The following is a 54950-nucleotide window of genomic DNA, read 5'->3' as shown; positions in this document are numbered from 1 at the left end:
GCGACCGCGGCGGGTCCGGACCTCCTGGAGCCGCTCGGCGAGGATGTCCTCCAGCTCGGCGATCGAGCGCCGCTCCAGCAGCATGTCCCAGTGGGTACGCGGCGGCTTGGCCTTCTTCTGCTCCGGCTCGGTGCCGTCGACCAGGCGGGCGACGCTGCCGTCGAACTTGCACTCCCAGGTCGTCGGGACCTCGGCGTCGACGGCGAACGGCACCTCGAACTGGTGGCCCTTGGCACAGAGGTACTCGCGGGTCTGACGCGGCGCGAGCTCCGTGTTGCGGTCGGATTCGTAGCTGACCGCGCCCAGTCGGCTACCGCGCAGCATGCGCTCGCCCATGATCGACTTCCCCTCGTTCGTGGTGCTGGTCTTCAGGTGTAACGACCGGTCACCGCTCGCCCATTCCCCGGCCCACGGCGGCAGAGCCGTACGCGGGTCGGGAGTGTCAAGGGTAACCGGCCATGACAGCTGCCCGGCGGGGTCGTCCCCGGCCGGGCCGAATCGGTGGAGTGTTTCGCCTGTCAACGGGGATGTTACCCACCTGTTTGCGTGCCGGAGGTGACGATGAGCAGTGACGCGCCGGTCGGGGCCCGACCACCAGCCGGGAAGACCTTCTTCGGTCACCCGCGCGCGTTGTCCACGCTCTTCCTCACCGAGATGTGGGAGCGGTTCAGCTTCTACGGCATGCGGGCGATCCTCGTGCTGTACCTGACCGCCGCCGTCGCCGACGGCGGGCTGGACCTCGCCGAGTCCAGCGCCAACGCCGTGTACGGCACCTACAACGCCATGGTCTACCTGATGGCGCTGCCCGGCGGCTGGGTCGCCGACCGGCTGATCGGCGCGCGGCGCAGCGTGCTGTGGGGCGGCGTGGTGATCGCCGCCGGTCACTACGTGATGGCGATCCCCACCGGGTGGAGCGTGTTCGCCGGCATGGCGCTGATCGTGCTCGGCACCGGCCTGCTCAAGCCGAACATCTCCACCATGGTCGGCGACCTGTACGAGCGCGACTCACCCCGGCGCGACGCCGGGTTCTCCATCTTCTACATGGGCATCAACCTGGGCGCGTTCATCGCGCCGCTGATCACCGGCTTCCTCGGCGAGAAGGTCGACTGGCATCTGGGGTTCGGCGCCGCCGCTGTCGGCATGACCTTCGGCGTGCTCCAGTACGTGCTGGGCCGGCGCAACCTGGGCGACGCGGGCGCCCGCCCGGCGGACCCGCTGCTCGGCGCCGACCGGCGGCGCGCGCTGACCCGCATCGGCGTGGCGAGCGTCGTGGTGCTCGCCGTCCTGCTGGTGCTGTTGGTGGCCGGCTGGTTCACCGTCGACACGGTGGTCAATCTGCTGACCGTGGTGACGGTGCTGGTGACCGTCGGCTACTTCGCGCGGATCCTCACCGACCGGGAGATCAGCGGCACCGAACGCAGCCGGATGAAGGCGTACGTGTGGCTGTTTCTGTTCGCCGCCTCGTTCTGGCTCATCTACGACCAGGCCGGGTCGGTGCTGAACATCTTCGCCGCCGACCAGACCGACCGCTCGGTCGGCGGGTTCACGTTCCCGGCGTCCTGGTTGCAGTCGGTGAACCCGATCCTGATCATCATCGGCGCGCCGCTGGCCGCCGCGCTGTGGCTCAAACTCGGGCATCGGGTGTCCACGCCCACGAAGTTCGCCGTCGGCCTCGTGCTCAACGGCCTGTCGTTCGTGCTGATGGCCGCCGCCGCGCAGGCCGCCGTCGGCGGCGACCTGGTCTCACCGCTGTGGCTGGTCGCGGTGTACGCGATCCAGGTCGCCGGTGAGCTGTCGCTGAGCCCGGTCGGCCTGTCGGCCACCACGAAACTCGCCCCGGTCAAGTACGCCAGCCAGATGCTGGGCCTGTGGTTCCTCGCCACCGCCGTCGGCGACGCCATCGGCGGCCAGGTGGCCCGGCTGGCCGACACCTGGTCCCAGCCGATGTACTTCCTGACCTTCGGGCTGGCCTCGGTGGTGCTGGGCCTGGCCGCGGTGATGTTCACCCGCCAGATCCGGCAGCTGATGGCCGGCATCCACTGACCGGCTCACACCGCCGGGGTCGGCGGCAGCGGCAACGGCAGGCCGGGCAGCCCGTCGATGCTGGTGGCGACGTGGTCCTTGCCGGCGAAGTACGCGCTCAACGACGCGTCGTCCTCCCGGGCGAACCGGCGTTCGTGCAGGTCCCGGTCGGCGTCGTAGGTCATGAACGGCACCGCGTAGCCGCAGGTGTCGCGGATCAGCTCGGCGCGCACGACGATGATCGCGCGCAGCCCGTGCGGACCCGGGTCGATGTCCGGGAAGTGGGTCAGCAGGCCGGGCCAGCGCGGATCGTCGCGGAACACCGGCTCACCGCGCCCGTGCACCCGCACGATGTTCGGCGGGCCGGCGAACGCGCACCACATCAGCGTGACCCGGCCGTTCTCCCGCAGGTGGGCGATGGTCTCGGCGTTGCTGCCGGCGAAGTCGAGGTAGGCCACCGTGCGCTCGTCGAGCACCGCCAGGCAGCCGCGCAGCCCTTTCGGGGAGAGGTTGACAGTGCCGTCACCGGACAGCGGGGCGGTGGCGACGAAGAACATCGGCTGCGCCTCGATGAAGTCCCGCAGCCGGCCGTCGATGCGCTCGTACGTCTTTCCCATGCCCCCGATCCTCGCCGGGGACCCGGGTACGGCGCTGCCCCGTTCCCAGCCCGTGGCCGCCTCAGCCGGTACGCGTGCCGAGCCGCGCCAGTGCCGTGGCCAGATCGCTGACCTGGTCGGCGAGCTGCCCGGCGCGGCGCTGCGCGGCGTCCCGGTCCGCCTCGATCACCGCTGTCCGCGCGGCAAGGTCGGCCGCCCGGGCCTCGGCGGCGCTTGCGGCACGCCGCGCGTCGGCCAGTTCCGCGGCGAGCGCGTCCCGCTCGGCGGTACGGGCGGCGGCCTGCTCCGCAGCGGCGGCCACGTCCGCGCGGGCCCGCTCGACCGATGCGGCAGCCTCGGCGCGCACGCGCTCCAGCGCCGCCTCGGCGTCGGCGCGTGCCACGTCGGCGCGGTCCCGTTCGGCCCGGGCCTGCTGAGCGGCGGCCGCCTGCGCGTCGGCCCGCTCGGTGGCGACCCGGGCCGCGCGCTCCGCCTCGGCGGCCCGCCCCTGGGCGGCCTGCGCCTCGGCGCGGGAATGTTCGGCCCGGTCCAGGGCTTCGGTGGTGGAGCGGGTGGCCCGTTCGGCGTCGGCCCGGACGGTATCCCGTTCGGCGGTCAGCTCGGCCGCCCGGCGGCGTTCGGCGTCGCGTTCGGTGCGTACCGTGCGCAGTTCGTGCCGGGCGGCGTCGCGGTCGCGTTCGGCCTGCACGCGCAGCGCCTGCGCGGCGCCCGCCTCGGCGCGCGCGGCGTCGCGGGCTTCCTCGGCGGCGGTGGCCCGCTCGGCGGCGGCGGACGCGGCGGCCTCCGCGCGTTCGGCGCGGTCGGCGGCGGCGTCGCGTTCGGCGTACGCGGCGCGGGCCTGCTGCCGGTCGCGGGCCGCCGCCGCGGTGGCGTCCTCGGCCTCGCGGCGGGCCTCGTCACGTTCGGCGTGCGCCGCCGCGACCTGCGCGGCGGTCTCCGCGCGCAGCTCGGCGAGCTGCCGCTCCACACCGGCCGGTGACAGTTCGGCGTGCAGCGCCTCGGTGAGCGTCTCCACGATCTGGTCGAGCCGGTCCACCGCCTCCCAGGTGCGCGCCACCTGCCCGGGCAGGCCGGGGGAGTTGCGGTGGCGCATCCGTGAGTTGCGGGCGGCCCGCTGGCAGGCGCCGTCGTTGTCCCGGCAGTAGCGGAACGGGCGGCCCGCGCCGACGCGTTGCGGCACGTCGCGTCCGCAGTGGGCGCAGGGGCGGGTGTCGGCGGCGGGCTCGGCGTCCATCGGGGGCGAAGTCTATCCGGCGGCGTCGGCCCGGGCCGCGCCGTCGAGGGTGTAGCGGCGTTGCAGCAGCACCGCGACCACCATCACGGCCGCGGGCAGCAGGCCGAAGCCGTAGCGCAGCGCGTCCAGCGCGGCCGGGGACTGGGTCACGGTCTGCCCGGCGGTCGAGGCCACGAACCCGCCGGCGGCGAGGCACAACGCGTACGCGTAGGGGCCGAGCGCCGCGCCGGTGGCCTCGGTGGCGGTCCACACCCCGGTGTACGTGCCGGCCCGCTCGGTGCCGCCGGCCGCCCGGATCACGTCGGGCAGCATCGAGAACGGCAGCAGTTGCATGCCGGCGAACGCCACCCCGAGCACCGCCACGGCGGCCACCAGCACCGGCAGCCCGGCCGGGCGGCCGATCGCCAGCACCAGCGACCCGGCGGCGAACGCCACCTGCCCGGCCAGCAGGGCACGTTGCTTGCCGATCCGCCGCGCCACCGCCAGCCAGCCCGGAGTGACCAGCAGCGCCGGCGCGACGAACGCGGCCACCAGCACCGTGGTGATCCCGGGGCGGCCCAGCTCGTACTCGGCGTAGTAGGGCACACCGGCCAGCACCAGGTGGGTGGTGGTGGACATGGCCAGGTACGCGCCGACCAGCCAGCGGAACTGCCGGTCCCGCAGGCTGGCCGCCAGCGCCCGCCACCCGCCCGGGCCGTGCGGCGGTGCCGTGTCGGCGGCGCTCCGGCGCAGCCGGCCGATCCCGGCGACGCCCACCACCATCGCGGCGAGCATCCCTGCCGCCAGCACCACACCCATCCGCAGGTAACCGTCGCGGGTGGCGTCGTCGCCACCGGCCAGCAGTGGCGCGAGCAGCCCGGAGACCAGGATGCCGAGCGTCAGCACGACCATCCGGAACGCCATCAGCCGGGTCCGCTCGTGGTAGCCGATCCGCAGGTCCGCCGGGGTCGCCAGGTAGGGCACCTGGTACGCGGCGAACAGCAGGTTGCCGGCGACGAAGAACACCGCGACCCAGCCCGCGGCGGCGGCGCCGGTGAGGTCGCCGGGCACCGCGAACAGCGCGGCGAACGCCAGCGGCAGCACGCACCCGGCCAGCAGCAGCCGGCGGCGGTGGCCCCGGCGGGCCTGCTCCACGTCGCAGCGGTGCCCGATCCACGGGTGCAGCAGCACGTCGGCGATCTTCGGCAGCAGCAGGGTGAGCCCGGCCAGCCACGGCGCGACCGCCAGCACGTCGGTCAGGAAGTAGAGCAACAGCAGCCCGGGCACGGTGACCCAGACGCCCATGCCGAGCGAGCCGGTGGCGAACCCGACGAGCGGGCCGCGCGGCAGGGTGACCGCGTCGGAGCGCTGATCCAGCCCGGTCATGGCGGTCTCCTGTCCTCGGGGCACGCCGCCCCCAATCCAACGGTTGCTGGATTGTAGGGGGAACAATGGCCGGATGACCATGCCTCGCCGCCGACCGGGCCGGCCCCGCCGCGACGACCAGCGGCCGACCCGTGACCTGGTGCTCGCCGCCGCCACCGCGTTGTTCGCCGAGCGGGGCTTCGACGCGGTGAGCGTCCGCGACGTCGCCGCCGCGGCCGGCGTGGACGCGGCCACCGTCGTGCACCACACCGGCACCAAGGCGCAGCTCTACGACGCCTGCTTCGCCCGGGTGTTCAGCGCCGAGCGGGAGGTCATCGAGGCGGCCGGGGAACGCGCCCGGACGGCCCTGACGGCCGGGCCGCCCGACGCGCTGCGGGCGCTGCACGACCTGGTGGACGTGTTCGTCGACTTCCTGGAGGACCGGCCGGAGACGACGGCGCTGTGGCTACGCCGCTGGCTGGAGCCGCAGCGGCACGGTGAGCTGGACCGCCGCTACGCCGCGCCGCTGTACGGGCTGGTCGAGGAGCTGCTGGTGGCCGCGGCGGGGGCCGGCGCGCTGACCGAGCCGACGCCGCACGTGACGGTGCGCTCCCTGGTGTGGGCGGTGCACGGGCACGTGGTGGCGCTGGCCGCCGGGACCGGCTCGGGCGCGCGGGAGCGGCGTGAGTTCCGGGCGTTCGTGCACCGGTTCCTCGACGCGCTGTACGACGGCGGCCCGGGAGGCCTCCGCCCTTGACGCCGGCCTCCGCTCCGGGGATTATCCATCGGTCGTTGGATTAAGGAGGCGGGCATGGCCGTACCGAGGGTCGCCGTCGTCGGCGCCGGAGCCGCCGGGCTGGCCACACTCAAGGCGCTCACCGACGCCGGTGTCCCGGCGATCGCGTTCGAGGCGGCCGACGCGCTCGGCGGCCTCTGGGTGTACGGCGCGCCCGGCTCGCCCGCGTACCGGACGCTGCACCTGAACACCAGCAAGGGGCGCACCGAGTTCGCCGACCACCCGATGCCGGCCGACTGGCCCGACTACCCCGACCACACCCGCGTCGCCGGCTACCTCGGCGACTACGCCGACCGGTTCGGGCTGCGCGACGCGGTACGGCTGCGGCACACCGTCGAGCGGGTCGCCCGCACCGGCGACGGCTGGCGGGTGCGCGCCACCGGCCCGGACGGCCCGGTCGCTGTCGACGTCGAGGCGGTGGTGGTCGCCAACGGGCACAACCGGGTGCCGAAGCGACCCGAGCCGTACCCGGGGGAGTGCACGGCCGAGCAGATGCACAGCCACGACTACCGCGGCCCGGAGCAGCTCGCCGGGCGCCGGGTGCTCGTGGTCGGCGGCGGCAACTCCGCCATGGACATCGCGGTCGACGCCTCGTACGCCGCCGCGCGCACGCTGCTGTCGCTGCGCCGCGGCGTGTGGGTGGTGCCCAAGTACCTGCTCGGCCGCCCGTCGGACACGCTCAACGGCGCGCTGGCCCGCCGGCTGCCCTGGCGGCTGCGGCAGCGGATCAGCCAGACCATGATCACCACCGCGGTCGGGCCGCCCACCCGGTACGGGCTGCCCGCACCGGCGCACGGCTTCCTCCAGGACCACCCGACGCTGTCCGACGCGCTGCTGTCCCGGCTCACCCACGGCGACATCCAGGCCCGCCCCGGCATCGCCCGCTTCGACGGCAACCGGGTCGAGTTCACCGACGGCCGCCACGACGAGGTCGACCTGGTCGTCTGGTGCACCGGCTACCGGGTCGAGATGCCGTTCCTCGACCCGGCGCTGCTCGGTGACGGCGCGGACCGGCTGCCGCTGTACCGGCACGTGTTCCACCTGGACGCCCCCGGGCTGGCGTTCGTCGGGCTCATGCAGTCCACCGGCGCGGCGTTCCCACTGGTCGAGGCGCAGGCCCGGCTGGTGGCCGCGCGGCTGGCCGGCACCTGGGCGCCACCGGACGCGGCCCGCCAGGCAGCCGCCTGCCGCGACGAACTGCGCGCCGCCACCGCCCGGTGGGGCCAGCGGCGTCCGCACATGCGCGTCGACTTCGACGTCTACCTGGCCGAGCTGGGCCGCGAACTGGCCGCCGGCCGGCGTCGCGCCGGAGCGGCACGATGAGCGCGGCGGGCCGGGACCCGGCCGACGGGTCGATGCGGACCGGAACCGAAGCGGTACGCGGGCTGGCCGGGCGGCGGGTGCTGGTCACCGGCGCCCGGGGCACGTTCGGGCAGCACCTGGGCGCGGCGCTCACCGCCGCCGGCGCGCACGTGATCGGGCTGGACCTGCACGCCGACGCCGACGCCACACCGCCGGTGCTCGGCGTCGACCTGACCGACCCGGCCGCGACGCCGCCGGCGGTGGCCGCCGCCGTCGACCGGCTCGGCGGGCTGGACCTGCTGGTCAACAACGCCGGTGTGGGCGGACCCGCCCCCGCCGAGCTGCCGCCGGACGAGGTGGTCCGCCGCCAGATCGAGGTGAACCTGCTCGCCGCCTGGCGGACCACGGCCGCCGCGATGCCAGCCCTGGAGGCCGCCCGCGGGCGGGTGATCTTCGTGGCCAGCCGGATGGCGGTGCTGCCGCTGCCGCTGGCCGCCGCGTACGGGGTCAGCAAGCGGGCGCTCGTCGCGTACGCCGACGCGCTGCGCCACGAGGTCGGTACCCACGTCGGCGTCAGCGTCGTCTACCCCAGCATGGTCGCCTCTCCGATCCACGACAGCACCGTGGCGGCCGGGCTGTCGCTGAGCGGGGTGTCGCGGCCGGAGCCGGTCGAGGGGGTGGTGGCCGCGATCCTGCGCGCCGCCACCGCCCGGCGCGCCCCACGGGACGTCGCCACCACCCGGCGCGGCCGGATCGAGATGGCGCTGGCCCGGCACGCTCCGGCGCTGGCCGACCGGATGGTGCGCCGTACCGTCGCCGGACGGCTGGCCGCCGGCGACCTGGACGGTGCGGCGCTGGCCGCGGGCATGGTCCGACGGCACCGGCAGGACCGCCGGTAGCCTGCTCGCCATGGCCGTCTCGCCCTACATCGCCCGGCTGCGCCGCCACGTCGGCCACGACCTGCTGTTGCTGTACGGCGTCAGCGGCGTGGTCACCGACGACACGGGGCGGGTGCTGCTGGCCCGCCGGGGCGACAACGGCCGATGGTCGGTCCCGGCGGGCACCGTCGACCCGGGCGAGCAGCCCGCCGACGCGCTGGTGCGCGAGGTCCACGAGGAGACGGGCGTGAAGGTGGCGATCGACCGGCTGGCAGGTGTCGCCACCCACCCGGTGGTCTACCCCAACGGCGACGCCTGCGAATACCTCAACGTCTGGTTCCGCTGCCGGGCGGTCGGCGGGGCCCCGACCGCCGACGGCGACGAGTCGCTCGCGGTGGCCTGGTTCGCGCCGGGCGCGCTGCCCGACCTGGACGACTGGGCGCGGCTGCGGATCTCCACCGCGCTCACCGACGACGCCCCGCCCTGGTACGCCGCACCGGGCGAGAGCCACCCGGCGCTGCACCAGCCCGACAGCATCTAGCCGAACACCACCTCGCGCGGCCGGCCCGGGGCCAGGTCCACCGCACGGTGGCCGCCCGGCGCGTGCACGACCACGCGTTGCGCCACCGGCGACACCAGCCGCGCCCGTACCCGGCCCGGCGCCCAGGTCAGCTCCTCGACGACGACCCGGCCCCGGCAGGTGATGCCGCGCAGCGTGCCGGCGGGCAGGCCCGGTAGCGGCGCGGGCAGCAGCCGCAGCACCCCGGGGCGGGACTGCACGAGCGACTCGATCAGCACCGCCGGCAGCGTGTGCGCGGCGTCGGCGTTGTACGTGGTCCGGCCCGGGTTGTGTGCGCTCATCAGCGACCGGAAGAACATGTCCGCGCCGAGGATCTTGCGCAGGTTCGCCGCGACCAGCTCACCGTCGCGCAGCCGTGCCGCCGCCAGCGCCCGGTGCAGGCTGCCGTGCGCGGACCGGTTCTCGTCGCCGCGCAGCGTCAGCGCCCGGTGCGCGGCGGCGGCCAGCTCCGGGGTGTCGTCCGGGTCGATCTCGTCCAGCGGCCACACCGGATAAAGGTGGCTGACGTGTCTGTGGTCCTCGTCGCCGGTGCTGCCGGGCCACGCCCACTCGGCGAGCGCGCCGCGCCCGTCGACCAGGTAGCCGGGCGGCCGTAACCCGGTCCACCGGTCGTCGCCGGTCACCTCGGCGGCCACCCGCAGCGCGTGCCGGGCCGCTGCCACGTCCATGGTGGCGTTCACCGCCACGGGCGCGACCCGGCCGGTGTCGTCGTACGGGCCGGTCTCCGGCGAGTACGACGGCACCAGCGCCGACCGGCCGTCCACAACGGTCAGCACGTCGGCGAAGAAGTCCGCCACCTCCGCCAGCCAGCCGGCCACCTCGCCCAGCGGCTCACCGGTGACCAGGTGGTGTTCGTGCAGCGGATGCAGCAGCCAGTCCGCGCCGGCCAGCCACGCGGTGAACGGCCAGTCGGGGTGGACGTGGAACAGGTGCCCGTGCTCGCCGTCGGTGCGGCTGGGCGCCAGCAGCCCGCGTGCCCCGTACACCGCCCGGGCGTTCGCGCGCCAGTGCTCCACCTGCGCGGCCACGAGCCGGGCGTGCGCCGCTGTCACCTCCGGCAACGCGCCCACGTTCGCGCCCGCGAGCTGGAGGTTCAGGTTCGCGTCGGTGGTGAAGTCACCGGCCCATGCGGCGTGCCACGAGCCCAGCCACAGCCCGGTCAGCCGGGGCGGCAGCACCCCGCTCGCGCTCAACAGCAGGTACCGGCCGGAGTGGAACAGCCGTTCCAGCACCGCCGGGTCCAGCCGGTCCGGCGCGGCGGCCTGCCGGGCCAGCAGTTCACCGACAGGCAGCGCCCGGTCGGCGGCGGGCACGCCGAGGTCCAGGCTCACCCGGGTGTACGGACCGCGATGGCGCGGCACGTGCCGGGCCAGCAGTTCGTCGTAGTCCCCGGCGAGCGCGGCGAGCCGCCGTTCCGAGGCCCGGGTACGCCAGGGCGGCTCCTCAGGCCGGTCGACGAGCGTGGTGAGCAGCGCCGGTCCGCGTACCCGCACCCGGTCGCCGTCGACGCTCACGTCGCCGCGCAGCAGCGTCAGCCCTTCGAACCCGTACGCGCCGCCGGCGTCCGGGTAGCGGGCGCGTACCCGCAGGAACACCAGCCCGTCGCGGCGGTACGCGGTGCGCTCGTAGACCACGTCGGCGGGCCGGCCGGGCAGCTCACCGGTCGCCCCTACCACGCAGTCGCCCTGGTCGAGGTGGAGCACCGCCACGGCGTCGGCGCGGGAGGCGAAGCAGCGCCGCCGCCCGCCCGACCACTCGACAGTCACCTCCCCGGTGGTGAAGTCGGTGTCGCGCCGGTAGCCGCGTACCGGTCCGGGCGGCGCGTCGACTGTGAGCGCGTACCCGGGGTGGAACGACTGGGTCCACTCCAGTTCCCGGCCGCCGGTGAGCAGCCGGGCGGCCTCGGCCCGCCGCCCGGCGAGCACCAGCGCGCGGATGTGCGGCATCCGGGCGGCCAGCTCGGGCGCGCGGGCGCCCCGGGTGCCGTTGGGCAGGACCAGCCGGTGGTGGTTCACCACGATCCACTCAGCGTGCGGCCGTCCGTGGACCATCAGGCCCAGCTCGCCGTTGCCGGTGAGGAACGCATCCGTCCAGTCGTCGGCCGGTGCGGTGTCGTGGATGCGGTGCGCCGTCACCGGCCGGCGCTGGTGTCCCGCACGGTCAGGTGCGGTTCCAGCAACGTCACCTCCGGCACCGGCTCGCCGCTCAGCCGCCGCATCAGCAACGCCACCGCCTGCCGGCCGACCTCCTCGGCGGGCACCGGTACGCAGGTGAGCGCCGACTGTTCGGCCAGCTCGTCCGGGCAGATCGCGACGACCGACACGTCGCGCGGCACCCGGCGGTCCAGCAGCGGCAGCGTGGCGAGCACCGGTCCGACCGCCGACTCGTTCTGCACCACCAGCCCGGTGACGTCCGGGTGGTCGGCGAGCAGCGCCTCCAGGTCGCGGCGTACCGCCGCCGGTCCCTCCTCGCAGGGCCGGGTCACCGCGTCGACGCCGAGCCGCTCGGCGGCGGCGCGTACCCCGGCGCGAGTGCGGTGGGCGAACCCGGTGCCCCGGTCGTAGACCGCGGCGGGCGCGCCGAGCAGCGCGATCCGCCGGTGCCCGGCGGCGGCCAGGTGTTCCACGCACAGCTCACCGGCGCGCCGGAAGTCGAGGTCCACGCAGGCAAGCCCGGTGCTGTCGGCGGGGTGCCCGATCAGGACGCCGGGTAGCGCCAGCTCGCGCAGCAGCGGCACCCGGGAGTCCTCCAGCTCGACGTCCATCAGCAGCACGCCGTCGACGAGCGCGCTGCCGGCGATGCGGTGCAGCCCGGCCGGTCCCTCGTCGGCGGTGACCAGCAGCACGTCGTGGTCGTGGCGGCGGGCGGTGGTGACCACTGCGGTGGCGAAACGCATCACCACTGGTACCTGCATGCCGGTACGCAGCGGCAGCACCAGCGCGATCACGTTGGCCTTGCGGCTGGCGAGCGCGCGGGCCCCGGCGTGCGGGTGGTAGCCGAGCGCGCGGACGCTGGCGAGCACCCGGCTGCGGGTGGTGGCCGAGATGGCGCGTTTGCCGCTGAGCACGTACGACACGGTGCTGGCCGCCACCCCGGCGTGGCGGGCCACGTCGGCGATGGTGACCTGCTCGCCGGGGGTCCGCCCGCTCACCGGGCCGCCCGGATTCCGGAGCCCGCCGGCTCGACCGTGGCCTCGCCGCCGGTCACGGTGAGCGCGCCGGCGAGCCGGATGTCCCGCGCGGACCGGCCGACCAGCACCGAGTGGACGGCGTCCTCCACCACCATCGCGGCGCGGGTCTCGTCCCACCAGGCCAGATCGGCGGTACGCAGCCGCATCGTCACCCGGGCGGCGCAGCCCGGGTCGAGCGTGACGCGGGCGAAGTCGCGCAACTGCCGCAGCGGCTGCTTGACCCGCGAGCGCCGCTGCCGGGTGTAGAGCTGCACGACCTCGGTGCCCGCGCGGCGGCCCGTGTTGGTGACCTCGACGCTCACCTCCACCTCCTCGCCGGCACGCGCCGTGGCGGTGCTCAACCGGAGGTCAGCGTAGTGGAACGTGGCGTAGCTGAGTCCGTGCCCGAACGGGTACAGCGGCTCGCCCCGGTGGTAGAGGTAGGTGGCGTCGGCGCCGATGACGTCGTAGTCGAGCAGGTCGGGCAGTTCGGCGGCGTCGGCGTACCACGTCTGGGTGAGCCGCCCGCCCGGGTCGGCAGCGCCGAGCAGCACGTCCGCGAGCCCGTTGCCGTGTTCCTGTCCACCGTGGGCGCTCCACAGCACCGCCGGCAGGTGCTCCTGCGCCCAGCCCACCGCGTACGGGTAGCTGCTGGTCAGCGCCAGCACGGTACGCGGGTTCGCGGCGTGCACGGCACGCAGCAGCTCCGCCTGCCCGGTGGGCAGCGCCAGGTCCGCGCGGTCCTCGGTCTCCCGGCCGTTGACCATCGGGTGGTTGCCGAGCACCACCACCGCCACGTCGGCGGCGGCGGCGAGCGCGGCGGCGTCGGCCGCACCGTCGGCGCGCAGCGTCACTGTGAACACGGCCGGGTCGCCGGTGGCGACGCTCAGCCGCCCGTCCGGTGCGACGCCGACGTGCCGTCCGGTGGCCAGGTGGTGCAGCAGCGCGGTGCCGTCGCTCCGGTGGCCCAGGCGGAACGTCTCGCGCACCACCCAGCCGCCCGGTCCGTCGCGGTCGGCCACGAGCGCCCCGGTGTCGTCGGCGCCGACGTACCGGCCGGTGTGGACCGAGCGCAGCGCCACCACGTCGCGCCCCCAGTCGACCACGTCGAACTCGGCCGGGCCGTCGCCGAGCACCAGCGGGCCGTCGCCGTCGTGGCGTACCGCCCGGTCGCCGACGTGCAGCGTGATCCGGTCCGTGCCGCTGTGGGTGGTCACCTCGGGCAGCCGTCCGAGCAGCCCGGCGTACGCGCTGATCGTGTACGGCGGGGTGCCGCTGTACCAGTCGGTGAGCACTGTGTCGGCGAGCGGGCCGAGCACCGCGACGCGGGTGCCGGGGCGCAGCGGCAGCAGGCCGTCGTTGCGCAGCAGCACCACCGACTGGCGGGCGGCCTCGCGGGCGAGTTCCCGGTGGGCGAGGCTGTCGAGCGTGTGGGGCGGCACGTCGTCGTGGGGATCGGGGTTCAGGTCGCCCAGCCGCGACCGGACGGACAGGATCCGCCGCACCGCCCGGTCCACGTGGGCGACGTCGATGAGCCCGCGCGCCAGCGCCTCGGTGAGCCGTTCCACAGTGGGGGTGCTGTCCTCGTCGTCCTCGGTGAAGCTGTCGATCCCGGCGCGCAGCGCGGCGGCGAAGCCTGCCACGTGGTCGGGCAGGTATTCCTGCACGCCGGCGATGTTGCCGACCGCCCCGGCGTCGCCGACCACCATGATCTCGTCGTCGGCGTAGCCACGCAGCTCGCCCTCGATGAGCGGGCTCAGGTGCGCCGGCACACCGTCGACCAGGTTGTACGACGCCATCACCGCCACCGCCGCGCCGGCCGCGAGGGGAGCGCGGAACGCCGGCAGCTCGTACTCGTGCAGCACCCGGGGCGGCAGGTCGCTGGAGGTGGTGGCCCGGTCGGTCTCGTTGTTGTAGCCGAGGAAGTGCTTGAGCGTCGGCGCGGTGCGCAGCCGGATCGGATGGTCGCCGCGCAGACCGAGCGCGTACGCGGTGGCAAGCCGGCCGGTCAGCCACGGGTCCTCGGACCAGCCCTCCTCGTTGCGTCCCCACCGGGGGTCGCGCAGCGGGTTGACCACCGGCGCCCACACGTTGAGGCCGACACGGTCCGGGTCGGCCCGGTGCTTGACCCGCACCTCGTCGCCGACGGCGGCCCCGACCGCCCGGATCAGGTCCGGGTTCCAGGTCGCGGCCAGGCCGATCGCCTGCGGGAAGACGGTGGCCGTGCCGAGCCAGGCGACGCCGTGCAGCGCCTCGGTGCCGGTGCGGAACGCGCGCAGGCCGAGCCGGGGCACCGGCGCCTGCCACTGGTGCAGCAGGCCGAGCTTCTCCGGCAGCGTGAGCCGGGCCAGCAGGTCGTCGGGACGGTGGGGGACGGGGTCGGTCATGGTGGGCGCCTCCGGTCGGCGTACGTGCTGCCGCTCGTGCGTCGAAGCGCTTCGACGAACGAGCCGGTGATGCGGCGTCGCGTACGCGAGTAAGGGGTGGTGGGGGTGCGGCGGAGTCGGCCCGGAGCGGTGGTGAAGCGCTTCGACAACCGCCGAAAAACACGCCGCTTTCGCAGGTTGCCCGGTCCCGGATCGCGGCGCTACCGAGGTTGGCACCTTCCGGCCGGTGCGGTCAAGGGGTCATCCGGCGGGCAGACGCCCCGCCTCCACAGCGGCCAGCGCGGCGGTGGCCCCGCCGAGCGCGCCGGCCGCGGACCCGAGCGTGCTGGCCTCCAGCCGTACGCCGGGCGGGACCGGAGTGCGGGCCGCGAGTTCGGCGTGGGCGGCCGGCAACAGCCACGGCGCGAGCGCCGCCAGGTGCCCGCCGACCACTACCACCTCCGGGTCGAGCAGCCCGGACAGCACCGACACGGCCTGCCCGAGCAGCCGGCCGATCTCGGTGAGGCCGGTCCGTACCGGCTCGTCCCCGGCGCGGGCCAGGGCCTGGATCCGTTCGATCTCCGGCAGGTGGTCGGTGACCGGGCCGGTGTCTGGCAGGAGGCGGCGGATCACCGCGTCCACGCCGAGCAGCGCGGTGAGGCAGCCGCGCCGACCGCAGTCGCAGGCCGGCCCGTCCGCGGCCAGCGGCAGGTGCCCGATCCCGCCGGCGAAGCCCCGCCCGCCGCGCAGCAGCCGGCCGCCGCTGATCAGGCCCGCGGTGATCGCCGGGCCGCCGGTCAGGTGGATCAGGTCGGCAGTGGCGGCGTACGGGCCGTGCCGCCGCTCGGCCAGCGCGGCGAGGTTGGCCTCGGTGTCGACGGCGACGGGGAAACCCCTGTCGCTCAGCGCGCGACGCAGCGAGGCGGCCAGCGGCACGCCGCGCCAGCCCAGCGCGGGGGCCACCGGCACGTCGCCGTCGGGGTTCACCAGCCCGGGTACGGCCACGGTGAGGCCGAGCACGGTGCGGTCGGCGCCGATCCGGGTGACGGCCCGCCGGACCAGCGCGGCGAGCGCCTTCACCGTCTCCGCGGGACCGGCGGTGGCGGCGGGGAACGCGCGCCGCCAGGTCAGCACCGGGTCGCCGCCGAGCCCGGCGGCGACCGCGACCAGTTCGTCGGCGCCGACGCGCAGGCCGAGCCCGACGTAGCGGGAGCCGTCGAGGACGAGCATCGTGGCCGGGCGACCCACCCGGTTCTCGGTCAGCCCGGTCTCCCGCAGCAGGCCGTGTTCGATCAGCTCGGCGACCAGGCTGGAGACGGTGGCCTTGTTCAGCCCGGTGTGGGCGGCCACGTCGGCCCGGGAACAGGGGGCGTGGTGGCGGACGTGCCGAAGCACCGCGGCCCGGTTGGTCACCCGCACGTCGCCGAGGTCGGCCGTCGGCCGGTCGATGCTGATCACGTACTGCCCGCCTCCTGCGCCCGGCCCCGAGTTCGGCTACAGCTTAAACTAAAGGGGCGAGATCCCGGCCGGTCGGTCTCCGCCGCCGAACCACGGCGCGAACGGCGTCACCGGGGCCGTCTCGCCGTCGAGTACCACCCGGCGCGGCGGGTCCGTCCCGACGACGCTGACGCGCCGGACGTCCAGCGGCCCGTCCACGCGGAGGCGAAGCGTGTCGCCGTCGCGCGTGGCTGTGACGGTGGTGTCGCCGTCGGGATCGTGCACCACTGTCACGCCGTCGACGCCGCCCCAGGCCACGAGCGTGACGTCCCGGAACGGGCCGGTTCCGACCGTCGGCCCGGGCGCCACTGTGGGGATCAGCGCGCCGTACCGCACGTACAGCGGTAGCCGGTCCAGCGGCGCGTTCACCCGCAGGTGCCGGCCGCCGGGGTGCCGCTGCCCGGTGTGCGCGTCGAGCCAGTCGTCGCCGGTCGGCAGGTACACGGAGCGCTCGCCGGACGGGTCGAACACCGGTGCCACCAGCAGGTCCGTGCCGAGGCGGTACTGGAGGTCGGTGCTCCACGCGGCCGGGTCGTCCGGGGTGTCGACGAGCAGCGCCCGCAGCATCGGGCCGCCGGTGCGGGCGCTCGCCACCGCCGCCGACCAGAGGTACGGCAGCAGCCGGTAGCGCAGCCGCAGCGCGTCCACCGCGTGCCGTTCCGCCTCGGGCGGGAACTCCCACGGCAGCCGGCTGGTGGTGCCGTGCAGCCGCACCAGCGGGGAGAGCGCGCCGAACTGGGTCCAGCGCACGTACAGGTCCGGCTCGGGGGTGCCGTGGAAGCCGCCGGTGTCGTGGCTCCAGAACGGCACCCCGGACAGCCCGTGGGACAGGCCGCCGCGCAGGGTGCTGGCCATGCCCGGCCAGGTGGCGTTCACGTCGCCGCTCCACTGCGCGCTGTGCCGCTGCCCGCCGAGGTACGACGAGCGCGCCCACACCGTACGGTGCCCGGCCACCTCCTCGGTGACGTCGGCGACCGCGTCGTTGAACAGCAGCGCGTACACGTTGTGCAGTTCGACGCCGGTCATGCCGTTGTGCGCCACCGCGTCGGCGGGCACGCCCTCGGCGAAGTCGGTCTTGAACACCGCGACGCCCTGCGCCAGCAGTGGACGCAGCAGGCCCTGGAACCAGCGCACCGCCGCCGGGTTCGTCAGGTCCACGATGGCGCACTCGGGGTAGCTGCCGTGCCAGGTGTCGGCGACGTACGTGTTCCCGTCCGGGCGGCGCAGGAGGTACCCGGCGGCCTCGGCCTCGGCGTAGAGCGGGCTGCCGGTCATCAGGTACGGGTTCATCCACAGGCACACCCGGAAGCCCTGTTCGGTGAGGTCCTTGAGCATCCCGTCCGGGTCGGGGAAGGCGGCGGCGTCCCAGCGCAGGTCCGACCAGTGCCCGGCGACCTGCCAGTAGCAGTCGAGGTGCAGCACGTCGCAGGGGATGTCCCGCTCGCGGATACGCCGCGCCCGTTCCAGCACCCGCTGCTGGCTGTCCGGGAAGAAGCCGGAGGAGATCCACGCGCCGAACGCCCACCGCGGCGGCAGGTACGGCCGGCCGGTCAGCGTGTCGAGCCGGTCGAGTACCCGCTCCGGTGTGGGCCCGGCCAGCACGTAGTAGTCGAGCAGGTCGTCCGGGACGAGGATCTGCACGCTGCTGTGGGTGCTTGCGCACACGTCGAACTGCACCGGCAGCCCGCTGTCGACCAGCACGCCGTAGCCGCGGTCGGACAGGTAGAACGGCACGTTCTTGTGCGAGCGGTCGGACTCGCCCCCGAAGGCGTCGAAGTTCCACATCAGCGGACGCTGGCCGCGCTTGTCCAGCGGCGTGAACTTCTCGCCGAAGCCGACGAACCGTTCGTCGCCGGGGGCCACGAAGCTCTCGTGCCAGGCGACCGGCTCGCCGTCGACTGTGGAGCGGCCGAGCGGCAGCGTGCGGCGGCGGCCGCTGATGTCCCGGGTGCCGGCGTCGGAGGCCAGGAGCAGCCGCCCGTCGGGGGTGAGGAACCGCAGCCCCCACGGGTCCAGGCGCACCTCGGCGACCACGCCGCCGGCACCGACGCGCGCGTGCCCGTCGGTGACTGTCACGGTGGCGGGGTGCGGCTGCGGGTGGACCAGTGTCAGCGCGGCCGCGGAGCGGCTGCGGACGGAGAGGTCGTCGGCGAGGCGTACCCGGATGATCCCGTCCCCGGCGGCCTCGACGCGCGCCACGAGCGTGCGGCCGGACGCGCAGGTCGCGGTGAGCGTGACGCCGTGCGCGTCGGTCGCGGCCACCTCGGCCCGCAGCACGTCGTCGGCGCCCTCCTCGCCGGGGGAGCGGACCGGGAGGTCGGGCGGGTCGGCCACGAACGTCTCGTACGGGACCAGCGGCGGGCGGTACGGCATGGGCGTCTCCTCGCGGCGTCCACGGGCGGTCCCGCCAGTTTCTTTGGAAGCCCAACTAACTGTCAATGATCGACGGCATTGACTTTCCTTCTCACCTGTTCCTATTTTGGCCGGGATGACAACTAAAGCGCCGTGGGGCGACGGCCGGCTCTGCTACGGCGGCGACTGGAACCCGGAGCAGTGGCCGCCGCGGGTGTGGCGCGAGGACGTCGCCCTGATGCGCGCCGCCGGGGTCAACCTGGTCACCGTCGGCGTGTTCGCCTGGTCCCGGCTGGAACCCGAACCCGGCCGCTACACGTTCGACTGGCTCGACGATGTGCTGGACCTGCTGCACACCGCCGGCATCCGGGCCGCCCTGGCCACCCCCACCGCGTCACCGCCGCCGTGGTTCTCGCTGCGTCACCCGGACGCGCTGCCGGTCACCGCCGACGGCGTACGCCTGACCCACGGCAGCCGGGACACCTACTGCGCCGCCGCACCCGCGTACCGGGAGGCCGCCCGGAGCATCGCCGGGGTGCTGGCCGCCCGGTACGCGGACCACCCGGCGCTGACGCTGTGGCACGTGCACAACGAGTACGGCACCACCTGCCACTGCCCGCATGCCGAGGCGGCGTTCCGCCGCTGGCTCACCACCCGCTACGGCGACCTCGACGCACTGAACGACGCCTGGGTCACCAGCTTCTGGAGCCAGCACTACTCCGACTGGGCGCAGGTCGGCACGCCCCGCGCCACCCAGTACCTCGGCAACCCCGGCCAGCTGCTCGACTTCCGCCGCTTCTGGTCCGACACGCTGCTGTCCGCGTACACCGACCAGCGGGACCTGCTGCGCGCGGCGAACCCGGCGATACCGGTCACCACCAACTACGTGCTCGGCGACTGGGTGCCGGTCGACCACGCCCGCTGGGCGCGCGAGGTCGACCTGGTCGCGATCGACCACTACCCGTCCACGAGCGGCGCCGGTGCGGAGGAACAGACCGCGTTCGCCGCCGACCTGGCCCGCGGCTGGGCCCACCACGGCGCAGCCCGGCCGGTGCCGTGGCTGCTGATGGAGAGCGCCCCCAACCAGATCCACACCGGCGGACGGATGCACACGAAGGAACCCGGCCGGATGACCCGGCACAGCCTCGCCCACGTGGCGCGCGGCTCCGCCGGGGTGATGTTCTTCCAGTGGCGTGCCCCGGCCGGCGGCGCGGAACGCTTCCACTCGGCAGTGGTATCGCACGCCGGCGCTGACACCCGCGTGTTCCGCGAGGCCACCGCGCTGGGCGCCGCGCTGGCCCGGCTCGCCGGGACCGCGCCGGGCCGCGTCCAGGCAGCAGTGGCCATCGCGTACGACGCGGCGAGCGGCTGGGCGCTGCGGCACCCGGGGATGCCCCGCGACGGACTCGACCACAGCGGCGAGGTGGCCGCCGTGCACCGGGCGCTGTGGCACGCGGGCGTCACCGCCGACGTGGTGCCCCCCGGCGCACCGCTCGACGGCGTCCGGCTGCTGGTGCTGCCCGCCCTCTACCTGGCCTCGGACGCCACAGTCGACTGGGTACGCCGGCACGTCCACGGTGGCGGGCACCTGCTGGTCACCTGGCTCAGCGGTGTGGCCGACGAGCACGCCCGGGTGCGCCTGGGCGGCTATCCGGGCGCGTACCGGGACCTGCTCGGCGTGCGGGTGGAGGAGTTCCATCCCCTGGCCGACGACGATCGGGTGCCGCTGACCGGCGGCGGGACCGGCCGGATCTGGTCGGAGACGGTGCACCCGGCCGGCGCCGAGACGGTCAGCGCGTACGCCGGGGGAGTGCTGCACGGACGGCCCGCCGTCACCCGGAACCGGGTCGGTGACGCGTACGCCTGGTACGTCTCCACCCGCCCCGACGACGACACCTACCGGCGGCTGCTCACCGAGGCGGCCCGGCTCGCCGGCGTCACCCCCACCTGCCCCGGCGCGCCCTCGGGTGTCGAGGCGGTACGCCGGCACGACGGCGACGGGAGCCTGCTCTACCTGCTCAACCACACCGACCAGCCGCAGCGGGTGCCGGCTGCGGGGTTCGAGTTGCTGACCGGCGAGGCGGTCGGCAGCGTGTTGACGGTGGCACCGGGTGGCGTGGCCGTGGTGCGCGAGGAGGTCCCGTGACACCGCCCCGGGCGGGCGCTGACGCGCGTACCCCCGGTCAGGGGGTGGCGACGGCGGCGCGGGAGCGGTCGGCGGCGATCCGCACCGCGAGCGCCGCCAGCACCGTGCCCATCACCCACCGCTGCAGGCGCGCCCAACCCGGCCGGCGGGTGAGGAACGCCGACACCGAGCCGGCGCTGAGCACGATGAGCGCGTTCACGGTGAGCGCCACGACGATCTGAGTCAGGCCGAGCAGGAGGCTCTGCACCGCCACGTGCCCACGTGCCGGGTCGACGAACTGCGGCAGCAACGACACGTACAGGATGGCGATCTTCGGGTTGAGCAGGTTGGTGACCAGGCCCATGGTGAACAGGCGCCGGGGCCGGTCCGGCGGCAGCGGCGTCGGGGTGAACGCCGACGTGCCACCGGGGCGCAGCGTCCGCCAGGCCAGCCACAGCAGGTACGCCGCACCGGCCAGCTTCACGGCCGTGTACAGCGGCGGGACCAGCACGAACACGGTGGCGATGCCGGCCACCGCGGCAGTCAGGTAGACGAGGAAACCGGCCGCCACGCCGAGCAGCGACACCAGCCCGGCCCGCCGCCCCTGCGTCACCGAACGGGACACCAGGTAGACCATGTTCGGCCCGGGCGTGAGCACCAGACCGAGCGCCACCAGGGCGATTCCCATGACCGCACCGACAGTGACCACGACGCCTCCCCGTTTGCCGCCCTTCCCCGGACCCTACGCCCACCCACCCTCCACTTCCGCCCCCTGCTCCGGCGGTCATGAGGTTGGCTGCCGTTGGCGTCCGATTCGTCACCGCCAACCTCATGATCGCCGGATTCGGGGGCGGTGGTGCCGGTGTTGCGGCTGTGATACTTGCGGCATGTCGATCGTGCTGTCCGCGCCGGCCACTGCGACCGCGCCCGCGCTGCTGCTGCGCCCGTGGCGCGACGGCGACGCCGACGCGCTGATCGAGGCGTACCGGGATCCGGTGCTGCGCGCCTGGACCACACATCCGGTGACCGGTCCGGTGCAGGCGCAGGTGTTCCTGCGCCGCAGCCACCAGGGCTGGGCCGCCGGGCACCGGTTCATGTTCGCCGTGCTGGAGGGGGCGCAGGTGGTGGCCTGCGTGGTGCTCAAGGACGTCCGCCCGGGACGCCCGGCCGCCGAGGTCGGCTACTGGACCGCCGCGCCGGCACGCGGTCGCGGCGTCGCGCCACGCGCGGTGGAGGCGGTCACCGCGTGGGCGTTCGCCCGGTTCGCCGCCACCGGCCTGACCCACCTGGAGCTGCTGCACCAGGTCGACAACCCGGCCTCCTGCCGGGTGGCGGAGAAGAGCGGGTACGCGTTCGCCGAGGTGCTGCCGGCCCGCCCGCCGTTCCCCCGGGACGGCCACCGCCACATCCGCCGCCGGCCGGTCTCATGACGGGGAAGACGTGACGGCGCCGCCGAGCAGGCGCAGCAGCAGCCGCGGCTCGCCCGGCCACGCGTCCAGCAGCACCCGCCGGGGCACCTGCCGGGCGGCGTAGCGCAACGCGAGCGCCACCACCACGATGTCGTCGAGCGGCCCGATCACCGGCAGGAACTCCGGGATCAGGTCGATCGGGCTGGCCACCCAGAGCCCGGCGACCACGATCGCGACCCGGGCGCGGCGGGGCACCCGCGGGTCGCGGCGCAGCCGCCGCACAGCGGTCACGCAGTCGGGCAGGAAAGCGGCCAGATCGCGCAGGATCCCCGGAGGCAGGCGCCGGGCCAGCAGCACCAGCACCGCCCAGCTCGCGACCAGGCAGGCCGTCGCCACAGCGAGTCCGATGAGCCAGTCGCGCACGTCGTCACCCCTTTCCCGTACCCGGTGGCACGGTACGCGGCGTCCCCGCCGAGCGCCCCGGGAACAGTCCGGCCCCGCGCGACGCTGACTCTTGTCGGACGGCGGCGGATACCGTGGGTACGGGAGGTGACGGCGGTGACGACAGGCTGGGAGGCCGCGGTCGAGGCGCAGATCCGCTCGGCCCAGGAACGCGGCGAGTTCGACAACCTGCCGGGTGCCGGCAAGCCCATCCCGGGGCGCGACATGCCCTACGACGAGGGCTGGTGGATCCGCAGCTTCATGGAGCGCGAGCAGATCCCGTCCGACCTGCTGCTGCCCACGCCGCTGCAGTTGCGCCGCCGCATCGAACAGCTCCCGGCCGAGCTGCGCGACCTGCCCACCGAGGAGGCCGTCCGGTCGTACGTGGCGGCGCTCAACACCGAGGTGGTGGCCTGGCTGCGTACCCCGACCGGGCCACGCGTGGTGGTCCGTCCGGTCAACGTCGAGGAGGCGGTGCGCCGCTGGCGCGCCGACCGGGAACGCGCCGCGCCGGTCGCCACCGCACCGGAGGCGCCCCGCGCCGCCCCGGCCCGCCCGCGCCGCCGTTGGCGCTGGTGGCGCCGCTGAGACCGCTCAGGGGCGCGCCGCCTGCCAGGTCCACGCGGCACGCCGTGGCCGTTCGCCGAGCGGCGCGCGGCCGGTCAGCCACAGCAGCACCGGCGCCGGCTCGCCGTCCGGCGCGTCGGGGAACAACCGGTGCACCACCCGGGCACACAGCCCGGCGGGTGGCGACCAGTCCAGGCCGAGCCCTCGGGTCAGGTCGTGTGTGTGCAGCAGGATCTCGGCCACGCCCATCGCGGCGAACCCGCCCGGATCGCACGGGCCGAAGTGCCACGCCCGGTCGTCCGGGCTCGCGGTGTCGACCGTGGCGGCGAGCATCCCGGCCCCGGCCGCCGCGACGGTGAGCACCTCGGCGGGCGCGGCGTCGGCACGTACCCGCAGGTCGAACGGCAGGTAGCCGTCGCCGGGCCGACCCGAGACCTGACCGGCGTACGCGACCAGGTCGTGCGCGACGTGCGCGGCGGTGGTCCAGCAGGACCAGTCCAGGTCGCCCGCGCGTACCGTCCAGTCCCGGTCGGCGGCGGGCCGCAGCACGGCGGTCATCGCGGCGGCGGCGGACCGGACGTCCGCGCCGGTCGTCGTCCTCACAACCGGTGTACGCGCAGCACGCACGTCAGCATCGGGAGCGTGAACTCCCCGTCGGCCGTCTCCGGCCGGCTCGCCAGGTACGCGCGGATGCGGTCGAGCGCCTCCGAGCGCTCCCGTTCCGGCATGACCAGCATTCCCGCCCGGGTGGCGAGCGTCGCCACGAGCGAGTCGGCGGTGCGGCGCTGCCCGTGCGGGAACTCCGCCTGCTCGGGCGAACCGAACCGCGCCTCACCCGTCTTCGGCAGGTGCATCCCGGCCGTGGCGACGCGCCAGCTCGCGGGCGTGTCCCGGGGGCCGATGGCGGCGCTTCCACTTACCGCCGCGAGCCCCGCCACCCAGTCGACCCGGTCGTCCACGACGTTCCACAGCCCGGCCAGGACTCCGCCGGGGGAGAGGACCCGGGCGATCTCCGGCCCGGCCACGGCCATGTCGAACCAGTGCATGGCGTTGCCGGCGACCACGGCGTCGACGGAGGCGTCCGGCAGCGGGATCGCCTCGGCGCTGCCGGGCAGCGCACGTACGTCCGGCAGGGTGCGGCGCAGTTCGGCGAGCATCGCCGGGTCCGGCTCGACCGCCGTCACGTCGCCGCTCACCTCGGCCAGCGTGGCGGTGAGCTTGCCGGTGCCCGCGCCGAGGTCGAGCACCCGCGCGCCGGGTGCGGGTTCCAGCGCCCACCGCAGGGCGGCCTGCGCGTAGTCCGGGCGGTGTTCGGCGTAGGCGGTCGCCGCCGCGCCGAACGACGAGGAGTGCCGAGCTCGTGCGTCTTCGTCCATCCGGTCACCCTATCGACGGTGGGCGATCGTCGTCGTCCCCGGTCGCCGGCCCGGTCTCCTATACGTACGAACCGGCTGACGATCAGCGGCTCGTCGGCGCACTACCATCCGACCATGGGCGCCACTGGGGCAGCTGTCGAAGCGACCTTCTTCGGCACCACGACCGTCCACCTGTCCGACGGGACGTCGGGAATTCTGATCGACGGCTTCCTGAGCAGGCCGTCCCTGCTCCGGGTCGCGCTCGGCCGCATCGCCCCCGACCTCGGGCGGATCACCCGCGCCCTGACCCGGGCCGGTGTGACAGGTCTCGACGCGCTCTTCGTCGCCCATTCCCACTACGACCACGCCATGGACGCCCCCGAGGTCGTCAAGCTCCTCGGAGGACGGCTGTTCGGCTCCGAGTCGACTCTCCACGTGGGGCGCGGCTCGGGCCTCGGCGAGGAGTCGATGACGCGGATCGCCGACGGCGACGAACACACAATCGGCGGGTTCACCGTGCGCGTGCTCGCCGGCGTCCACAGCCCGGACAACAGGTTCCCGGGCACGATCGAGCAGCCGCTGGTCCCGCCGGTCAGGGCGAACAGTTACCGCGACGGCGGATGCTTCTCCTTCCTCATCACCCACCCCTGCGGCTCGCTCCTGATCCATCCGAGCGCCAACTTCGTACCGGGCAGGTTCGACGGACTCGACGCCGACGTGCTGTATCTCGCGGTGGGTGCCCTGGGGGTGCAGCCGAAGCAGTTCCGGAGCGACTACTGGCGGCACGTGGTGGAAGCGACGCGCCCTGACCTGATCGTGCCGATCCACTGGGACGACTTCTTCGTCCCGCTGGAGCGCAGGCTGCGCCCGCTGCCCGCCATCTTCGACAGGTTCGCCGTGACGAAGGCGTTCCTCGACCGCAAGAGCGCGGAGAGCGGCATCCCGGTGCGGTTCCCCGAGCTCTTCGAGGTGATCAGGCCGTTCGCGCGTTAGGACGCGCTCCGGTCACAGACGGCACCCACCGACAACCGTGCAACGGCTTCTCGTCCCTCAGATCGGATGATGAGCGGTACGCACGCCGGAACCGCCACCCAGGTGCCGCCGGTGAAGACCGACCATGCGGACGGTGAGCCGGCCGCGGGGCACGCCTCGACCTGCACAAGGGTCACCGGTTCCGCTGCGGCGCCCCAGCCGATGCGGGCTCGGCCGTCCCACCCGGGTGGCACCTGCACCTCGACGGCCGCACCGGCCCGTACGAGCAGGCCCCACTTGGCGAAGAGGCGAGTCGGTCCCGGGTCGTCAGATGACGCAGCGGGTTGCAGGACTTGCGACGACACCGCGACGCTGTCCGCCACCACGCGGTACGCCTCGCCCGGATCCGCCACGGTGGCGACGGAGTCGTCGCACGAGAGGCGCTGCCCGTCCTGAGGCAGCGGTGGCAGCAGTGGGGCTTGCGAGCCGGGGTCCGTGGAATCGGCGGGTCCAGGTCGTGCCGGGCCGCCTCCGATCGTGCAGCCAGTCGCCGCCAGCACCAGGCAGGTGGCTACGGCGAGAGGTTCCCGTCTCCATCGGGTCGGCACCTCTCGATCCTTCCCAAACGCCGATGCGGAAGCAACCGAACCGCGCGAGCGACTTACCGCAATACTGGTATTGATAATCCGTTAATAGATCCGACCAAATCGGACGAAACGCAGCTACACCATAATGACAGTTATGTGCGGGCAGGCTCTTGGCGGCTGCCGGCGTACGATCACGTCACCGCAGCCGATCCCAGGGGAGCAGGCGATGGTGTTCGACGCGACGCTGAGCCGGATCAACGACGGCGTACAGATGCACCACCGGCACGGTCGGCGGGAGGACGCACGCGACCTGTTCGCCCGGCTCTGGCACGAGATCGGCGGCGAGCAGGGCGATCCACTGCACGTCTGCGTCCTCGCCCACGCGATGGCCGACGTGCAGGACGACGTACGCCAGGAACTGGTCTGGGACCGGCGGGCGCTCGCGGCGGCCGACCTGCTCACCGACGAGCGGGTCGCGCGGGCCGGTGTGCCGATGTCGGTTGCCGGGCTGTATCCGTCGCTGCATCTCAACCTGGCCGAGTGCCACCGCAAGCTCGGCGAACTAGACCAGGCGCGGGAGCACCTCCGGCGGGCCCGGGAGGGGATGGGCGCGCTCGGCGACGACGACTACGGGAAGCTGATAAGGGACGGACTCGATCGGCTGTCGCAGGAACTGGCCACCGGACAGGCCGCCCGCGACAGGCCACAGACGAATGGCTAGCGGCCGGTGCTCGTTGACGGGGCGACGGCGGCGACGACCAGGTCGACGATGCCGTCGGCGTAGTCGTCGGTCAGTGGGCCGTTGCGCAGCAGCCAGCGGTGGTAGAGCGGGCCGAACAGCAGCTCCACCACCTGGTCCAGCGGAGCGTCGGGGCGTACCTGACCGGCCTCGCGGGCGGCCTCCAGGCGTCCGCGGACCGCGTTCAACTGGGGGCGGAGCAGCCGGTCGCGTGCCTGGCCGGCCAGGTCCTCGTCGGCGAGTGTCTCGATGGTGATGGCGCGGGTGGTCGCCGACAGCCGCGGATCGGCGAACTCGGCGACGGTGGCCCGGAGAACCTCGCGCAGGTCGGCGCGCAGGTCACCGGTGTCGGGCAGGGCGATGACCTCCGGCATGTCGTCGGCGAGCGCGTCCAGGATGACCGCGCCCTTGCCACGCCACCAGCGGTAGATGGTCTGCTTGCCGACGCCGGCGCGGGCGGCGATCGCCTCGACGGTCAGGGCCGGGTAGCCGGTCTCGGTCAGCAGTTCCAGGGCGGCGGCGAGGATCGCGCGGCGGGACTGCTCGTTGCGGCGGGCGGGCTGCGGGGTCACGCCACGGAGCCTACAACGAGACGATACGTATCGTCTTGACGGAGCGGCGGCGCCGTGCTCTGCTAGTCGGGCGAGACGGTACGTCTCGTCTCAGCAGAGATCAGGAGATCACTTGCCGCACATCGCCATGGTCAGCATCCCGTTCCACGGCCACGTCAACCCGAGCCTGGAGATCATCCGTACCCTCGTACGGCGCGGCCACCGGGTCACCTACGCGAACGATCCCGCCTTCGCCGAGGTCATCCTGCGTACCGGTGCGGAGCTGAAGCCGTACACCTCGACGCTGCCCGCCGACGGCGGAGCCGGCACCGACGACCCGATCGAGCAGCTCACGCTCTTCCTCGACGACGCCGTCGCCATGCTGCCGCAGCTGCGGGCCGCCTACGCCGACGACCGGCCGGACCTGTTCCTCTACGACATCGCCGGCGCGCCGGCTCGGCTGCTCGGCGAGCAGTGGGGGATCCCCGCCGTCCAGCTCTCCTCCACGTTCGTCGCCTGGGACGGCTACGAGCAGGAGATGGCGCCGGCGGTGGAGGCGATGCGGGCCGATCCGCGCGGCGCCGACTACTACCGGCGGTTCACGGCGTGGCTGACCGCGGAGGGTTCGTCGGTCACCGACAGCATGGCGTTCCAGGGACGGCCGGTGCGCAGCCTCGTCCTGCCGCCGGAGGCGCTCCAGCCGAACGCCGACCGGGTGGACCGGTCGGTCTACAGCTTCGTCGGCCCGGTCCTGGGCGACCGCTCCGACCAGGGACCATGGGTACGACCGGAGCGGGCCGAGAAGGTGCTGCTCGTCTCGCTCGGTTCCGCCTTCACCCAGCAGGCCGAGTTCTACCGCCGCTGCATCACCGCGTTCGGTGACCTGCCCGGCTGGCACACGGTTCTGCAGATCGGCAAGCACGTCGAACCCGCCGAGCTCGGTCCCGTCCCGGACACCGTCGAGGTGCACCCGTGGGTGCCGCAGCTGGCCGTACTGGAGCAGGCGGATGCCTTCGTCACCCACGCCGGCATGGGCGGCAGCAGCGAAGGTCTCTACTGCGGGACGCCGATGATCGCCGTACCGCAGGCGGCCGACCAGTTCGCGAACGCCGAGCAGTTGGCCGCCCTGGGCATCGCCCGGGTCGTCGACTCGGGCACCGTCACCGCCGCGGAGCTGCGCGAGGCGTTGCTCGCCCTCACCTCGGACCCCGCCGTGGTGGCCCGCAGCGCCGAGCTGAAGCGGCAGGCCCGGGCCGCCGGCGGCGCCGACCGGGCCGCCGACCTGATCGAGGCCGAGTTGTCCGTCACCCGTGGCAGTGCCGGGCAGCGACCGTAGTCGCCGGGGTAGGTGCAGGTGGCAGCCGCGCTGTCAGGCGGGCCACGTCCACGGCGGGATCAGACGCCGCAGACGTCCTCGTCGACGCGCCCGGCGGGGATGCAGGAACACCTCGATGTCGTCCAGTGCGTTGGTCGCGTTTCCTCTCACGTGAGGTCTGGTACGCGCCCGCCGCAGGGCGGCGATCACCGGACGCTCGTCGAGCCGGCGGTAGACCCTCGCGAGGTGTCCGAGGCAGGTGGCGGCGAGCGCCTGCACCTGGTGGTCGTCGTGATCGAGCAACTCCAGGTAGAGCTCCTGTGCCTCCTGCCAGTCGCCGTCGCCGTACAACGCGCAGCCGACCATCGCGTCGAGAGCAGCGCTGACGTCCGCGCGGCCGAGAGCCGCGCGGACGTCAGCCGGCGTCGCGGTCGGCGGGTTGTGGAACGTGTGGTGGTATGGCCACCGCTCACCTCGATCGGCGGGGGGGGGGGGGGGGCCCCGCCCCCCCCCACGCCCTGGTCAGTCCTCCGCCAGCACCGTGAAGGTGAAGGCGGAGCTCGTCGGACGCTTCAGCGAGATGTCGGACTTGACCCGGCGCAGCACCTCGGCCCGGGTGAGCCCGAACCGGTGCGCGATGAGCCGGTCCGGGCGCACCGGAACCGGATCGTCGAACGTGACGTTCACCCGGACCGGCCACCCGTCGAGCGGCACGACCGGCGCGTCCAGGCGCCACGCACCGGTCCAGTCGAGGGTGAAGCGGCAACGCCGGGCGAACGCCGGGTCCAGCAGTGTGGCCGCCACCAGGTCGGGATCGTTGAGGTGGTGGCCGTGCAGATCGACGGGGTCGAACGAACTGACCGTCGCTCGCTCGCGGACGGTGAGCTTGACGGTCCGGTCGCAGGACACGCAGTGCACCAGCAGCCACACGTCCAGCAGCTTGCCGTTGGCGTTGACGCGGAACCTGCCCCGGGCGGCGGTGGCCGATTCCGCCCGGCAGGTGACGCAGCGCAGCGACAGCAGCGGAAGGCGGGTCCGGCGGACGACCCAGGACAGCACGGTATGAGGTTGGGAAGACATGAGGACCTGATCTCTGAAGACCTGACTCGAGGCCGATTACGCGCGGCCTCGGACGCTGTGGCCGGGCGCGCGAGGGCAGCCCGGCGAGCCGGCGCGCGGGGCGTCGGCTACAGGCGTGGGGAACGTGTCAGGTCAGAGAGCAGGAGGGGTCACGCGGAATCGTCCTTCTTCGCTGCGGCGACAGGTGCAGGGACCGTACGGCAGGGCCCAAACCGCTCTCAATCCGTTTTCCGGCGCCGCTGCGTCCCACGTCACTTCACTGACTAAAAGTTTGCACTGTCTGCAAGATCGCTCGTAGAGTCGCGGCGTGACCTCGGATCAGAACCGCCCCGGCCTGCGTGACCGCAAGAAGCGTCAGACCCGCGCAGCCCTCAGCGCGGCCGCGCTGCGCCTGGTCGCCGAGCGGGGCCTGGACCAGGTGACTGTGGAGGAGATCAGCGAGGCGGCCGACGTGTCGGCCCGCACCTTCTTCAACTACTTCCCCAGCAAGGACGAGGCGCTGCTCGGCGACCAGCCGACGGACCGCGAGCTACTGGCCGCCCGGATCGTCGCCGCGCCGCCGCAGGTGTCCGCGTTCGACGCGCTGAGGCTGGCCTTCGACGACGTGGTCGAGGCCATCGAGGCCGACCGGGAGGTGTGGCTGCTGCGCCTGCGGGTCATCGCGGCGAACCCGTCGCTGCTACCGCGTCTGATCAGCGGCAACGCCGAGACCGAGCAGGTGATCGTCGCCGCCGTGGCCGCCCGGCTGGGGCTCGACCCGTGCCACGGCCACCCGACGCTCGTCACCACTGTCGCCGGCGCGGTGTTCCGCACGGCCCTGATGCAGTGGGTCGAGCGACCCGACACCACGACGCTGCGCGAGCTGACCGCCGGGGCGTTCGCCGCCGTCGCCGCCGGCCTGCCCGATCCGCACTGACCCCTCCATCCGTACCGGCCGCCGCCCTCGCGCGGCCGCTCGCACGTGCACACGACAAGGAGTTCGATGACCACCGCCACTGTTCCACCCGCCGAGACGGGTACGCGGATGTCGCGCCGGGAGGTCCTCCAGGCGTTGTCCGGCCTGATGGTCGGCATGTTCGTGGCGATCCTCGCCTCGACGGTGGTGGCGAACGCGCTGCCCCGGATCATCGCCGACCTGAACGGCAGCCAGACCGTCTACACCTGGATCGTCACCAGCGAGCTGCTCGCGATGACCGCGACGGTGCCGCTGTGGGGCAAGATGGCCGACCTCTACAGCAAGAAACTGCTGATCCAGTTGTCCCTCGGCCTTTTCGTGGCCGGTTCGCTCGTCGCCGGTTTCACCCCGAACGTCGAGGTGCTGCTGCTCAGCCGGGTCATCCAGGGCATCGGCGCGGGCGGCATGACGGCGCTCGCCACGATCGTCATGGCGGCCATGATCCCGCCGCGTGAGCTGGGCCGGTACGCCGGCATCTTCGGCGCCGTCTTCGGTGTCGGCACCATCGCCGGCCCGCTGATCGGTGGCGTCCTGGTCGACACGTCCTGGCTCGGCTGGCGCTGGTGCTTCCTGATCGGCGTGCCGTTCAGCCTGCTGTCCATCGTGCTGCTGCAGAAGACGCTGCACCTGCCGGTGGTGCGCCGCAAGGTCCGCATCGACTGGCTCGGCGCCCTGCTCATCACCTCGGGCGTGTCCACGCTGCTGATCTGGTCGTCGCTGGCCGGCAACAAGTTCGACTGGGCCTCCGGCTGGACCGCGCTGCTGGTCGGCGGCGGCCTGGCGCTGCTCGCGCTCGCCGTGTTCGTCGAGGCCCGCACCGAGGAGCCGATCATCCCGCTGGGGATCTTCCGCAACCGCACGGTCAGCCTCACCACGGTGGCCAGCATCCTGGTGGGCGTGGCGATGTTCGGCGGCACCGTGTTCCTGTCGCAGTACTTCCAGACCTCACTGGGCAAGTCGCCGACGGCGGCCGGCCTCATGAGCCTGCCGATGGTCCTCGGTCTGCTGGTCTCCTCGACAGTGGCGGGCCAGCTGATCACCAAGTACGGCCGCTGGAAGATGTTCCTGGTTGCCGGTGCCGCGGTGATGACGGTCGGCATGCTGCTGCTGAGCACCATCGACGCGACCACGAGCGTGCCGGTGCTGTCGGTCCACATGGCGGTGCTGGGCGTCGGCGTCGGCATGCTCCTGCAGAACCTGGTGCTCGCCGCGCAGAACGACGTGCCGGCCGCCGAACTCGGCGCTGCCACCTCGGTGCTGACGTTCTTCCGCAGCATGGGCGGCGCGGTCGGCGTCAGCGCGCTCGGCGCGGTGCTGGCGAACCGGGTGACCTCACTGACCGTCGAGCGCCTGGGCCCGATCGCGGCCGACGGGGGATCGGCCGAGGTGCCGGACCTGTCCGCCCTGCCGGAACCGGTGCTGCGGATCGTGCAGGACGTCTACGGCATCGCCACGTCGGAGATGTTCCTCATCGGCGCGCCCTTCGCGCTGCTCGCCCTCATCGTCGTGCTGTTCATCAAGGAGAAGCCGCTGAACACGCTCAGCGGTGACGAGCGCCGCGCCCGCGAGGAGGCGGCCGCGGCCGGCATGCACTGACCGCGTCCGGCCGAGCGTGGGGCCGCCCCCGGGAGCACCGGGGGCGGCCCCTTCTTGCGTACGGTCAGCGTTCGGTCCGGTCGTTGATCTCGGTGCCGGACTCCCCGGGCATGGCGCCGATCGACTCCTCGGCGGCCCGGCCGCCGGTACTCTCGTCGCCCTGCTTCAGCGAGCTACGGGGCAGCCCGGCCAGGTGAGCCGGGTCCTCGATCGGCTGGGGCGGCCACTGGTCCTGCGTACCGTCGGTCACCCCGGCGCGGCGCAGCGCCTCGACCAGCTGGTCCGGCGACAGGCGGTCGACCTCCTGTATGCCGGCCCCGCGTGCAATCGCCTGCAGTGTCTTCAGGTCTTCGCTCACGAATGTCTCGGCCATGCCTGAGCCTTCCCGGCGCCCAAGACAAGGAAACCGGTGGGCACCCGCGGCCTGCCCACCCCGAGCCGTCGATCATGAAGTTGGACCGGGCAAACCGGACACCGGGCACCGTCAACTTCATGATCGACGGGGCAGGGACACGGGCAGGGCCGGGGCGGTGAGGGGAGTGGGTGGTTTGGGGGGTTCGGTCAGCGGCGGGCGGGTTTGCGGTCGGGCCGCGGGCGGTCCCGTTCCGGGTCGACGCCGACCTGCACGGCGAACGCCGGGTCCACGGCCAGCAGCGGCCGGGGGCCGAACAGCGCCATCCCGGTCAGCAGCGTGTCGGCGTCCCGGCCCTGCCAGACCGGGCGGCGCTCCGGGTCCAGGTCGGCGTGCTCGCGGCGCAGCCGCCGCAGCAGCCGGCGGGCGGCGGCGCCGGTCTCCGGCACCTCGGTCAGCCACCAGCCACCGAGCGCGGTGGCCAGGCAGCACAGCAGCAGCCCGGCGACCGAGGCCGGGCCGCCGGCGGAACGCCCCTCGACCGCGCTGTCCACCAGCCGGGCCAGCCCGACTGCGGCGACCGCGAACAGCGGCACCGTGCCCAGCGCGATCCGCCGCCGCTGCACCGGGGTGAGCAGCCACCCGTCGCGGACCAGCCGCCCGACCGTGCGGCGCAGCGCCCGGCCCACCGCCGGATCGGCGAGCACCGCCGCCCAGGTCTGCGGGCGGCGCAGCGCGGTGTGCAGGGCGCGCACGAGCGCGGGCGAGCCGGCCGGGGGCGGGCCCTGCGCGTGCAGGGTGGCGAGTTCGCCCACCTCGACCCCGCCCGCCCGGCGCAGCGCGGCCACCCCGACCTGGCAGGCCAGCAGCGCCCGGTCGGTCAGGTACGCCAGCTCGACCCGGTCGGGTGTCGCACCCCGGGTACGGTGGCCGGTCAGTTCGCGTACCGCCACGGCGATCACGACGGCCACGGCGACCGCGCCGAGGTAGTCGAGGAGGAAGATCGGCCCGCTGACTCCCCAGAGCATGGCGGCAAGTATCTCAGGACCCGTGGCGTACCTCGGCGTCCCAGATCTGTGACCACGGACGCCGCACGCCCCGCGCGACGAAGATCGGCTCGCCGTTCTCGTCGTTGTCGACGTCGGCCCGCTGGTCGACCCGGCCCGCCTCGGTGACCTCGGTGAACCACGCCCGCAGCGGCTCCGGGCGGGACCAGCCGACGACGATCACCACGTCGGCGTCGTCGGGCGGCCGGCCGAACGTGGCCATGCTGTTGTGCCCGGAGTACGCGCGGGGCAGTCCCCGGGCCGGCCCGTAGCGGGCCAGCGCGCCGGCCTCGCCGTAGTTGCCGGTCAGCACCACCGCCCGGTCGCGCTCGGCCGCAGGCAGCGCGCGGTGCACGGCGGCCACCGAGTCGGCGAACTCGGGCCAGCCGATGGTCTCGCCCGCGTCGTAGTTGGCCGCGACCACGAAGGCGGGCAGCCGGTCGGCCGGCAGCGTGGGCAGCAGCAGCACCGCGCTGCTCGCGGCCATCAGCACGGCGGCGGTGACCAGCAGCGCCTGCCGGGCCCGGGCCGCACCCCGTCGCGCCCACCCGACGGCCGGCACCACTCCGGCGGCGGTGAGCACCAGCAGCAGCGGCGCGTCGTAGTAGCCCTTGCCGCCGGCCACCACCACGATCGCGGCACCACCAGCCACGCCCAGGCCAGCGACCGGTACGCCGCCCAGGACGGCCGGCGCAGCAGCGCGACCAGCCCGGCGATCCACACCGGAACCGCGAACGGGCTGATGATCAGGAACTGGAGCACCACCGCGTCGACCCGGCCGCTGTAGGAGCTGTCGCCGTCGGCGATCGACGCGGCGACGTCGAGCTGCGGGAAGCCGTGCACGGCCTGCCAGGCCGCGTACGGCACGGCGAGCAGCACGGCGACGCCCGCCCCGGCGAGCACCCACCGGTCGCGCAGCAGCCGGCGCGGCCCGGCGATCAGCAGACCGGCGACCAGACCCACGCCGAGCAGGGCGGGCAGCGGCTTGTTGAGCAGGCCGGCGCCGAGCGCGAGCCCGGCGCCGAGCGCCCACCGGGTGTCGCCGGTGCGCAGCATCCGTACCACGCACAGCACGGCGGCCAGCCACACCAGCAGGTCGACGCTCGTGGTGCTGAGCAGGTGACCGCCGGCCAGGACGATGCCCGAGGCGGCGGCGAGCACCGCCGCCGCCGTCTGGGCGACGCGGCCGGCACCGAACTGCCGGGCGATCGCGGCGACCAGGACCACCGCCGCGCCGCCGATGAACGCCGACGGGGTACGCAGCACCACCAGGTTGCCCGGCGCGATCGAGTCGGCCAGCCGTGCCAGGGCCGGCACGAGCGGCCCCTGGTCGACGTAGCCCCAGTCGAGGTGCCGCCCGCACAGCAGGAAGTACAGCTCGTCACGGTGGTAGCCGTAGCGGCCGGCGAGCGACAGCAGCACGGCGGTGAGGACCCCGCCGACCACCAGGGGCGCGACGGTACGCGGACCGGCGGGCGGCGGGCCACCGGGCGCGGCGGCCCCGCCCCGATCGATGTCGGCGACTGATTCGGCCACCTGCCCATGATGGCCCCGGCCGGTGGTCCGCCGATGCCCCGCCGCCCTCGGCCGGGTGGACGGAAACCGGTGGCCGGACGGCCGGGGCGGCGGCTAGCGTGCGCCCCGATGCTGATCCGTGACTACACCGACGCCGACTGGGACCAGGTCGGGCCGATCCTCGCCGACGTCATCACCGCCGCCGACACGTTCGCGTACGACCCGGGTTGGCCGCCGGAGACGGCGCGCGAGGTGTGGGTGGAGCGCCCGCCGGGGCGTACCTCGGTCGCGGTGGACCACGACGGCGTGGTGCGCGGCACCGCGAAGATGGGCCCGAACCGGCCCGGGCCGGGGTCGCACGTGGCGACGGCGAGTTTCATGGTCGCGGCCCACGCCCGGGGCCGGGGCGTGGGCCGGGCGTTGTGCGAGGAGGCGCTGGACTGGGCCCGGCGGCAGGGTTTCGCCGCGATGCAGTTCAACGCCGTGGTGGAGACCAACACGGCAGCAGTGGCGCTGTACCGGCGGCTCGGCTTCAGCGTGATCGGCACCGTGCCGGAGTCGTTCGCGCACCCGGCGCTGGGACGGGTGGGACTGCACGTCATGCACCGGCGGCTGTGAGCGCGGCCCGGAACTGTCGGTGGCCGGGGCTAGGTTGACCTGGACCGTCACCACCCGAGGAGCCGCCATGACCACGCTCACCGACCGCCCGCGCACCGCGCTGCTCGTCATCGACGTGCAGAACGGCGTGGTGCGCGGCGCCCACGACCGCGACCGGGTCGTCGCCACCATCGCCGGCCTGGTCGACCGGGCCCGCGCCGCCGACGTTCCGGTGGTGTGGGTGCAGCACCGCAGCGACGACCTGCCGACCGACAGCGAGCAGTGGCGGATCGTGCCGGAGCTGACGCGCCGAGACGACGAGCCGCTGGTGCACAAGACCTACGGCGACTCCTTCGAGGACACCGACCTGGAGCCGGTGCTCGCCGCCGCGCGGGTGGGCCGGCTGGTCGTGACCGGCGCCCAGACCGACGCGTGCGTCCGCTCCACACTGCACGGCGCGTTCACCCGCGGCTACGACGCCACGCTCGTCGCCGACGCGCACACCACCGAGGACCTGTCCGCCTACGGTGCGCCGCCGCCCGCGCAGGTGATCGCCCACACCAACCTCTACTGGAGTTTCCAGACCGCGCCGGGACGCACCGCCGGCACCGTCGACGCCGCCGATGTGGACTTCGCCGCCTGACCCGCGGGCGCGCCGGTCGGCGTCGTGGGCCGCGGACCGGCGCGGTGAACCGCCCGGCCGTCGGCGCGAGCCGGGCGCGGCACGAAAACACCTCGCCGGATCCTCCCCGTTGCTGACAGGCTGCCCGTCATGACCGCTCATGCCCTCGCCGGGGCGCTCGCCGACGAGCGCCGCCGGGCCGTGTTCGCCGCGATCGTGCTCGGCGCCCGGGACGTGCCGGCCGTGGTGGCCCGCACCGGCCTGCCCGCCCGCGACGCCGCAGTGGCCCTACGCCGTCTCACCGACGCCGGTGTGCTCGCCGACGACAACGACGGCGGACTGCGGGTCGACGGCGAGCGGCTGCGCGAGTTCGCCCGTGCCGACGCGGCGTCCCCGGCGGTCCCGGCCGCGAACCCGCGCGAGGCGATCCTGCGTACGTTCCTGCGCGACGGCGCGCTGACCCGGCTGCCCGCGCAGCGGGGGCGCCGCCGCGTGCTGCTGGAGCACATCACCGAACGCACCTTCGAGCCCGGGCGGCGCTATCCGGAGCGGGAGGTGGACGACGCGCTGCGCCGATGGTGCGAGGGCGGCGAGGCCGACCACGTGACGCTGCGCCGCTACCTGATCGACGACATGCTGCTGACCCGCGAGCAGGGCGTCTACTGGCGGACCGGGCCGTGACCGGCTGGGGCACGCAGGTCGTGCACCCGGGCGAGCCGGCCGCGACGCTGATGTTGCGCGAGTACATGGCGGAGATGGTGCGCCGCTGGTACGGCCGCCCGGAGCAGCCCGGTGAGGTGGACGCCGCGCTGGCCGAGGACCCGAGCGACGACCTGGTGCCACCGACCGGGCTGCTGGTGCTGGCCCGCCACGACGGCCGGCTCGCCGGGTGCGCCGGGCTGAGGTGGCAGCCGGGCTGGGCCGAGCTGACCCGGGTGTACGTCCGCCCGGAGCACCGGGGTGCCGGCGGCGGGGCGGCGCTGATCGGGGCGATCGAGGCGTACGCGACCGGGAGCGGCGCGCGGCGGATCCGGCTGGACACCCGCTCGGACCTGGTCGAGGCGCGTGCTCTGTACGCCCGGCACGGATACCGGGAGATCCCCGCCTTCAACAACGGCCCGTACGCGCAGCACTGGTTCGAGAAGGCGCTCGCGGGCCGAGTTGACGACGTGGCGGAGGCGCGCTAGAACAGAACCAGGAACTTGAGTCACCCGGACTCAACTTGAGACCTTGGGCCAGGAGAACCGAGGAGGCACCAGCCATGTTGATGCGTACCGACCCGTTCCGCGAGATCGACCGGATCGCCGAGCAGTTCTTCGGCACCACCGCCCGGCCCGCCGTGATGCACCTCGACGCGTACCGCGACGGTGACCACTTCTACGCGGCGTTCGACCTGCCCGGCGTGGACCCGGACAGCATCGACTGCACCGTCGAGCGCAACGTGCTGACCGTCCGCGCCGAGCGGCGCCGTCCCACCGGCGAGAACGTCGAGCTGGTCGCCGCCGAGCGTCCGATGGGCACGTTCACCCGGCAGCTGTTCCTGGGCGACACGCTCGACACCGACCGGCTGGAAGCCGGCTACGACAACGGGGTGCTGACGCTGCGCATCCCGATCGCCGAGCGCGCGAAGCCGCGCCGGATCACTGTGAGCACGCCCGCCGAGAGCAACGGCCACCGTCAGCTCACCACCGCCTGAGCACGTCACGCCGACGCGCGGGGGAGGCCGGGCCACCGGCCGACCCCGCTTCGTCGTACCGGCGGACGACACGGGCACATCGGGCCGGGCGCGCCTGATCGCGAAACCCCCCGCCGGCTGAGAACCTTTCTCACATGCTTCGCCCCGAGGTGCTGCCCCGCGCCCGCTCCGCCGCCCTGCCCGCCGGCCCGGCCGACGTCACCGAGGCGTGGCTGCGCAACCGGCGGCTGTCCGAGCACACCCGCGACGCGTACCGCCGCGACGTCACCGGCTGGCTGAGCTGGTGCGCCGAGCACGCCGTGGACCCGCTGCGGGCCACCTTCCTCGACGTCAACACCTACGGCCGTGAACTGGAGTCCACACCCCGCGGCCGCGCCGGCCGCCCGCTCACCCCGGCCACCGTCGCGCGCCGGCTGTCCGCGCTGTCGAGCTGGTACGACTTCCTCGTCAAGCTGGGCGCGGTGCCCGCCAACCCGGTGTCGGCCGCGGACCGGCCGCGCGTCGACCGGGACCACTCCGCCACCGTCGGCCTGACCCCCGACGAGGTCGACGCGCTGATCGCCGCTGCCGAGGCCGACAACGGCCCGGCCGCCGCCCGCAACCGGGCCGCCGTCGCGCTGCTGGCCGACCTGGGGCTGCGGGTCGGGGAACTGGTCGCGCTGGACGTGTCCGACCTGGGCACGGAGCGCGGTCACCGCAGCGTCCGCTTCGTCGGCAAGGGCGGCAAGGTGCGCCGGCGCGCGCTCACCCCGGGCACCGCGTACGCGGTCGACGCCTACCTGGCCGCACGCGCCGCCGCACAGGGCGTCACAGTGCCGGAGCTGACCGGTCCGCTGCTGGTCACGGCCACCGGCGGCCGGATGGACCGGCACGCCGTGTTCCGGCTGGTGCGCCGCCTCGCGCAGCAGGCCGGGATCGCCGCCTGGGCGAAGCTGTCGCCGCACTCGCTGCGCCACGCGTTCGCCACCACCGCGCGCTCGGAGGGTGTGCCGCTGGAGGACGTCCAGGACGCGATGGGGCACGCCGATCCGCGTACCACCCGCCGCTACGACCGGGACCGGCACAACCTGGACCGCGATCCGGCGTATGCGATCTGGGCGGCCCGGGCCCGCCGCCGCGGTTGACCTGTCGCACCCGCGCGGTAGGGTGCCGGCGTGCGACACGGACTGGAGATCGCCTGCGGCGGCGGCACGGTGACGGTTGCCGACCTCGTGGCGCTCGGTGAGCTGGCCGAGCGGGCCGGCTGGGACGGGGTGTTCCTGGAGGACTACCTCGTGCACCACGCCGGAGACGACCCGCCCACCTGGGATCCGTGGCTGGTGCTGGCGGCGATCGCCGGGCGCACCGAGCGGGTGCGCCTGGGCACCACGGTGACCGCGCTGCCCCGGCGCCGGCCGGCCAAGCTGGCGCGGGAGGTGCTCACGCTCGACCACCTCTCCGGTGGCCGGGCCGGCGTCGCGGTCGGCGTCGGTGACCCGGCCGACCGGGGCTTGGCCGCGTTCGGCGAGCCGACCGACCTCAAGACCCGTGCCGCGATGCTCGACGAGGGCCTCGACCTGCTGGTCGGGTTGCTCGGCGGCGAACCGGTCACGCACCACGGTGTCCACTACCGGGCCGAGGGCGTGGCGCTGCGTCCCCCGCCCGTGCAGTCGCCCCGCGTGCCGGTCTGGGTCGGCGGCAGCACCCAGGCGAAGGCCGTGCTGCGGCGTGCCGCCCGGGCGGACGGGATCGTGCCCTACAAGCTGACCGACACCGATGGGTGGTCCGACTTCACGCCCGACGAGGTGGCCGGCTTGGTCGCCGCGTTGCCGGCCCGCCGCGGGGACGGTCGGCCGTTCGACGTGGCAGTCGGTGGCCGGCGGCGACGCCCCGACGAGCGGGCCGAGCGGGCCTACCTGGCGCAGCTGGCGGAGGCGGGCGCAACCTGGTGGCTGGAGTACGTCCCGGCCGCCGATCCGGCTGCCATGCGGGCCGCGGTGCTCCGCGGCCCGCTGCGCTGACCGGTCAGCCCTGCGGGCGGGGGCAGAGGCAGAACGGCTGCCCGATCGGGTCGAGCAGCACGGTCCACCGCTCGCCGCCGGGCTGGAACTCGGGCTTGGTCGCGCCGGCCGCCATCAGGTCCTTCTCCGCGGCCGCCACGTCGTCGACGTAGAGGTCCAGGTGGTAGCGCTTGGTGCCGCTGTCGTCCGGCCAGGCCGGTGGCGCGTACCCGGGCACCAGGCCGAACCCGATCGCCGGACCGTCCTTGACGATCATGGCGTACTCGGCCTCGCTGTGGGTTATCTCCCACCCCAGCGCCTTGGCGTAGAAGGCGGCGTGCGCGGCCGGGTCGGAGCTGTCGATACTGATCATCGCGATGTCGGCGTGAGCTGTCATGCGGACAGTCTGCCGCCGATGCACGCCATTTGCTGTCCGGTACGAGCGCGCGTCGCAACCGGCTGCGCGTCACCGTCCGGTTGCCTACCGTCGACAGTGATGGGCAGGCAGGGGGAGTGGCACCACACGGCCCGGCGTCGCCGGCCGCTACGCGCGGGCGTGCTGATCGCCGGTCTCGGCGCGGGTACCTGCCTGATCGGGGTGGCCGGGCTGGCGGCCTGGAACGCACAGGTGGTGCTCCAGTCCGACGGGCCGGTTCGGGAGACCGCCGACGGGTTCTTCCGCGACGTGGCCTCCGGTGACACCGACGCGGCGTACGAGCGGCTGTGCGCCGAGGCCCGCGGCAGGTGGAGCCGTACCGGCTTCGGCAGTTGGGTGCGGACCCCGCCGCAGGTCAGCGGCTACGAGATCGTCGACGTGTCGGTGGCGACCCGCTCCGGCAAGCCGACAGGAACGGTGATCGTGCGGATCAACCGCGACGGCGGCGGCAGCGAGGAACGTGAGCTGCCGGTGGTTCAGGAGAAGGGGTCGTGGCGGGTGTGCGGGGATCCCTTCTGACCGGTGGCGCGCGCGTCAGCGCAGGCGCGGCTCGATCCAGACGCCGTTGTCACACCCGCCCTGCCCGACGTTGTCGACCTGCAGGGTCAGCCGCAGCGCGCCGGTGACCGGAACATCCAGCGCGGCGGTGCCGCCGAGCCCCAGATCGCGGCGGAAGACCACCTCTCCGTCGACCAGCACGGTGAACCGGGCGCGGAACGAGTCCGGGACGTCGTCGGGCACCCCGACAGTGGCCCGGAACCCGGCGAAGCGTCTGCCGAGGTTGAACGACTCCGACTCGTCGTCGGTGGCGGTGCAGGTCGAGGCGACGAGGCTGTGGTCGTACCGCTTGCCGTCGACGGTCTCCGCGCGCTGCTCCCAGCCGTTCCCGCCGTCGACGGGCGGCAGGTCGTACAGCCAGGTCCCGGCGGCACCGGGCGACGACGAGTCACCGCCGGCGGCCGCGGAGGCGCCGGTGGTGGCCGCGACCGGGGTTCCGGTGGCAGGGGCCGCCGCGGTGGTGGGTGCCGCACCGGCGGGTGTCGCCGGCGCCGGCGCGGGCCGCAGGGCGTACCCGAAGATCGCGGCGCCGGCGACCGCGACGGCCAGGCCGACCAGCGCGGTCCGGTCGACGGGCTGCCCGAGGCGGCGTACCAGGAGGTAGCCGCCGGTCAGGACGGCGCCCGCGCTGGCCGCCAGGACGATGGGCCGGCCGCCGCCGGCGAGCAGCGCGGCCACGGCCGCCACGTCGGCGACCACGCCGACGCCCTGCGGGAGCAGGCGGGCGGGTCGCGGGGCGGTGGCCTGCGGCGGTGTCGCGGTGTCGCTGTCGGTCCGCACGCGCCGTTTGTATCAGGCGCGCGCCCGTCAGGCACGCGGGCCGAGGTCCCCCGAGCGGTAGTGGCGCCGGCACAGCACCTGGTAGCGCACGTCGGCGGTGTCCACGGTGTCGCCGATGACGACCTGGGCGCCCTCGCGCACCACCCGGCCGTCGACCACGCGGGCGTTGAGCAGCCCTTCCCGGCCGCACCAGCACAGCACCTCGACCTGGATGCGGGCCACCTCGTCGGCCAGCTCGAACAGCCGCTGCGCGGCCGGGAACAGGCAGGAGCGGAAGTCGGTGGCCAGGCCGAAGGCGTAGACGTCGACGTCGAACCGGTCGACCAGCTCGGCCATCTGCTCGATGTGTTCGAGGTTGTAGAACGAGGCCTCGTCGCAGATCAGGTAGTCCACGCGTACCCCCTCGGCCCACGCGTCGCGGACCAGGACGCGCAGGTCGAGGTCGTCGGTGACCTCGACGGCCTCGTGGGCCAGGCCGATGCGGGTGGTGACCTGCGGGCCCAGCGAGCGGTCGATGCGGGTGGTGACCAGGCCGCGGCGGCCCTGCCGGGCGTGGTTGTGGTTCATCTGCAACGCCATGGTGGACTTGCCGCAGTCCATCGGCCCCCAGAAGAACTTGAGCGCGGCGGCGTGCAGCGGCCGGCCGTCGACGCCGCGGGCGGCGGCGCAGCCGGAGGCGCGGTCGTCGCCGGGCCCCGGCAGGGGGCGGGCCAGGCAGGTGGGGGCGGCGTCGTCGGTCACGTCGGGGCAGCCTAGTCCATCGACGCCGCCTGATCCGGCTCGCGATGATCCACAGGCCGGGGCGCGGCGGTCAGAGCACCCGCGGCGGGGTGTTGCCGGCGGCGATGATGGCCCGGCGCATCGGCACGGCGGCCAGCAGCGCGAAGCCGACCACGAAGAAGATCAGCAGCGACACCAGGCCCACCCGGTACGACGAGGTCAGCTGGAACACGAGGCCGAACGCCAGCGGGCCGAGCCAGCTGGTGCCCTTGTCGCTGATCTCGTAGAAGCCGTAGTACTCGCCTTCCTTGCCGGCCGGGATGAGCTGGCTGAACAGCGACCGGCTCAGCGCCTGGCTGCCGCCGAGCACCAGGCCGATGCAGCCGCCGAGGATCATGAACGGCACGGGCGCCTCGGCGGGCAGCCGGAACGCGGCGATGATCACACCGGTCCAGAGCACCAGCGACAGCAGCACCGTCTTCCAGGCGCCGATGCGCTTGGCGAGCGCGCCGAGGGCGAGCGCGCCGCCGAAGGCGAGGAACTGCACCAGCAGGATGGTCACGATCAGCGTGCTCTGCTCCAGCCGCAGTTCCTCGGTGCCGTACTGGCTGGCGAGAGTGATGACGGTCTGGATGCCGTCGTTGAAGACCAGGAACGCGAGCAGGAAGTACAGCGTCAGCGGGTACGCCTTGATCTCGCGCAGGGTGCGTCCGAGCTGGCGGAACCCGTCGGTCAGCACGTTGCCGCCCGCCTGCAGGGCGGCGGCGGTGGGGTGTTCGCGCAGCCAGCGCAGCGGGATCAGGGTGAACGCGGCCCACCACACGCCGGCCGACACGATCGACCAGCGGGCCAGGTCGAGCGTGCGCTGGGCGTTGCCCTCCTCGCTGAGCATGGTGACCGCGACCAGGTTCAGCGCGAGCAGCAGCCCGCCGCCGAGGTAACCGATGGCCCAGCCGCGGCTGGAGATGCCGTCGCGCTCGTCCGGGCCGCCCAGTTGCGGCAGGAACGAGTTGTAGACGACCACGGCGGCGCCGAAGGAGATGTTCGCGATCAGGAACAGCGCGCCGCCGAGCAGGTAGCGCTCGCCGGTGACGAACGCGAACGCGATGGTCGCGCCGGCGCCGGTGAACGCGGCGGCGGCCAGCAGCCGCTTCTTGTGCGCCGACCGGTCGGCGATCGCGCCGATCACCGGCAGCACGAACACGGTGAGGAAGACCGACAGCGAGATCAGGTACGGGTAGAACGAGCCTGCGGCGACCTTGATGCCCAGCGGGTACACCGCGCCGTCGCAGCTGTCCGCGCCCAGTTCGCAGCCGGCGGCGAGTTCGGTGACCGTGGTCAGGAACGGCCCGAGGAAGACCGTGATGACTGTGGTCTGGAACGCGGAGTTCGCCCAGTCGTAGAAGTACCAGCCGGTGCGCTCGCGGCGGGTACTGCCCGGTCCGGCGGGGTCGGCGACGGCGGGGGTGACCGTATCGGCCATCGGGGGTCGTCCTCGGGGCTCAGGCGGCCCAGTGGCCGCGACTGCGATAGACGTCACGGAGCACGCTGACGTGATCGGTCATGATGCCATCCACACCAAGATCAAGTAAGTGGTGCATCTGGGCGGGTTCGTCGATCGTCCAGACGTGCACCTGCAACCCGATCCGGTGGCAGTACGCGAGGAACCGCCGATCGACCACCGGCACCCGCCCGAAGGAGACCGGCACCTGCGCGGCGACCACGGACGGGGGCAGCCGCAGGGGCCGTCCGTGCAGCGAGGCGAGTCGCAGCCGGGCCACGCCGCGCATGCCGAGGCTGGTGGCGGCCTTCGGCCCGGCCAGGGCCCGCAGCCTGGACAGCCGGGCGTCGCTGAACGAGGCGAGCAGCACCCGCTCGCCCGCGCCGGCCCGGGTGACCGTGTCGACAGTGGGCTCGACGCCCCCGTCGGACTTCACGTCGATGTTGAACCGCACCTGCGGCCAGGCGCCGAGCACCTCGTCCAGGCGGGGCACCAGGGCGGCGCCGCCGACGCGTACCGAGGACAGGTCGGCCCAGCGCAGGTCCGCGATGCGGCCCGGCTCGCCGGTGACCCGGCGCAGCGTCGGGTCGTGGAAGACCACCGGTACGCCGTCGGCGGTGGCGTGCACGTCGGTCTCCACGTACCGGTAGCCGAGGGCGACGGCACGGGCGAACGCGGCGGCGGTGTTCTCGTCGCCGTCGGCCGCGCCGCCGCGGTGGGCGAACGCCAGCGGCGCGGGCGCGTCGAGGTAGCCGTGACGGGGCTGCACGCGGGCAGTATGCCCGGCTCGGGTGGCGCGCACATGGCCGGGCGATGAAATTACCTATCGTTCCCTGTCGCCGCTAGGATAGGGTGCGATGAGTAACGACATGTACTCGGTGGAGCAGGTCGCCGACCTCCTCGGCCTGCACGTGCGCACCGTGCGCGGCTACATCCGCTCCGGGCGGCTGCGGGCGACGCGGATCGGCAAGCAGTACCGGATCGCCCGCGCGGACCTGGACGCGCTGACCGGCCGGCCCGCGCCGCCCTCAGCGCCGGGGGCGGAGGTGTCGAGCGTCGTACGGCTCGACGGCGTCGACCGGGCCGCCGCCGACCGGCTCGGCACGCTGGTGCTGGCCGGCGTGAACACCCACCACGACCCGGATCGTCCGCTGCGGGTGCAGACGGTCCACGACGAGGAGCGGCACCGCATGACCATCATGATCCTGGGCGACCTCACCGCCACCGCCGACCTGCTGCGCCTGCTCGACGGGGTGCTCGACGGCGGCAACGGCCTGCTCGGCGGTGGGGAGCGCGGCCGTGGCTGACCAGATGCAGGAGCGCGCCGGCGAGCAGGTGCTGGTCTGCGACCCGGACGGCCCGCCGATCGCCACCGAGCGCGACGCGCTGGACCTGATCGGCGCGGCGTTCCTCGGCGCGACTGTGGTGGCGGTGCCCGCGCAGCGGCTCGACCCCGACTTCTTCACGCTCGGCACCCGCTTCGCCGGTGACGTGATGCAGAAGTTCGTCAACTACCGGCTGCGCCTGGCGATCGTCGGCGACATCTCCGCCCACCTGGAGCGCAGCGGCGCGCTGCGCGCGCTGGTGGCCGAGTCGAACCGGCACGACCAGGTGTGGTTCGTGCCGGACCTGGCCGCCCTCGACGCCCGGCTGCGCCCCACCCCCTGATCCACCCCGGGTCGCGCCCTACCCCACCCCACCTCGCCGATCTTGCACTTGCGGCCCTCGTCAGGGGCGGTTTGTCTGGTTTGCCCGGGCAGCAAGTGCAAGATCGGCGGCGGCGCCGAGCGGTGGGCCGCGGGGTCAGCCGGGCTGGCTGCTGGGCCCGACGCCCGCGTCACGGGTCCCGGGCGGCGGGTAGGGCCGCTCCGCGAGCAGCCGGGCCAGGTGGGCGCTGTTGAGCGCCAGCGCGGCGGTGGTGCGGCCGGTCGTGTCGGGTTTGGGGCGGGCGTCGACGTAGTCGGTCTTGTGCAGCGCCTCCCCGACCCAGTAGGTGGCCCCGGCGGCCGGACAGGTGAACCCCACCTCGTTGAGCGCCTGCTGCACCTCGGCGATGGTGTGGTGCGCGCCGTCCTCGTTGCCGACCACTGCCACCCCGCCGACCTTGCCGTACGTCCGCAGGCGGCCCTGGTCGTCGGTCTCGGACAGCTCGGCGTCCAGCCGTTCGAGGACCATCTTGGTCACCGACGAGGGCTGGCCGAGCCAGATCGGCGTGGCGACGATCAGGATCTGGGCGGCGAGCAGTTTGGCGCGGATGGCGGGCCAGCCGTCGCCGTCGCCCTCGTCGACGGAGACCCCGAAGCGCACGTCGTGGTCGACCACCCGGACGATCTCGCCGTCGACGCCCTGGTCGGCCAGCGCGTCGAGCACCTCCTGACCGAGCACCTGTGAACTGGACGTCGCCGGGGAACGCTTCAGGGTGCAGTTGAGAACGAGTGCTCGAACGTCGGTCATGACCGGGTCCTCTCCGCGTACGGGGTGCGCGGCTTGATACCCGCCACCGCTGCCGGGATGCGTCAGCCGGTACGGCGGCGGTGCGCGCGACTGTCGTCCACCGGGCGGCCGGGGTCGACGTGCCGGGGCCGATCGGGCTCGTCGGGGCGCAGCGCCACCAGGTCGTCGGTGATCGCGTCGATGATCCGGTCGGTGGCCTGCCGGGCCGCGCCGGGGGAGCCGGACCGCAGGTCGTCCAGCGGCACCGGGGCGCCGAAGTGCACCCGGATGGCGGGCCGGCGGACGACGGCGCGCGCCACCGCTCCGACCATTCCCTTGGGCGCCCGGTAGGGCAGCACCTCGTGCGAGCCCCACTGCGCGACCGGGACCACGGCGGCGCCGCTGGCGAACGCGAGCCGGGCGGCGCCGGTCTTGCCTCGCTCGGGCCACATGCCCGGGTCGAGCCCGATGCGTCCCTCCAGGTAGACCACCACCACCGAGCCGCCGGCCACGGCCTCGGCGGCGACCTCCAGTGACCGGTGCACCGCGGCGGTGCCCCGGTCGACGCGGATGTGCCCGGCGCGGCGCATCAGTGTCCCGATCACCGGGGCGCGGAACAGCCCGCCGGTGGCCATGATCCGGGGCGCGACGCGCCGGATCCGGCAGGCGGCGGCGAGCACGACCGGGTCGAACGGGCTGATGTGGTTGGCGGCCAGGACCAGCGGGCCGTGGCGCAGTGCGTCGGGCACGTCGCCGGTGACCTCCAGCCGGCCGACCAGCCCGACGACGGCGCGGGCGAGCGTCTGCGCGCCACGCCACAGCAGCGGCGCGCGCCAGGGAGTGCTGTTCATCAGTGCTGGATGGTCGCACGCGCCGGGGTGGCTCCGGGACCCGGTGGGGTCCTCCGGCACGGGTGATCCCTCCGACCGCAGGTCCTCCGGCACGGGTGATCCCTCCGACCGCAGGTCCTCCGGCAAGGGTGATCAGGGTCATTGGTCCCGGGCCGGGTGGGGCCCTGCGGCCCTGCTGCTTTCTCTACGACGACGAGTAGTATCTACTACGTCTCGTAGTAGGCACAGCTGGGGGTTTTCAGGTGGACGCGTTGGACGTCGCCCGCTGGCAGTTCGGTGTCACCACCGTCTACCACTTCTTGTTCGTGCCGTTGACCATCGGCCTGTCCGTGCTGGTGGCGATCCTCCAGACCATGTGGCACCGCACCGGCAACGAGCGGTACCTCAAACTCACCAAGTTCTACGGCAAGCTGTTCCTGATCAACTTCGCGATGGGTGTGGTCACCGGCATCGTGCAGGAGTTCCAGTTCGGCATGAACTGGAGCGACTACTCCCGCTTCGTCGGCGACATCTTCGGCGCGCCGCTGGCCATCGAGGCCCTCGTGGCGTTCTTCCTCGAATCCACGTTCATCGGCCTGTGGATCTTCGGCTGGGACCGGCTGCCCAAGCGCCTGCACCTGGCCGCGATCTGGGCCGCCGCGATCGGCACCAACCTGTCGGCGTACTTCATCCTCGCCGCGAACTCGTTCATGCAGAACCCGGTGGGCTTCCGGATCAACCCGGAGAGCGGCCGCGCCGAGCTGACCGACTTCGTCGCCGTGCTCACCAACAAGGTCGCCCTGGTCACCTTCCCGCACACCCTGGCCGGCGCGTTCCTGGTCGCCGGGTCGCTGATGGTCACAGTCGGCCTGTGGCACGTGATGCGCAACCGCGACAGCGCCGACACCGGCGCGTACCGCTTCGCCACCAAGCTCGGCTCCTGGGTCGTCCTGATCTCCTCGGCGCTGGTCGTGCTCACCGGCGACATCCAGGGCAAGATCATGACCGAGGTGCAGCCGATGAAGATGGCCGCCGCCGAGGGCCTCTACACCACCGAGAGCCCCGCCTCGTTCTCCGTGCTCACCGTCGGCAGCCTGGACGGCAGCCGCGAGCTGTTCGCCATCAAGATCCCGTACCTGCTGTCGTTCCTCGGCACCGGCGACCCCAACGGCACCGTGCAGGGCATCAACGACCTGCAGGCCCAGTACGCCAGCCAGTACGGCCCCGGCAACTACGCCCCGATCATCCCGGTCACCTACTGGAGCTTCCGCTTCATGATCGCCTTCGGGCTGGCCGCCGCCGCGATCGCGCTGCTGGTGCTCTGGAGCCAGCGCAAGGGCCGCACCCCCACCAGCAAGTGGCTGCTGCGCGCCGGCCTGGTCATGCCCGTGCTGCCGCTGCTGGCCAACTCCTTCGGCTGGATCTTCACCGAGATGGGCCGCCAGCCGTGGATCGTCTTCGGCGAGATGCTCACCCGTGACGGCGTGTCCCGCAGCGTCTCCCTGACCGAGGTGCTCACCTCCTTCACCGCGTTCACGCTCATCTACGCCGTCCTCGCGGTGGTCGAGTTCAAACTGCTGGTCCGCTACGCCCGCGCCGGCGTACCGGACGTCACCCCGCAGACCGACGACGACACCGACGACGCCGAGCGCCCGCTGGCGTTCGCCTACTGACACCCCGGAGCCCAACCGTGGAACTGACGACCGTCTGGTTTCTCCTCGTGGCCGTGCTCTTCACCGGCTACTTCATCCTCGAAGGCTTCGACTTCGGCGTCGGGATGCTGCTGCCGGTGCTCGGCCGCGACGACCGGCAGCGCCGCGTCCTGATCAACACCATCGGCCCGGTCTGGGACGGCAACGAGGTGTGGCTGATCACCGCCGGCGGCGCCATGTTCGCCGCCTTCCCCGAGTGGTACGCCACCCTGTTCTCCGGCTTCTACCTGCCGCTGCTGCTCATCCTGCTGGCCCTGATCGCCCGTGGCGTCGCCTTCGAGTACCGCCACAAGCGGTCCGAGGCGTCCTGGAAGCGCCGCTGGGACCAGGCCATCTTCTGGGGCTCGGCGATTCCGGCCGTGCTGTGGGGCGTGGCGTTCGCCAACATCTTCCGGGGCGTGCCGCTGGACGCCGACCACGAGTACGTCGGCGGCCTGTTCGACCTGCTCAACCCGTACGCGCTGCTCGGCGGCCTGACCACGCTGGGACTGTTCCTCACCCACGGCGCGGTGTTCCTGGCGCTCAAGACCACCGGCGACATCCGCGAGCGCGCCGGCGCGCTCGCGGTGAAGCTCGGCGTCGGCACCGCCGTTGCCGCCGTGGTGTTCCTGAGCTGGACGCTGACCATCCGTTCCAGCGCCGCCGCCGTCGTGTTCGCCGTCGGCGCCGCCCTCGCGCTGCTCGGCGGTCTGGCCGCGGCCAAGGTACGCCGGGAGGGCTGGGCGTTCACCGGTACGGCGGTGGCGATCGCGCTGGCCGTGGCGACGCTGTTCGCCGCGCTGTTCCCGAACGTGATGCCGTCCACCCTCGACGCGGCCGGCACGCTGACGGCCACCAACGCCGCGTCCACCCCGTACACCTTGAAGATCATGACCTGGGTGGCGGTGATCTTCACGCCGATCGTGCTCGCGTACCAGGGTTGGACGTACTGGGTGTTCCGCCGCCGGATCGGGGTACAGAACATCCCGCAACACTGATCGACCTGTGGGCGCAGGGGCGCGGGGCCGGTGCGAGGGGGTCGCACCGGCCCCGCGGGGCGTTCAGCGCGCCTCGCGCAGCTCCGCCAGCCGCGCCTCGATCTCGGCCAGCTCGGCGCGCAGCTTCTCCGCCTGCTGCTCGGCCTCGGCCCGCTCGGCGGCCAGGATCTGCTCCACCGCCTCCTGCACCCCTGGCACGTCGACAAGCGCCACCATCCGCAGCGCCTCGGCCGGCTTCACCACGTACGGCCGGGCCAGCGCCTTCGTGCCCTGCTGCGCGGCCACGGTCCACTCGCCCTCGGCGTAGGCCAGCGTCACAGTCAGCCCCGGCGGGGTCTTCGGCTTGGCGGCCTTCACCGCCCGCTTCGCCGGTTTCGGCTCCGCCGGGGGCTGCTCGGTCTTCGGCTCCTCCCGCCGCGGCGCGGGCACCCGCGGCGTGTCCAGCACGAACGCAGGCTCCGGCGCCGCCGGCGGCTGCTCCGGTTCCGGCTTCGCCTCGGCGGCCGGACGCCGCCCGGCGCCCTTGGGGGCGATCGCCACGTCGGCGGGGGAGAAGGGCAGCTCGTCGCGGCCGAAACGCACCACCACGAACTCCTCCGACGCCGCCGGGTCGGTCAGCTCCACCACCTGCCCGAGCTGCCCGGCCATCTGCCCGGCCGCCTCGGTGAACACCACCCGGGGCTTGCGGCCCGCCGCAAGGGCCTCCCGGATTCCCTGAATCTCGTCAGTGGACAAACCCTGACCCGCCATCACGCCCTCTTCCGTACACCTGTTTGACGCAGCCTTGATACCAGCTGGCTGCGACACCGCGATGATCAGCCCCCGAGGGCCCGCAGCGCCGTGTCGGCGTGCTCGTTCATGCTCAGCTCGCTGTGCACCACTGCCAGCACCCGCCGGTCGGTGCCGATCACGAACGTCATCCGCCGGGTGCTCAGCGCGCCCAGCGGCAGCCGCCGCCGCACCCCGAACGCCCGCGCCACCTCGCCGTCGACGTCGGACAGCAGCGGATAGTCGAACCCGTGCCGGCGGGAGAACTCCGCCTGCCGCTGCACCGGATCCCGGCTGATCCCCACCCGCTGCGCGCCCACCGCCGCGAACTCCGCCGCCAGGTCCCGGAAGTGGCAGCTCTCCGCCGTGCAGCCCCGCGTCATCGCCGCCGGGTAGAAGAACAGCACCACCGGACCGGCGGCCAGGAACTCCGACAGCCGCCGTGGCGTGTCCGTCTCGTCCGGCAGCGTGAAATCCTCGACCAGGTCACCGACACCCACCGCGTCACTCATGAGGCGAGGATATGTAGACATCGGCGATCCCGCTCCGACGTACCCGGCGAGCGGCGGGAAGGCACCGCCGCACGACGCGAAGGACCGACAGTGAAGTACGTAATCATGATCCACTCCAACCCGGAGCCCTGGGGCCACCCCACCTCGGAATACCTCGCCGCCCACCAGGAGCTGCCCGACGAGGTACGCGAACGGCTCAACGCCGACTTCGAACAGGTGATGACCGAGCTGCACGCCAACGGCGAACTGATCGGCGGCGAGGCGCTCGCCGACCCCCGCACCGCCCGGCTCTACCGGTGGAGCGACGGCGCGCCGCTGGCGACCGACGGCCCGTACTCCGAAGCCAAGGAGCACCTCGCCGGCTTCTTCCTCATCGACGTGGAGGACCAGCCCCGCGCCGAGGCCGTCGCCGCCAAGTTCACCGGCCCGGGGGAGACCGTCGAGCTGCGGCCCCTGATGTGGCCGGGCGGGTCCGATCAGTAACGCGGCCGCCCTCGCGGACGTGTGGCGCCGGGAGGCGCCGCACGTCCGCGCCGCGCTGCTGCGCCGCTACGGGCACCCCGACGCCTGCGACGACGCCGTGCAGGACGCGGCGGAGGCCGCCGCCGGCCGGTGGCCGCTCACCGGCGTGCCCGACGACCCCCGGGCCTGGCTCATCCGGGTCGCCTCGCGGCGGCTGATCGACCGGATGCGCGCCGACGCGGCCCGCACCCGCCGCGAGCGGCTCGACGCGGCACGGCAACCCGGCGCCGACGTCGTGCCGCCCGTCGACGACATGCCCGTGACCGGCGCCGACGACACGTTGCGGCTGCTGTTCCTGTGCTGCCACCCGGCGCTGAGCCGCCCCTCACAGGTCGCGCTGACCCTGCGCGCGGTGGCGGGACTGCGGGTGGAGCAGATCGCCGCCGCCTACCTGGTGCCGGCCCGGACCATGACCCAGCGGCTGAGCCGGGCCCGCGCGACGCTGCGCGAGGCCGGCGCCCGGTTCACCATGCCGCCACCGGACGCGCTGCCCGCCCGGGTGGCCGCCGTGCTCGACGTGTGCCACCTGGTGTTCAGCGAGGGCTACACCCGAACCTCCGGTGACCAGCTCCTCGACGTCGAACTCGCCGAGGAGGCGATCCGGCTGACCCGGCAGGTCCACGCCGCGCTGCCCGACCACCACGAGGTCACCGGCGCGCTGGCGCTGATGCTGCTCACCCACGCCCGGTCGCCGGCCCGCACCGACGCCGCCGGTGACCTCGTGCCGCTCGCCGACCAGGACCGCTCCCGCTGGCACCGCGACCTCATCGACGAGGGCGTCACGCTGCTCGCCCGGGCCCTGCCCCACGGCCCGGTGGGCCGCTACCAGCTCCAGGCGGCCATCGCCGCCGTCCACGCCGAGGCGCCGGCCTTCCCGGACACCGACTGGCTCCAGATCAGCATCCTCTACGACATGCTGAGCCAGGTCGCTCCCAGCCCGTTCGTCACGCTCAACCAGGCGGTCGCCGTGGCCATGGCGCACGGCCCCGACCTCGGACTGGCGCTGCTCGATCCGCTGCTGGCCGACCCGGCGACGCGCGGCCACCACCGTCTGCACGCCGTCCGCGCCCACCTGCTGGAACTCGACGGCGACGCGCAGGCCGCCGCCGAGCACTACCGGCTGGCCGCCCGGCTCACCGGCAGCCTGCCCGAACAGCGCTACCTCAACCGGCGCCTGGCCCGCCTGACCGGCGGCACCTGAGCCCCCGCGTCAGCGCCACACCGCCGCGACCTCGTCGGCCACCGCCTCGGCCTGCGCGAACCCGGCCCGCGCCGACGCCGCCCGCCGCGCCGGGTCCAGCACGTTGCGGCCGATCGCCGTCCGCGCCGCCCGGTCCGGCGACACCACAGCCACCCGCGCCCCCGCCTCCCGCAACGCCGCCACCTGCGCCGACAGCCGCGGCATCGGCCCGACCGCGGCACGCGTCGGCGCCAGCACCACCACCCGATCGCAGCCGGCCGCCAGATCCGCGTTCACCGGCGAGCGGACCCCACCGTCGACGTAGCGCCGGTCACCGACGGTCACCGGCGGCCACACCCCCGGCACCGCGCAACTGGCGCCGACCGCGTCCACCAGCGGCACCCCGCTGTCCGCGTCGAACACCACGAACTCGCCGGAGGCCGCGTCCACGGCGGTGACCAGCAGCCGCGCCGCCGGCCAGTCCGGCGACGGCAGCCGGGCCGCGATCACCGCCCGCCGCGACTGCTCCGACGGGGTACGCGCCGACAACGCCATCGCGCCGATGCGTGCCCGGGCCCGCGCCGCGTCCCGGCCCCGACCGCCGGCCCACGCCCAGCGCAGCAGCACCCCCGTCCCGAGCCGGGCCGGCACCTCGTCGCGGGGCGGCCGCAGCTGCGCCTCGTACAACTGCGCCGGCGGCGTACCCGAGCGCACCTGCGCCCCGACCACCGACCCGGCCGACGTGCCCACCACCAGGTCCGCCTCGTCCAGCCGCAGGCCGTGGCCGGCCAGCCCGGCCAGCAGACCCAGCTCCCAGGCCACCCCGGTCACCCCGCCACCACCCAGCACCAACGCGCGCCCCATGTGACAGTCCTCTCCACCCCGGATGGTCCCGCCCACGGTAACGTCGCCCTCACCGCAAGGCAGGGGAGAAGGGCATTGACCTCCGTCACCATCATCACCGGGGGAGGACGCGGCATCGGCGCGGCCACCGCCCGCCGGCTCGCCACTGAGGGCCACGACCTGGTCATCGGCTACCGCGCCGACCACACCGCCGCCGAGGCGGTGGCCGCCGACGTGCGCGCCGCCGGCCGCCGCGCGGTCACCGTCGCCGCCGACACCACCGACCTCGACGAGGTACGGCGCATCTTCGACGCCGCCGACCGGCTCGGCCCGCTCACCGGCCTGGTCAACAACGCCGGCGTCACCAGCCCGATCGGCCCGTTCACCGACCTGCGCGTCGACGACCTGCGCGAGGTCGTCGACGTCAACCTCATCGGGTACGTCCTGTGCGCCCAGCAGGCGGCCCGGCGGCTCACCCGCGGCGGCGCCATCGTCAACGTCTCCTCAGTGGCCGCGACGCTCGGCTCACCCGGCGAGTACATCCACTACGCCGCCGTCAAGGCCGCCACCGACACGCTCACCGTCGGGCTCGCGAAGGAACTCGCGCCGCGGGGCATCCGCGTCAACGCCGTCGCCCCCGGGATCATCCGCACCACCATCCACGCCCGCTCCGGGGTGCCCGACCGTCCCGACACCGCCGCCGCCCGAATCCCGATGGGCCGCTCCGGGGAACCCGAGGAGGTCGCCGGCGCGATCGCGTACCTGCTCGGCCCGGACGCCTCGTACACCACGGGCGCGGTCCTGCGCGTCGGCGGCGGTCTCTGACCCGGCGGCGGCCCGGGGATCTCCACCCCCGGGCCGCCGCGTCGCGTCTTCTACTGGGTGAACAGCTTCGCCGCCGTGATCACCGTCTGCACCACGCCGTAGCCCAGCAGCGCCGACACCACCAGCCACGACACCACCAGGCGGGCCCGCTGCCCGCCTCCGGTCCGCTCGTTCACGATCCGCTCCTCTCCGCCGTCACCGGCTGCCCCTGCCCCGCTTCGTCCCGGCCCGGCGCCGGCTCGTGATAGCGCTGCGGCACCGGCCGCACCAGCAGGTTCGCCACCAGACCCACCGCCAGCACGCCGACCATCGTGAACAACGCCGGCCGGTACGCCGCCGCGGTCAACGTGCCCGGCTCGCCCTGCGCGTCGAGGAACGCGTTGACGATCAGCGGCCCGGCCACGCCCGCCGCCGACCACGCGGTCAGCAGCCGGCCGTGGATCGCGCCCACCTCGAACGTGCCGAACAGGTCCCGCAGGTACGCCGGCACGGTGGCGAACCCGCCACCGTAGAACGACAGGATCACGCAGGCCAGCAGCACGAACAACGCCGTCGCGGTCTGCCCCACCAGCGCCAGCAGCAGGTACAGCACCATGCCCACACCCAGGTACACCACGTAGATCGGCTTGCGGCCGATCACGTCCGACGTGGACGACCACACGAACCGGCCCGCCATGTTGAACAGCGACAGCAGCCC

The 54950-nt window shown here is 74.0% G+C and carries 59 protein-coding genes (2 of these 59 only partly in view); 28 read left to right on the top strand and 31 right to left on the bottom strand.

What is annotated here, in order from left to right; all coding sequences use genetic code 11:
• Positions 1 to 336 carry the 5' portion of an RNA polymerase-binding protein RbpA gene (locus tag Q3W68_RS18310; RefSeq protein ID WP_007070998.1) on the bottom strand. Its footprint begins 6 nt before the window's first position, so 336 of the gene's 342 nt are visible here — the first part of the coding sequence; it begins with the start codon at positions 334 to 336; its stop codon lies off the left edge, out of view.
• 225 nt (positions 337 to 561) lie between these two features.
• Here Q3W68_RS18310 and Q3W68_RS18305 point away from each other — a divergent pair, with 225 nt between their 5' ends.
• On the top strand, positions 562 to 2043 hold the full coding sequence (locus Q3W68_RS18305; RefSeq protein ID WP_302906584.1) for a peptide MFS transporter: 1482 nt from the start codon (positions 562 to 564) through the stop codon (positions 2041 to 2043).
• A 5-nt stretch (positions 2044 to 2048) separates the two neighbouring features.
• Here Q3W68_RS18305 and Q3W68_RS18300 read toward each other — a convergent pair whose 3' ends face one another.
• The 3 genes from Q3W68_RS18300 to Q3W68_RS18290 all read right to left on the bottom strand — a co-directional run bounded on the left by Q3W68_RS18300 (position 2049) and on the right by Q3W68_RS18290 (position 5238).
• Positions 2049 to 2639 (bottom strand): pyridoxamine 5'-phosphate oxidase family protein, encoded by a 591-nt coding sequence (locus Q3W68_RS18300; RefSeq protein ID WP_302906583.1) that lies wholly within the window; start codon positions 2637 to 2639, stop codon positions 2049 to 2051.
• Positions 2640 to 2700: 61 nt separating this feature from the next.
• Positions 2701 to 3873 (bottom strand): hypothetical protein, encoded by a 1173-nt coding sequence (locus Q3W68_RS18295; protein ID WP_302906582.1) that lies wholly within the window; start codon positions 3871 to 3873, stop codon positions 2701 to 2703.
• Between the two features lie 12 nt (positions 3874 to 3885).
• Entirely contained in the window at positions 3886 to 5238 is a 1353-nt protein-coding gene (locus tag Q3W68_RS18290; RefSeq protein WP_302906581.1) for an MFS transporter, read from the bottom strand.
• Between the two features lie 79 nt (positions 5239 to 5317).
• Here Q3W68_RS18290 and Q3W68_RS18285 point away from each other — a divergent pair, with 79 nt between their 5' ends.
• From Q3W68_RS18285 to Q3W68_RS18270, 4 genes are read left to right on the top strand one after another with little or no spacing between them, the layout of a single operon-like run.
• The gene (locus tag Q3W68_RS18285; protein ID WP_302906708.1) at positions 5318 to 5974 is read left to right on the top strand and encodes a TetR/AcrR family transcriptional regulator; all 657 of its coding nucleotides are present in this window, start codon (positions 5318 to 5320) and stop codon (positions 5972 to 5974) included.
• A gap of 54 nt (positions 5975 to 6028) precedes the next feature.
• Entirely contained in the window at positions 6029 to 7336 is a 1308-nt protein-coding gene (locus Q3W68_RS18280; protein ID WP_302906580.1) for an NAD(P)/FAD-dependent oxidoreductase, read from the top strand.
• Positions 7333 to 8214: an SDR family oxidoreductase gene (locus tag Q3W68_RS18275; protein WP_302906579.1), complete on the top strand. Its 882-nt coding sequence runs from the start codon at positions 7333 to 7335 to the stop codon at positions 8212 to 8214. The genes Q3W68_RS18280 and Q3W68_RS18275 overlap by 4 nt, the downstream gene beginning before the upstream one ends.
• A 10-nt stretch (positions 8215 to 8224) precedes the next feature.
• Positions 8225 to 8734, top strand: a complete 510-nt coding sequence (locus tag Q3W68_RS18270; protein WP_302906578.1) for an NUDIX domain-containing protein — start codon at positions 8225 to 8227, stop codon at positions 8732 to 8734.
• Here the strand turns inward: Q3W68_RS18270 and Q3W68_RS18265 are convergent.
• From Q3W68_RS18265 to Q3W68_RS18245, 5 genes are all read right to left on the bottom strand, one after another.
• Positions 8731 to 10908, bottom strand: coding sequence for a glycoside hydrolase family 95 protein (locus Q3W68_RS18265; RefSeq protein ID WP_302906577.1), 2178 nt, complete (start codon positions 10906 to 10908; stop codon positions 8731 to 8733). The genes Q3W68_RS18270 and Q3W68_RS18265 overlap by 4 nt on opposite strands.
• Positions 10905 to 11924 carry a LacI family DNA-binding transcriptional regulator gene (locus Q3W68_RS18260; RefSeq protein WP_302906576.1) on the bottom strand — a complete coding sequence of 340 codons (1020 nt, stop codon included), beginning with the start codon at positions 11922 to 11924 and terminating at the stop codon, positions 10905 to 10907. Before Q3W68_RS18260 ends, Q3W68_RS18265 begins: the two co-directional genes overlap by 4 nt.
• Positions 11921 to 14329: a glycoside hydrolase family 3 C-terminal domain-containing protein gene (locus tag Q3W68_RS18255; protein ID WP_302906575.1), complete on the bottom strand. Its 2409-nt coding sequence runs from the start codon at positions 14327 to 14329 to the stop codon at positions 11921 to 11923. The genes Q3W68_RS18260 and Q3W68_RS18255 overlap by 4 nt, the downstream gene beginning before the upstream one ends.
• A gap of 240 nt (positions 14330 to 14569) precedes the next feature.
• Positions 14570 to 15766, bottom strand: coding sequence for an ROK family transcriptional regulator (locus Q3W68_RS18250; RefSeq protein ID WP_302906574.1), 1197 nt, complete (start codon positions 15764 to 15766; stop codon positions 14570 to 14572).
• 48 nt (positions 15767 to 15814) lie between these two features.
• Entirely contained in the window at positions 15815 to 18178 is a 2364-nt protein-coding gene (locus Q3W68_RS18245) for a TIM-barrel domain-containing protein (protein ID WP_302906573.1), read from the bottom strand.
• 115 nt (positions 18179 to 18293) lie between these two features.
• On the opposite strand from Q3W68_RS18245, the gene Q3W68_RS18240 reads away from it, so the two are divergent.
• Positions 18294 to 20303 (top strand): beta-galactosidase, encoded by a 2010-nt coding sequence (locus tag Q3W68_RS18240; protein WP_302906572.1) that lies wholly within the window; start codon positions 18294 to 18296, stop codon positions 20301 to 20303.
• A gap of 37 nt (positions 20304 to 20340) precedes the next feature.
• Here Q3W68_RS18240 and Q3W68_RS18235 read toward each other — a convergent pair whose 3' ends face one another.
• On the bottom strand, positions 20341 to 20991 hold the full coding sequence (locus Q3W68_RS18235) for a LysE family translocator (RefSeq protein ID WP_302906571.1): 651 nt from the start codon (positions 20989 to 20991) through the stop codon (positions 20341 to 20343).
• A gap of 178 nt (positions 20992 to 21169) precedes the next feature.
• On the opposite strand from Q3W68_RS18235, the gene Q3W68_RS18230 reads away from it, so the two are divergent.
• A complete protein-coding gene (locus Q3W68_RS18230) occupies positions 21170 to 21712 on the top strand; it encodes a GNAT family N-acetyltransferase (RefSeq protein WP_302906570.1) in 543 nt (180 codons plus the stop codon).
• Here the strand turns inward: Q3W68_RS18230 and Q3W68_RS28350 are convergent.
• Positions 21707 to 22114 carry a YkvA family protein gene (locus tag Q3W68_RS28350; RefSeq protein ID WP_368045746.1) on the bottom strand — a complete coding sequence of 136 codons (408 nt, stop codon included), beginning with the start codon at positions 22112 to 22114 and terminating at the stop codon, positions 21707 to 21709. The two genes, Q3W68_RS18230 and Q3W68_RS28350, sit on opposite strands and share 6 nt — an antisense overlap.
• Before the next feature lie 135 nt (positions 22115 to 22249).
• Here Q3W68_RS28350 and Q3W68_RS18220 point away from each other — a divergent pair, with 135 nt between their 5' ends.
• Positions 22250 to 22720, top strand: coding sequence for a DUF1992 domain-containing protein (locus Q3W68_RS18220; RefSeq protein ID WP_302906569.1), 471 nt, complete (start codon positions 22250 to 22252; stop codon positions 22718 to 22720).
• 6 nt (positions 22721 to 22726) lie between these two features.
• Here Q3W68_RS18220 and Q3W68_RS18215 read toward each other — a convergent pair whose 3' ends face one another.
• Entirely contained in the window at positions 22727 to 23257 is a 531-nt protein-coding gene (locus Q3W68_RS18215; RefSeq protein WP_302906707.1) for a hypothetical protein, read from the bottom strand.
• Between the two features lie 41 nt (positions 23258 to 23298).
• Entirely contained in the window at positions 23299 to 24075 is a 777-nt protein-coding gene (locus tag Q3W68_RS18210) for a class I SAM-dependent methyltransferase (protein WP_302906568.1), read from the bottom strand.
• Positions 24076 to 24189: 114 nt separating this feature from the next.
• Here Q3W68_RS18210 and Q3W68_RS18205 point away from each other — a divergent pair, with 114 nt between their 5' ends.
• Complete coding sequence (locus Q3W68_RS18205; protein ID WP_302906567.1) at positions 24190 to 25047, top strand: MBL fold metallo-hydrolase; 858 nt, start codon at positions 24190 to 24192, stop codon at positions 25045 to 25047.
• Positions 25048 to 25839: 792 nt separating this feature from the next.
• A complete protein-coding gene (locus tag Q3W68_RS18200) occupies positions 25840 to 26334 on the top strand; it encodes a tetratricopeptide repeat protein (protein WP_302906566.1) in 495 nt (164 codons plus the stop codon).
• On the opposite strand, the gene Q3W68_RS18195 is transcribed toward Q3W68_RS18200, so the two are convergent.
• Positions 26331 to 26924, bottom strand: a complete 594-nt coding sequence (locus Q3W68_RS18195) for a TetR/AcrR family transcriptional regulator (protein ID WP_302906565.1) — start codon at positions 26922 to 26924, stop codon at positions 26331 to 26333. The genes Q3W68_RS18200 and Q3W68_RS18195 overlap by 4 nt on opposite strands.
• A 112-nt stretch (positions 26925 to 27036) precedes the next feature.
• Here Q3W68_RS18195 and Q3W68_RS18190 point away from each other — a divergent pair, with 112 nt between their 5' ends.
• Positions 27037 to 28239: a macrolide family glycosyltransferase gene (locus Q3W68_RS18190; RefSeq protein ID WP_302906564.1), complete on the top strand. Its 1203-nt coding sequence runs from the start codon at positions 27037 to 27039 to the stop codon at positions 28237 to 28239.
• Positions 28240 to 28272: 33 nt separating this feature from the next.
• On the opposite strand, the gene Q3W68_RS18185 is transcribed toward Q3W68_RS18190, so the two are convergent.
• Both Q3W68_RS18185 and Q3W68_RS18180 read right to left on the bottom strand, forming a co-directional pair.
• Complete coding sequence (locus Q3W68_RS18185; RefSeq protein WP_302906563.1) at positions 28273 to 28584, bottom strand: hypothetical protein; 312 nt, start codon at positions 28582 to 28584, stop codon at positions 28273 to 28275.
• 156 nt (positions 28585 to 28740) lie between these two features.
• Positions 28741 to 29277, bottom strand: coding sequence for a DUF1062 domain-containing protein (locus tag Q3W68_RS18180; RefSeq protein WP_302906562.1), 537 nt, complete (start codon positions 29275 to 29277; stop codon positions 28741 to 28743).
• A gap of 328 nt (positions 29278 to 29605) precedes the next feature.
• Between Q3W68_RS18180 and Q3W68_RS18175 the strand changes: the two genes are divergently transcribed.
• A complete protein-coding gene (locus Q3W68_RS18175) occupies positions 29606 to 30214 on the top strand; it encodes a TetR family transcriptional regulator (protein ID WP_302906561.1) in 609 nt (202 codons plus the stop codon).
• A gap of 66 nt (positions 30215 to 30280) precedes the next feature.
• Entirely contained in the window at positions 30281 to 31849 is a 1569-nt protein-coding gene (locus Q3W68_RS18170) for an MDR family MFS transporter (RefSeq protein ID WP_302906560.1), read from the top strand.
• Positions 31850 to 31913: 64 nt separating this feature from the next.
• Here the strand turns inward: Q3W68_RS18170 and Q3W68_RS18165 are convergent, their stop codons facing one another.
• The 3 genes from Q3W68_RS18165 to Q3W68_RS18155 form a co-directional block, all read right to left on the bottom strand.
• Positions 31914 to 32222: a hypothetical protein gene (locus tag Q3W68_RS18165; protein WP_013286318.1), complete on the bottom strand. Its 309-nt coding sequence runs from the start codon at positions 32220 to 32222 to the stop codon at positions 31914 to 31916.
• 188 nt (positions 32223 to 32410) lie between these two features.
• The gene (locus tag Q3W68_RS18160) at positions 32411 to 33229 is read right to left on the bottom strand and encodes a TIGR04222 domain-containing membrane protein (RefSeq protein ID WP_302906559.1); all 819 of its coding nucleotides are present in this window, start codon (positions 33227 to 33229) and stop codon (positions 32411 to 32413) included.
• Positions 33230 to 33733: 504 nt separating this feature from the next.
• Positions 33734 to 34783, bottom strand: a complete 1050-nt coding sequence (locus Q3W68_RS18155) for a glycosyltransferase family 39 protein (RefSeq protein ID WP_302906558.1) — start codon at positions 34781 to 34783, stop codon at positions 33734 to 33736.
• A 108-nt stretch (positions 34784 to 34891) separates the two neighbouring features.
• Here Q3W68_RS18155 and Q3W68_RS18150 point away from each other — a divergent pair, with 108 nt between their 5' ends.
• The 7 genes from Q3W68_RS18150 to Q3W68_RS18120 all read left to right on the top strand — a co-directional run bounded on the left by Q3W68_RS18150 (position 34892) and on the right by Q3W68_RS18120 (position 39677).
• On the top strand, positions 34892 to 35380 hold the full coding sequence (locus Q3W68_RS18150; RefSeq protein ID WP_302906557.1) for a GNAT family N-acetyltransferase: 489 nt from the start codon (positions 34892 to 34894) through the stop codon (positions 35378 to 35380).
• A 67-nt stretch (positions 35381 to 35447) separates the two neighbouring features.
• Positions 35448 to 36002 (top strand): isochorismatase family protein, encoded by a 555-nt coding sequence (locus tag Q3W68_RS18145; protein ID WP_302906556.1) that lies wholly within the window; start codon positions 35448 to 35450, stop codon positions 36000 to 36002.
• A 129-nt stretch (positions 36003 to 36131) separates the two neighbouring features.
• Complete coding sequence (locus Q3W68_RS18140) at positions 36132 to 36662, top strand: DUF2087 domain-containing protein (protein ID WP_302906555.1); 531 nt, start codon at positions 36132 to 36134, stop codon at positions 36660 to 36662.
• A complete protein-coding gene (locus Q3W68_RS18135) occupies positions 36659 to 37168 on the top strand; it encodes a GNAT family N-acetyltransferase (RefSeq protein ID WP_302906554.1) in 510 nt (169 codons plus the stop codon). Before Q3W68_RS18140 ends, Q3W68_RS18135 begins: the two co-directional genes overlap by 4 nt.
• Before the next feature lie 74 nt (positions 37169 to 37242).
• On the top strand, positions 37243 to 37677 hold the full coding sequence (locus tag Q3W68_RS18130; RefSeq protein ID WP_013286325.1) for an Hsp20/alpha crystallin family protein: 435 nt from the start codon (positions 37243 to 37245) through the stop codon (positions 37675 to 37677).
• 134 nt (positions 37678 to 37811) lie between these two features.
• The gene (locus Q3W68_RS18125; protein WP_302906553.1) at positions 37812 to 38801 is read left to right on the top strand and encodes a tyrosine-type recombinase/integrase; all 990 of its coding nucleotides are present in this window, start codon (positions 37812 to 37814) and stop codon (positions 38799 to 38801) included.
• 30 nt (positions 38802 to 38831) lie between these two features.
• Positions 38832 to 39677, top strand: a complete 846-nt coding sequence (locus tag Q3W68_RS18120) for an LLM class flavin-dependent oxidoreductase (protein WP_302906552.1) — start codon at positions 38832 to 38834, stop codon at positions 39675 to 39677.
• A 4-nt stretch (positions 39678 to 39681) separates the two neighbouring features.
• On the opposite strand, the gene Q3W68_RS18115 is transcribed toward Q3W68_RS18120, so the two are convergent.
• The gene (locus Q3W68_RS18115) at positions 39682 to 40053 is read right to left on the bottom strand and encodes a VOC family protein (RefSeq protein WP_302906551.1); all 372 of its coding nucleotides are present in this window, start codon (positions 40051 to 40053) and stop codon (positions 39682 to 39684) included.
• Between the two features lie 99 nt (positions 40054 to 40152).
• Here Q3W68_RS18115 and Q3W68_RS18110 point away from each other — a divergent pair, with 99 nt between their 5' ends.
• On the top strand, positions 40153 to 40611 hold the full coding sequence (locus Q3W68_RS18110) for a hypothetical protein (protein ID WP_302906550.1): 459 nt from the start codon (positions 40153 to 40155) through the stop codon (positions 40609 to 40611).
• 15 nt (positions 40612 to 40626) lie between these two features.
• Here Q3W68_RS18110 and Q3W68_RS18105 read toward each other — a convergent pair whose 3' ends face one another.
• From Q3W68_RS18105 to Q3W68_RS18090, 4 genes are all read right to left on the bottom strand, one after another.
• Entirely contained in the window at positions 40627 to 41430 is an 804-nt protein-coding gene (locus tag Q3W68_RS18105) for an NPCBM/NEW2 domain-containing protein (protein ID WP_302906549.1), read from the bottom strand.
• Positions 41431 to 41457: 27 nt separating this feature from the next.
• Positions 41458 to 42132 carry a thymidine kinase gene (locus tag Q3W68_RS18100; RefSeq protein ID WP_258544757.1) on the bottom strand — a complete coding sequence of 225 codons (675 nt, stop codon included), beginning with the start codon at positions 42130 to 42132 and terminating at the stop codon, positions 41458 to 41460.
• 109 nt (positions 42133 to 42241) lie between these two features.
• On the bottom strand, positions 42242 to 43633 hold the full coding sequence (locus Q3W68_RS18095) for an MFS transporter (RefSeq protein WP_302906548.1): 1392 nt from the start codon (positions 43631 to 43633) through the stop codon (positions 42242 to 42244).
• 19 nt (positions 43634 to 43652) lie between these two features.
• On the bottom strand, positions 43653 to 44420 hold the full coding sequence (locus Q3W68_RS18090; RefSeq protein ID WP_302906547.1) for a glycerophosphodiester phosphodiesterase: 768 nt from the start codon (positions 44418 to 44420) through the stop codon (positions 43653 to 43655).
• A gap of 88 nt (positions 44421 to 44508) precedes the next feature.
• Here Q3W68_RS18090 and Q3W68_RS18085 point away from each other — a divergent pair, with 88 nt between their 5' ends.
• Together Q3W68_RS18085 and Q3W68_RS18080 are read left to right on the top strand one after the other, a co-directional pair.
• On the top strand, positions 44509 to 44958 hold the full coding sequence (locus Q3W68_RS18085) for a helix-turn-helix domain-containing protein (protein ID WP_302906546.1): 450 nt from the start codon (positions 44509 to 44511) through the stop codon (positions 44956 to 44958).
• The gene (locus tag Q3W68_RS18080) at positions 44951 to 45319 is read left to right on the top strand and encodes a DUF4180 domain-containing protein (RefSeq protein ID WP_302906545.1); all 369 of its coding nucleotides are present in this window, start codon (positions 44951 to 44953) and stop codon (positions 45317 to 45319) included. The genes Q3W68_RS18085 and Q3W68_RS18080 overlap by 8 nt, the downstream gene beginning before the upstream one ends.
• A gap of 135 nt (positions 45320 to 45454) precedes the next feature.
• Here the strand turns inward: Q3W68_RS18080 and Q3W68_RS18075 are convergent, their stop codons facing one another.
• On the bottom strand, positions 45455 to 46105 hold the full coding sequence (locus Q3W68_RS18075) for a flavodoxin family protein (protein WP_302906544.1): 651 nt from the start codon (positions 46103 to 46105) through the stop codon (positions 45455 to 45457).
• Between the two features lie 62 nt (positions 46106 to 46167).
• Positions 46168 to 46935 (bottom strand): 1-acyl-sn-glycerol-3-phosphate acyltransferase, encoded by a 768-nt coding sequence (locus Q3W68_RS18070; protein WP_302906543.1) that lies wholly within the window; start codon positions 46933 to 46935, stop codon positions 46168 to 46170.
• A gap of 242 nt (positions 46936 to 47177) precedes the next feature.
• On the opposite strand from Q3W68_RS18070, the gene Q3W68_RS18065 reads away from it, so the two are divergent.
• Together Q3W68_RS18065 and cydB are read left to right on the top strand one after the other, a co-directional pair.
• Positions 47178 to 48587 carry a cytochrome ubiquinol oxidase subunit I gene (locus tag Q3W68_RS18065; RefSeq protein WP_302906542.1) on the top strand — a complete coding sequence of 470 codons (1410 nt, stop codon included), beginning with the start codon at positions 47178 to 47180 and terminating at the stop codon, positions 48585 to 48587.
• 17 nt (positions 48588 to 48604) lie between these two features.
• Positions 48605 to 49603 carry a cytochrome d ubiquinol oxidase subunit II gene (cydB, locus tag Q3W68_RS18060; RefSeq protein ID WP_302906541.1) on the top strand — a complete coding sequence of 333 codons (999 nt, stop codon included), beginning with the start codon at positions 48605 to 48607 and terminating at the stop codon, positions 49601 to 49603.
• 63 nt (positions 49604 to 49666) lie between these two features.
• Here cydB and Q3W68_RS18055 read toward each other — a convergent pair whose 3' ends face one another.
• Both Q3W68_RS18055 and Q3W68_RS18050 read right to left on the bottom strand, forming a co-directional pair.
• On the bottom strand, positions 49667 to 50353 hold the full coding sequence (locus Q3W68_RS18055; RefSeq protein ID WP_128136881.1) for a hypothetical protein: 687 nt from the start codon (positions 50351 to 50353) through the stop codon (positions 49667 to 49669).
• A 65-nt stretch (positions 50354 to 50418) separates the two neighbouring features.
• Positions 50419 to 50883 (bottom strand): peroxiredoxin, encoded by a 465-nt coding sequence (locus Q3W68_RS18050; protein WP_302906540.1) that lies wholly within the window; start codon positions 50881 to 50883, stop codon positions 50419 to 50421.
• Positions 50884 to 50973: 90 nt separating this feature from the next.
• On the opposite strand from Q3W68_RS18050, the gene Q3W68_RS18045 reads away from it, so the two are divergent.
• Together Q3W68_RS18045 and Q3W68_RS18040 are read left to right on the top strand one after the other, a co-directional pair.
• Entirely contained in the window at positions 50974 to 51366 is a 393-nt protein-coding gene (locus Q3W68_RS18045) for a YciI family protein (protein WP_302906539.1), read from the top strand.
• Between the two features lie 19 nt (positions 51367 to 51385).
• Entirely contained in the window at positions 51386 to 52606 is a 1221-nt protein-coding gene (locus tag Q3W68_RS18040) for an RNA polymerase sigma factor (protein WP_302906538.1), read from the top strand.
• A 9-nt stretch (positions 52607 to 52615) separates the two neighbouring features.
• Here Q3W68_RS18040 and Q3W68_RS18035 read toward each other — a convergent pair whose 3' ends face one another.
• Entirely contained in the window at positions 52616 to 53449 is an 834-nt protein-coding gene (locus tag Q3W68_RS18035) for a patatin-like phospholipase family protein (RefSeq protein WP_302906537.1), read from the bottom strand.
• 75 nt (positions 53450 to 53524) lie between these two features.
• On the opposite strand from Q3W68_RS18035, the gene Q3W68_RS18030 reads away from it, so the two are divergent.
• Entirely contained in the window at positions 53525 to 54253 is a 729-nt protein-coding gene (locus tag Q3W68_RS18030) for an SDR family NAD(P)-dependent oxidoreductase (protein WP_302906536.1), read from the top strand.
• Positions 54254 to 54303: 50 nt separating this feature from the next.
• Here Q3W68_RS18030 and Q3W68_RS18025 read toward each other — a convergent pair whose 3' ends face one another.
• On the bottom strand, positions 54304 to 54429 hold the full coding sequence (locus tag Q3W68_RS18025; RefSeq protein ID WP_302906535.1) for a hypothetical protein: 126 nt from the start codon (positions 54427 to 54429) through the stop codon (positions 54304 to 54306).
• On the bottom strand, positions 54426 to 54950 hold the final stretch of the coding sequence (locus tag Q3W68_RS18020; RefSeq protein WP_302906534.1) for an OFA family MFS transporter. The gene runs 894 nt beyond the window's last position; 525 of the gene's 1419 nt are visible here — the last part of the coding sequence; its start codon lies beyond the right edge, outside the window; it ends in the stop codon at positions 54426 to 54428. The genes Q3W68_RS18025 and Q3W68_RS18020 overlap by 4 nt, the downstream gene beginning before the upstream one ends.

This window comes from Micromonospora sp. C28ISP2-4 (genome assembly GCF_030519385.1).
In the GTDB taxonomy this organism is placed as follows: domain Bacteria; phylum Actinomycetota; class Actinomycetes; order Mycobacteriales; family Micromonosporaceae; genus Micromonospora; species Micromonospora tulbaghiae.
The sequence above is the reverse complement of the archived record's forward strand: the minus strand, read 5'-3'. Positions and strand labels throughout refer to the sequence as shown.

Bases quoted from the DNA above. Each gene is read 5' to 3' on its own strand.
- Q3W68_RS18305 (WP_302906584.1), top strand. From the start codon at position 562: ATGAGCAGTGACGCGCCGGTCGGGGCCCGACCACCAGCCGGGAAGACC.
- Q3W68_RS18300 (WP_302906583.1), bottom strand. From the start codon at position 2,639: ATGGGAAAGACGTACGAGCGCATCGACGGCCGGCTGCGGGACTTCATC.
- Q3W68_RS18295 (WP_302906582.1), bottom strand. From the start codon at position 3,873: ATGGACGCCGAGCCCGCCGCCGACACCCGCCCCTGCGCCCACTGCGGA.
- Q3W68_RS18290 (WP_302906581.1), bottom strand. From the start codon at position 5,238: ATGACCGGGCTGGATCAGCGCTCCGACGCGGTCACCCTGCCGCGCGGC.
- Q3W68_RS18285 (WP_302906708.1), top strand. From the start codon at position 5,318: ATGCCTCGCCGCCGACCGGGCCGGCCCCGCCGCGACGACCAGCGGCCG.
- Q3W68_RS18280 (WP_302906580.1), top strand. From the start codon at position 6,029: ATGGCCGTACCGAGGGTCGCCGTCGTCGGCGCCGGAGCCGCCGGGCTG.
- Q3W68_RS18275 (WP_302906579.1), top strand. From the start codon at position 7,333: ATGAGCGCGGCGGGCCGGGACCCGGCCGACGGGTCGATGCGGACCGGA.
- Q3W68_RS18270 (WP_302906578.1), top strand. From the start codon at position 8,225: ATGGCCGTCTCGCCCTACATCGCCCGGCTGCGCCGCCACGTCGGCCAC.
- Q3W68_RS18255 (WP_302906575.1), bottom strand. From the start codon at position 14,329: ATGACCGACCCCGTCCCCCACCGTCCCGACGACCTGCTGGCCCGGCTC.
- Q3W68_RS18245 (WP_302906573.1), bottom strand. From the start codon at position 18,178: ATGCCGTACCGCCCGCCGCTGGTCCCGTACGAGACGTTCGTGGCCGAC.
- Q3W68_RS18240 (WP_302906572.1), top strand. From the start codon at position 18,294: ATGACAACTAAAGCGCCGTGGGGCGACGGCCGGCTCTGCTACGGCGGC.
- Q3W68_RS18230 (WP_302906570.1), top strand. From the start codon at position 21,170: ATGTCGATCGTGCTGTCCGCGCCGGCCACTGCGACCGCGCCCGCGCTG.
- Q3W68_RS18215 (WP_302906707.1), bottom strand. From the start codon at position 23,257: ATGACCGCCGTGCTGCGGCCCGCCGCCGACCGGGACTGGACGGTACGC.
- Q3W68_RS18210 (WP_302906568.1), bottom strand. From the start codon at position 24,075: ATGGACGAAGACGCACGAGCTCGGCACTCCTCGTCGTTCGGCGCGGCG.
- Q3W68_RS18205 (WP_302906567.1), top strand. From the start codon at position 24,190: ATGGGCGCCACTGGGGCAGCTGTCGAAGCGACCTTCTTCGGCACCACG.
- Q3W68_RS18200 (WP_302906566.1), top strand. From the start codon at position 25,840: ATGGTGTTCGACGCGACGCTGAGCCGGATCAACGACGGCGTACAGATG.
- Q3W68_RS18185 (WP_302906563.1), bottom strand. From the start codon at position 28,584: ATGGTCGGCTGCGCGTTGTACGGCGACGGCGACTGGCAGGAGGCACAG.
- Q3W68_RS18170 (WP_302906560.1), top strand. From the start codon at position 30,281: ATGACCACCGCCACTGTTCCACCCGCCGAGACGGGTACGCGGATGTCG.
- Q3W68_RS18165 (WP_013286318.1), bottom strand. From the start codon at position 32,222: ATGGCCGAGACATTCGTGAGCGAAGACCTGAAGACACTGCAGGCGATT.
- Q3W68_RS18160 (WP_302906559.1), bottom strand. From the start codon at position 33,229: ATGCTCTGGGGAGTCAGCGGGCCGATCTTCCTCCTCGACTACCTCGGC.
- Q3W68_RS18150 (WP_302906557.1), top strand. From the start codon at position 34,892: ATGCTGATCCGTGACTACACCGACGCCGACTGGGACCAGGTCGGGCCG.
- Q3W68_RS18145 (WP_302906556.1), top strand. From the start codon at position 35,448: ATGACCACGCTCACCGACCGCCCGCGCACCGCGCTGCTCGTCATCGAC.
- Q3W68_RS18140 (WP_302906555.1), top strand. From the start codon at position 36,132: ATGACCGCTCATGCCCTCGCCGGGGCGCTCGCCGACGAGCGCCGCCGG.
- Q3W68_RS18130 (WP_013286325.1), top strand. From the start codon at position 37,243: ATGTTGATGCGTACCGACCCGTTCCGCGAGATCGACCGGATCGCCGAG.
- Q3W68_RS18125 (WP_302906553.1), top strand. From the start codon at position 37,812: ATGCTTCGCCCCGAGGTGCTGCCCCGCGCCCGCTCCGCCGCCCTGCCC.
- Q3W68_RS18115 (WP_302906551.1), bottom strand. From the start codon at position 40,053: ATGACAGCTCACGCCGACATCGCGATGATCAGTATCGACAGCTCCGAC.
- Q3W68_RS18110 (WP_302906550.1), top strand. From the start codon at position 40,153: ATGGGCAGGCAGGGGGAGTGGCACCACACGGCCCGGCGTCGCCGGCCG.
- Q3W68_RS18095 (WP_302906548.1), bottom strand. From the start codon at position 43,633: ATGGCCGATACGGTCACCCCCGCCGTCGCCGACCCCGCCGGACCGGGC.
- Q3W68_RS18085 (WP_302906546.1), top strand. From the start codon at position 44,509: ATGAGTAACGACATGTACTCGGTGGAGCAGGTCGCCGACCTCCTCGGC.
- Q3W68_RS18075 (WP_302906544.1), bottom strand. From the start codon at position 46,105: ATGACCGACGTTCGAGCACTCGTTCTCAACTGCACCCTGAAGCGTTCC.
- Q3W68_RS18070 (WP_302906543.1), bottom strand. From the start codon at position 46,935: ATGAACAGCACTCCCTGGCGCGCGCCGCTGCTGTGGCGTGGCGCGCAG.
- Q3W68_RS18055 (WP_128136881.1), bottom strand. From the start codon at position 50,353: ATGGCGGGTCAGGGTTTGTCCACTGACGAGATTCAGGGAATCCGGGAG.
- Q3W68_RS18050 (WP_302906540.1), bottom strand. From the start codon at position 50,883: ATGAGTGACGCGGTGGGTGTCGGTGACCTGGTCGAGGATTTCACGCTG.
- Q3W68_RS18035 (WP_302906537.1), bottom strand. From the start codon at position 53,449: ATGGGGCGCGCGTTGGTGCTGGGTGGTGGCGGGGTGACCGGGGTGGCC.